48 protein-coding genes and 3 tRNA genes (2 of these 51 cut by a window edge) are annotated in these 57671 nt (G+C 46.0%); 16 read left to right on the plus strand and 35 right to left on the minus strand.

Features of this window, described 5'->3' with window-relative positions:
* From ICN20_RS09765 to rpsO, 10 genes are all read right to left on the minus strand, one after another.
* On the minus strand, positions 1-893 hold the 5' portion of the coding sequence (locus ICN20_RS09765) for an NADH-quinone oxidoreductase subunit D (protein WP_216239992.1). Its footprint begins 361 nt before the window's first position; 893 of the gene's 1254 nt are visible here — the first part of the coding sequence; its start codon is at positions 891-893; the stop codon falls past the left edge of the window.
* Between the two features lie 3 nt (positions 894-896).
* The gene (locus tag ICN20_RS09770; protein WP_216239994.1) at positions 897-1496 is read right to left on the minus strand and encodes an NADH-quinone oxidoreductase subunit C; all 600 of its coding nucleotides are present in this window, start codon (positions 1494-1496) and stop codon (positions 897-899) included.
* 3 nt (positions 1497-1499) lie between these two features.
* On the minus strand, positions 1500-1982 hold the full coding sequence (locus tag ICN20_RS09775; RefSeq protein ID WP_011902891.1) for an NADH-quinone oxidoreductase subunit B family protein: 483 nt from the start codon (positions 1980-1982) through the stop codon (positions 1500-1502).
* 5 nt (positions 1983-1987) lie between these two features.
* On the minus strand, positions 1988-2347 hold the full coding sequence (locus tag ICN20_RS09780) for an NADH-quinone oxidoreductase subunit A (protein ID WP_215358987.1): 360 nt from the start codon (positions 2345-2347) through the stop codon (positions 1988-1990).
* 108 nt (positions 2348-2455) lie between these two features.
* Positions 2456-2540 (minus strand) — tRNA-Leu (locus ICN20_RS09785).
* An 86-nt stretch (positions 2541-2626) separates the two neighbouring features.
* Positions 2627-2971 carry a preprotein translocase subunit SecG gene (gene secG / locus ICN20_RS09790; protein WP_216240002.1) on the minus strand — a complete coding sequence of 115 codons (345 nt, stop codon included), beginning with the start codon at positions 2969-2971 and terminating at the stop codon, positions 2627-2629.
* Positions 2972-2993: 22 nt separating this feature from the next.
* Entirely contained in the window at positions 2994-3752 is a 759-nt protein-coding gene (gene tpiA, locus ICN20_RS09795; protein ID WP_216240004.1) for a triose-phosphate isomerase, read from the minus strand.
* An 18-nt stretch (positions 3753-3770) separates the two neighbouring features.
* A complete protein-coding gene (locus ICN20_RS09800; RefSeq protein ID WP_216240006.1) occupies positions 3771-4769 on the minus strand; it encodes an NAD(P)H-quinone oxidoreductase in 999 nt (332 codons plus the stop codon).
* Between the two features lie 24 nt (positions 4770-4793).
* Positions 4794-6947, minus strand: a complete 2154-nt coding sequence (pnp, locus tag ICN20_RS09805) for a polyribonucleotide nucleotidyltransferase (protein WP_216240008.1) — start codon at positions 6945-6947, stop codon at positions 4794-4796.
* Between the two features lie 268 nt (positions 6948-7215).
* A complete protein-coding gene (gene rpsO / locus ICN20_RS09810) occupies positions 7216-7485 on the minus strand; it encodes a 30S ribosomal protein S15 (protein ID WP_068323724.1) in 270 nt (89 codons plus the stop codon).
* 217 nt (positions 7486-7702) lie between these two features.
* Between rpsO and ICN20_RS09815 the strand changes: the two genes are divergently transcribed.
* On the plus strand, positions 7703-8296 hold the full coding sequence (locus ICN20_RS09815; RefSeq protein WP_216240010.1) for a YSC84-related protein: 594 nt from the start codon (positions 7703-7705) through the stop codon (positions 8294-8296).
* Between the two features lie 23 nt (positions 8297-8319).
* On the opposite strand, the gene ICN20_RS09820 is transcribed toward ICN20_RS09815, so the two are convergent.
* From ICN20_RS09820 to ICN20_RS09845, 6 genes are all read right to left on the minus strand, one after another.
* Positions 8320-9867 (minus strand): 2-isopropylmalate synthase, encoded by a 1548-nt coding sequence (locus ICN20_RS09820; RefSeq protein ID WP_216240012.1) that lies wholly within the window; start codon positions 9865-9867, stop codon positions 8320-8322.
* A gap of 230 nt (positions 9868-10097) precedes the next feature.
* Positions 10098-10871 carry a CDP-diacylglycerol--serine O-phosphatidyltransferase gene (pssA, locus tag ICN20_RS09825; RefSeq protein ID WP_370624562.1) on the minus strand — a complete coding sequence of 258 codons (774 nt, stop codon included), beginning with the start codon at positions 10869-10871 and terminating at the stop codon, positions 10098-10100.
* Between the two features lie 115 nt (positions 10872-10986).
* Positions 10987-11634: a phosphatidylserine decarboxylase gene (locus ICN20_RS09830; protein ID WP_216240017.1), complete on the minus strand. Its 648-nt coding sequence runs from the start codon at positions 11632-11634 to the stop codon at positions 10987-10989.
* A gap of 60 nt (positions 11635-11694) precedes the next feature.
* Positions 11695-12711 (minus strand): ketol-acid reductoisomerase, encoded by a 1017-nt coding sequence (gene ilvC / locus ICN20_RS09835; RefSeq protein ID WP_046329933.1) that lies wholly within the window; start codon positions 12709-12711, stop codon positions 11695-11697.
* Positions 12712-12762: 51 nt separating this feature from the next.
* Positions 12763-13254, minus strand: coding sequence for an acetolactate synthase small subunit (gene ilvN, locus ICN20_RS09840; protein WP_011902903.1), 492 nt, complete (start codon positions 13252-13254; stop codon positions 12763-12765).
* A complete protein-coding gene (locus tag ICN20_RS09845; protein WP_216240019.1) occupies positions 13254-15041 on the minus strand; it encodes an acetolactate synthase 3 catalytic subunit in 1788 nt (595 codons plus the stop codon). The genes ilvN and ICN20_RS09845 overlap by 1 nt, the downstream gene beginning before the upstream one ends.
* A 193-nt stretch (positions 15042-15234) precedes the next feature.
* On the opposite strand from ICN20_RS09845, the gene ICN20_RS09850 reads away from it, so the two are divergent.
* The 4 genes from ICN20_RS09850 (at position 15235) to ICN20_RS09865 (ending at position 17448) form a co-directional block, all read left to right on the plus strand.
* Positions 15235-15804, plus strand: coding sequence for an RNA polymerase sigma factor (locus ICN20_RS09850; protein ID WP_216240021.1), 570 nt, complete (start codon positions 15235-15237; stop codon positions 15802-15804).
* Entirely contained in the window at positions 15801-16259 is a 459-nt protein-coding gene (locus ICN20_RS09855; RefSeq protein ID WP_216240023.1) for a DUF3619 family protein, read from the plus strand. The genes ICN20_RS09850 and ICN20_RS09855 overlap by 4 nt, the downstream gene beginning before the upstream one ends.
* A gap of 74 nt (positions 16260-16333) precedes the next feature.
* Complete coding sequence (locus ICN20_RS09860; protein WP_370624547.1) at positions 16334-16903, plus strand: DUF3106 domain-containing protein; 570 nt, start codon at positions 16334-16336, stop codon at positions 16901-16903.
* A gap of 8 nt (positions 16904-16911) precedes the next feature.
* Positions 16912-17448: an RDD family protein gene (locus tag ICN20_RS09865; protein WP_216240028.1), complete on the plus strand. Its 537-nt coding sequence runs from the start codon at positions 16912-16914 to the stop codon at positions 17446-17448.
* A 22-nt stretch (positions 17449-17470) separates the two neighbouring features.
* On the opposite strand, the gene ICN20_RS09870 is transcribed toward ICN20_RS09865, so the two are convergent.
* The 8 genes from ICN20_RS09870 to ICN20_RS09905 all read right to left on the minus strand — a co-directional run bounded on the left by ICN20_RS09870 (position 17471) and on the right by ICN20_RS09905 (position 25469).
* Positions 17471-19957: an ABC transporter permease gene (locus ICN20_RS09870; protein WP_216240029.1), complete on the minus strand. Its 2487-nt coding sequence runs from the start codon at positions 19955-19957 to the stop codon at positions 17471-17473.
* Positions 19954-20739, minus strand: coding sequence for an SDR family oxidoreductase (locus tag ICN20_RS09875; RefSeq protein WP_216240031.1), 786 nt, complete (start codon positions 20737-20739; stop codon positions 19954-19956). The genes ICN20_RS09870 and ICN20_RS09875 overlap by 4 nt, the downstream gene beginning before the upstream one ends.
* 63 nt (positions 20740-20802) lie before the next feature.
* Positions 20803-21729, minus strand: a complete 927-nt coding sequence (locus ICN20_RS09880) for a tripartite tricarboxylate transporter substrate binding protein BugE (protein ID WP_216240435.1) — start codon at positions 21727-21729, stop codon at positions 20803-20805.
* Positions 21730-21808: 79 nt separating this feature from the next.
* Complete coding sequence (locus ICN20_RS09885) at positions 21809-22435, minus strand: membrane integrity-associated transporter subunit PqiC (protein ID WP_216240033.1); 627 nt, start codon at positions 22433-22435, stop codon at positions 21809-21811.
* Positions 22432-23358: an MlaD family protein gene (locus ICN20_RS09890; protein ID WP_216240035.1), complete on the minus strand. Its 927-nt coding sequence runs from the start codon at positions 23356-23358 to the stop codon at positions 22432-22434. Before ICN20_RS09890 ends, ICN20_RS09885 begins: the two co-directional genes overlap by 4 nt.
* Entirely contained in the window at positions 23355-24131 is a 777-nt protein-coding gene (locus tag ICN20_RS09895) for an ABC transporter ATP-binding protein (RefSeq protein WP_216240038.1), read from the minus strand. The genes ICN20_RS09890 and ICN20_RS09895 overlap by 4 nt, the downstream gene beginning before the upstream one ends.
* The gene (locus ICN20_RS09900) at positions 24131-25303 is read right to left on the minus strand and encodes an ABC transporter permease (RefSeq protein ID WP_216240041.1); all 1173 of its coding nucleotides are present in this window, start codon (positions 25301-25303) and stop codon (positions 24131-24133) included. The genes ICN20_RS09895 and ICN20_RS09900 overlap by 1 nt, the downstream gene beginning before the upstream one ends.
* 89 nt (positions 25304-25392) lie before the next feature.
* A tRNA-Arg gene (locus tag ICN20_RS09905) sits at positions 25393-25469 on the minus strand.
* 18 nt (positions 25470-25487) lie between these two features.
* Between ICN20_RS09905 and greB the strand changes: the two genes are divergently transcribed.
* On the plus strand, positions 25488-25988 hold the full coding sequence (gene greB, locus ICN20_RS09910) for a transcription elongation factor GreB (protein WP_216240043.1): 501 nt from the start codon (positions 25488-25490) through the stop codon (positions 25986-25988).
* A gap of 12 nt (positions 25989-26000) precedes the next feature.
* Here greB and ICN20_RS09915 read toward each other — a convergent pair whose 3' ends face one another.
* Genes ICN20_RS09915 through ICN20_RS09930 form a run of 4 tightly spaced genes read right to left on the minus strand, consistent with a single transcriptional unit; the run spans position 26001 to position 30241 of the window.
* Complete coding sequence (locus ICN20_RS09915; RefSeq protein ID WP_216240045.1) at positions 26001-28394, minus strand: RelA/SpoT family protein; 2394 nt, start codon at positions 28392-28394, stop codon at positions 26001-26003.
* Positions 28395-28409: 15 nt separating this feature from the next.
* Positions 28410-28613: a DNA-directed RNA polymerase subunit omega gene (rpoZ, locus tag ICN20_RS09920; RefSeq protein ID WP_011902918.1), complete on the minus strand. Its 204-nt coding sequence runs from the start codon at positions 28611-28613 to the stop codon at positions 28410-28412.
* Between the two features lie 44 nt (positions 28614-28657).
* The gene (gene gmk / locus ICN20_RS09925) at positions 28658-29296 is read right to left on the minus strand and encodes a guanylate kinase (protein WP_216240046.1); all 639 of its coding nucleotides are present in this window, start codon (positions 29294-29296) and stop codon (positions 28658-28660) included.
* A 15-nt stretch (positions 29297-29311) separates the two neighbouring features.
* Complete coding sequence (locus tag ICN20_RS09930) at positions 29312-30241, minus strand: YicC/YloC family endoribonuclease (protein WP_216240048.1); 930 nt, start codon at positions 30239-30241, stop codon at positions 29312-29314.
* A 55-nt stretch (positions 30242-30296) separates the two neighbouring features.
* On the opposite strand from ICN20_RS09930, the gene rph reads away from it, so the two are divergent.
* The 3 genes from rph to hemW are packed head-to-tail and all read left to right on the plus strand — an operon-like array spanning position 30297 to position 32820.
* Positions 30297-31037: a ribonuclease PH gene (gene rph / locus ICN20_RS09935; protein WP_216240050.1), complete on the plus strand. Its 741-nt coding sequence runs from the start codon at positions 30297-30299 to the stop codon at positions 31035-31037.
* A gap of 18 nt (positions 31038-31055) precedes the next feature.
* Positions 31056-31646: an RdgB/HAM1 family non-canonical purine NTP pyrophosphatase gene (gene rdgB, locus ICN20_RS09940; protein WP_216240059.1), complete on the plus strand. Its 591-nt coding sequence runs from the start codon at positions 31056-31058 to the stop codon at positions 31644-31646.
* Positions 31639-32820: a radical SAM family heme chaperone HemW gene (hemW, locus tag ICN20_RS09945; protein ID WP_216240061.1), complete on the plus strand. Its 1182-nt coding sequence runs from the start codon at positions 31639-31641 to the stop codon at positions 32818-32820. Before rdgB ends, hemW begins: the two co-directional genes overlap by 8 nt.
* Here the strand turns inward: hemW and ICN20_RS09950 are convergent.
* On the minus strand, positions 32817-33614 hold the full coding sequence (locus ICN20_RS09950) for an enoyl-CoA hydratase/isomerase family protein (RefSeq protein ID WP_216240063.1): 798 nt from the start codon (positions 33612-33614) through the stop codon (positions 32817-32819). The two genes, hemW and ICN20_RS09950, sit on opposite strands and share 4 nt — an antisense overlap.
* Positions 33615-33621: 7 nt before the next feature.
* Positions 33622-34611 (minus strand): tripartite tricarboxylate transporter substrate binding protein, encoded by a 990-nt coding sequence (locus ICN20_RS09955; RefSeq protein WP_216240065.1) that lies wholly within the window; start codon positions 34609-34611, stop codon positions 33622-33624.
* 76 nt (positions 34612-34687) lie between these two features.
* On the opposite strand from ICN20_RS09955, the gene ICN20_RS09960 reads away from it, so the two are divergent.
* Positions 34688-35938: a CaiB/BaiF CoA-transferase family protein gene (locus ICN20_RS09960; RefSeq protein WP_216240074.1), complete on the plus strand. Its 1251-nt coding sequence runs from the start codon at positions 34688-34690 to the stop codon at positions 35936-35938.
* A 75-nt stretch (positions 35939-36013) separates the two neighbouring features.
* Here the strand turns inward: ICN20_RS09960 and ICN20_RS09965 are convergent, their stop codons facing one another.
* Both ICN20_RS09965 and ICN20_RS09970 read right to left on the minus strand, forming a co-directional pair.
* The gene (locus ICN20_RS09965) at positions 36014-38119 is read right to left on the minus strand and encodes an alkyl/aryl-sulfatase (protein WP_216240076.1); all 2106 of its coding nucleotides are present in this window, start codon (positions 38117-38119) and stop codon (positions 36014-36016) included.
* A gap of 99 nt (positions 38120-38218) precedes the next feature.
* Positions 38219-39667: a sensor histidine kinase gene (locus ICN20_RS09970; RefSeq protein WP_216240078.1), complete on the minus strand. Its 1449-nt coding sequence runs from the start codon at positions 39665-39667 to the stop codon at positions 38219-38221.
* A 42-nt stretch (positions 39668-39709) separates the two neighbouring features.
* On the opposite strand from ICN20_RS09970, the gene ICN20_RS09975 reads away from it, so the two are divergent.
* The gene (locus tag ICN20_RS09975; protein WP_216860206.1) at positions 39710-40666 is read left to right on the plus strand and encodes a hypothetical protein; all 957 of its coding nucleotides are present in this window, start codon (positions 39710-39712) and stop codon (positions 40664-40666) included.
* 99 nt (positions 40667-40765) lie between these two features.
* The gene (locus ICN20_RS09980; RefSeq protein ID WP_216240080.1) at positions 40766-41344 is read left to right on the plus strand and encodes a hypothetical protein; all 579 of its coding nucleotides are present in this window, start codon (positions 40766-40768) and stop codon (positions 41342-41344) included.
* A 103-nt stretch (positions 41345-41447) separates the two neighbouring features.
* On the opposite strand, the gene ICN20_RS09985 is transcribed toward ICN20_RS09980, so the two are convergent.
* Positions 41448-41537 (minus strand) — tRNA-Ser (locus ICN20_RS09985).
* Positions 41538-41705: 168 nt separating this feature from the next.
* Here ICN20_RS09985 and ICN20_RS09990 point away from each other — a divergent pair.
* Positions 41706-41963, plus strand: coding sequence for a type II toxin-antitoxin system Phd/YefM family antitoxin (locus ICN20_RS09990; RefSeq protein WP_216240081.1), 258 nt, complete (start codon positions 41706-41708; stop codon positions 41961-41963).
* 8 nt (positions 41964-41971) lie between these two features.
* Entirely contained in the window at positions 41972-42391 is a 420-nt protein-coding gene (locus ICN20_RS09995; protein ID WP_072582528.1) for a type II toxin-antitoxin system VapC family toxin, read from the plus strand.
* Here ICN20_RS09995 and ICN20_RS10000 read toward each other — a convergent pair.
* Positions 42388-43521 carry an NAD(P)/FAD-dependent oxidoreductase gene (locus ICN20_RS10000; protein ID WP_216240083.1) on the minus strand — a complete coding sequence of 378 codons (1134 nt, stop codon included), beginning with the start codon at positions 43519-43521 and terminating at the stop codon, positions 42388-42390. The two genes, ICN20_RS09995 and ICN20_RS10000, sit on opposite strands and share 4 nt — an antisense overlap.
* Before the next feature lie 100 nt (positions 43522-43621).
* Here ICN20_RS10000 and pgi point away from each other — a divergent pair, with 100 nt between their 5' ends.
* Positions 43622-45112 carry a glucose-6-phosphate isomerase gene (pgi, locus tag ICN20_RS10005; protein WP_216240086.1) on the plus strand — a complete coding sequence of 497 codons (1491 nt, stop codon included), beginning with the start codon at positions 43622-43624 and terminating at the stop codon, positions 45110-45112.
* Positions 45113-45165: 53 nt separating this feature from the next.
* A complete protein-coding gene (locus tag ICN20_RS10010) occupies positions 45166-46551 on the plus strand; it encodes a phosphomannomutase/phosphoglucomutase (RefSeq protein ID WP_216240088.1) in 1386 nt (461 codons plus the stop codon).
* A 5-nt stretch (positions 46552-46556) separates the two neighbouring features.
* On the opposite strand, the gene ICN20_RS10015 is transcribed toward ICN20_RS10010, so the two are convergent.
* Positions 46557-57671: the 3' portion of a YDG domain-containing protein gene (locus tag ICN20_RS10015; protein ID WP_216240090.1), read on the minus strand. Its footprint extends 11082 nt past the window's final position; only the last 11115 of its 22197 coding nucleotides appear in the window; the start codon falls outside the window, past its right edge; the stop codon is at positions 46557-46559.

Genomic DNA, 57671 nt, shown 5'->3' on the forward strand with positions numbered 1-57671 from the left:
TGCTTAATGATGCGATTGGATTGGCGCATCTCTTCCATACGCACCAAATAACGATCATAAGAATCGCCATTAACGCCTACTGGAATATCAAAATCTAAACGATCATAGACTTCATATGGCTGCTTCTTGCGCAAATCCCATTCAATGCCTGAACCACGCAACATTGGACCAGTAAATCCGAGTTGCAATGCACGCTCTGGAGTGACGATGCCAATATTGACCAAACGTTGCTTCCAGATACGGTTATCCGTTAAGAGATTGCAGTACTCGTCTACGTTGGCATCAAAGCCATTGGTAAATTGCTCAATGAAATCTAATAAAGTGCCGCTACGGTTTTCATTTAAACGCTTGATAGCGGAATCACTGCGAATTTTGTTCTTGCTGTACTGAGCCATGTGATCTGGCAAATCACGATATACGCCACCTGGACGGTAGTAAGCAGCGTGCATACGGGCACCCGAAACTGCTTCGTACATATCAAAGATGTCTTCACGATCGCGGAAGGCGTACAAGAAGACGGCCATTGCACCAACGTCTAGACCATGACAGCCTATCCAGAGTAAGTGGTTCAATAAGCGAGTTAACTCGTCATACATCACACGGATGTATTGAGCGCGCAGCGGAACATCTACTTGCAATAACTTTTCAATGGCCATGACATACGCATGCTCATTGGACATCATGGATACATAATCCAAACGGTCCATATAAGGAACGTTCTGAATCCAAGTGCGTGTCTCAGCCAATTTTTCGGTAGCGCGATGTAATAAGCCGATATGAGGATCGGCACGTTGAATTACTTCACCATCGAGCTCAAGCACTAAACGTAATACGCCATGCGCCGCCGGATGCTGGGGACCGAAATTGAGGGTGTAGTTCTTAATTTGTGCCATGACTTAAACCGGACCTCCATACTGCTCTTCACGAACAATGCGTGGAGTAATTTCTCGAGCCTCAATTGTGACCGGCTGGTAAACAACACGTTTTAACTCTGGGTCATAACGCATTTCAACATTGCCACTGATTGGGAAATCTTTTCTAAATGGATGACCGATAAAGCCGTAGTCAGTCAGAATGCGGCGCAAGTCTTCGTGACCATCAAACAAGATGCCGTAGAGGTCAAATGCTTCACGCTCAAACCAGTTGGCTGAGTTCCATACCGGAGTAATCGAAGCTACCAATGGATAACTATCGTCTGGTGCAAATACGCGAACACGCAAGCGCCAGTTGTGCTGCAAAGATAATAAGTGACTTACGACACCAAAGCGTTGACCGCTCCATACGCCATCACGAAAATCTTGGTAATCAACACCGCATAAATCTATTAACTGCTCAAATGCAAGTGATGGATCGTCACGTAGCAACAAAGCCGATTCGAAATAAGTGTCTGCATTCACAACAACAGTCACTTCACCCAATGCAATCTCAATAGATTGTGCGCGTTTACCTAATACTTTTTCTAAATTGGCGGCTAACTGGTTCAAACGATCTGACATAACTTAAGCCTTCCGCGCAATCGTGCTAGTGCGAGCGATCTTGGATTGCAACTGAATGATTCCATAGATCAACGCTTCCGCTGTTGGAGGGCAACCAGGTACATAAATATCAACTGGAACAATACGGTCGCAACCACGCACTACTGAATAAGAGTTATGGTAGTAGCCACCGCCATTGGCGCAGGAACCCATAGAAATCACCCAACGTGGCTCGGGCATTTGATCGTAAACCTTGCGTAAAGCTGGAGCCATCTTGTTGCACAAAGTGCCTGCAACAATCATCAAGTCTGATTGGCGCGGAGATGGGCGAAATACCACACCAAATCGGTCCAAGTCATAACGGGAAGCACCCGCATGCATCATCTCAACCGCACAACAAGCCAGACCAAAGGTCATTGGCCATAAGGAGCCATTGCGCGTCCAGTTAATCAACTGATCCGCAGTGGTGGTTACAAAACCTTCTTTAAGTACGCCTTCTAATGCCATATCTATCACTCCCAGTCGAGAGCGCCCTTTTTCCAGATATATACAAATCCCACAATGAATTCCAAGAGGAATATCACCATAGAGGCGTAGCCTAGCCATCCAATATCACGCAATGCCACACCCCATGGAAATAGGAATGCAGTTTCAAGATCGAACAGGATGAAGAGAATAGCGACTAAGTAGTAACGCACGTCGAACTTCATACGTGCATCTTCGAAAGCTTCAAAACCGCACTCATAAGGAGAGAGTTTTTCAGCGTCAGGCTTCGAAGGAGCCAAAATTTTTCCGAGGAACATGGGGACTAATCCCACCCCAATGCCTACGAGGATAAAAAGCAGAACAGGAAAGTAATTAGCGAGATTCAAAATAGCCCTGATTCGTTTGTCTGGTAAATCCTATAAGAAGCAAATTATTCAATGTTCAACTACATAAAGCATTGATTTAGAGCAAAAACTCGATCAATACTTCTTTATTGGTGCCGACGGCGAGACTCGAACTCGCACAGCCTAAGCCACTACCCCCTCAAGATAGCGTGTCTACCAATTTCACCACGTCGGCATCTTGTAAAACCCGTTAATTCTACTGCATTGCACAACTGCACTACCCCTCTTTTGAGGTAGTCAAATAAGTAAAAACCTACTTTTTTACTTAGGAACTGCTGGTTTGCTTGGGTCCTGAGCAGGTGCTACCGGAGCAGCCGGCACTGCAGCAGGGGCAACCGTGCCAGAGAGGACGCCAGGACTAACTTCCTTCTTATTGCCAATCCAGGTAATACCCAAAGTACAAACAAAGAAAACAGCAGCAAATACTGCAGTTGCGTGAGACAGAAAGTTCGCAGAACCACTGGCCCCAAATAGACTGCCAGACGAGCCAGATCCGAACGCCGCACCCATGTCAGCGCCCTTGCCTTGCTGCAATAGAACCAAAAGAATGACAGCCAAAGCTGAAATTACCTGTAACACGATCAATAAAGTCTTAAACCATTCCACAGCTCATCTCCAAATAAAAAATCTATGCCTGACAAATGGCAAGGAAATCCTGAGGATTCAATGAAGCACCCCCAACAAGTCCACCATCGATGTCAGGCATCGCAAACAATTCAACAGCATTGTCAGGTTTGACACTGCCACCATACAAAATTCCAACGTGAGAAGCTACATCCTCGTTAAATTCCGCCAATTGAAGGCGGATAGCGCGATGCATATCTTGCGCAACCTGGGCACTAGCAACCTTGCCAGTTCCAATCGCCCATACCGGCTCATATGCTATTAAGCAGTCCGCAAGGCGGTCTTGTAATACACCCACCTGCTTGGCAACCTGCGAGCAAACAATCTCTTCTGCTCTACCTGAATTTCTTTCATCAGCTGTCTCACCAACACAAATCACTGGAGTCATGCCATGGTCTAAGACCTGAAGGGCTTTAGCTGCTACTACCTCATCCGCCTCTTGATGCATTTGACGACGCTCAGAGTGGCCAACAATGACGTAAGTACAACCAAGCTCTTTGAGCATGAGTGCTGCAACTTCACCTGTGTAGGCGCCTGAACTATGAGCCGATGCATCTTGGGCGCCTAGATTCAAAAAGGCTAATGAATGCTCTTTAATTAACTGCGCACATTGAGACAAATACGGAAATGGAGGACATACCGCATATTTACGTCCTGATGGCATTCCACTCTCCATGCCACGAGCAACGGTTTTGATCCAGTCTCGATTACTTACAAGACTGCCATTCATTTTCCAGTTGCCGATAACGATGAGTGGTCGCATAGGGGGTGATGAATATTTCTATACAGTTAAAACAATTTTGCCAACGTGTTCAGATGACTCCATCAATGCATGAGCATCCGCTGCCTGATCTAGCGAAAACGTTTTATAGATAACTGGCTTTAATTTACCTGCGTTGAGTAAAGGCCAAACATTTTCAAAAAGCTGTTTTGTAATTTGCTTCTTGAATGACACTGGGCGTGGACGTAATGTTGAGCCAGTAATCGTTAAGCGACGACGCAAAATCTGATTAGTGCTTACCTCTGCTTTTGATCCGCCTTGGATTGCAATAATCACAATGCGCCCATCATCAGCCAAGCAATCAATTTCTTTTTGCACATAAGCGCCTGTAACCATATCGAGGATGACATTAACGCCCTTGCCATCAGTTGCCTTCTTCACTTCTTCGACAAAATCTTGCGTCTTGTAGTTAATGGCCAGATCAGCACCTAATGCCACACATGCGGCACACTTCTCGTCGGTACCAGCAGTCACAAATACTTTATGGCCTAGGGCTTTAGCAATCAAGATCGCAGTAACACCAATACCACTAGAGCCGCCTTGAACCAATAATGTTTCACCCTCAGATAACTGACCGCGCATGAAGACATTGCTCCATACGGTGTAGAAAGTTTCAGGTAATGCTGCCGCCTCTTGGTCAGTAAATCCCTTTGGATAAGGCAAGCACTGGGCAACAGGAGCGGTACACAAATCAGCATAACCACCACCTTGAACCAATGCACAGACTTTATCGCCTACCTTTAAACCAAACACGTTGTCGGCATGAGATAAATCTCCACCAACGATTTCTCCAGCAACCTCAAGACCAGGAATATCTGATGCACCTGCTGGAACTGGGTAATGTCCTTTACGTTGTAAAACGTCTGGACGATTAATTCCGGCAGCTAAAACTTTAATCAAAATTTCGCCAGTCCCAGTAGCGGGAACTACTGGATCAGGACGAGTAGCTGGCACCAGCATTTCTGGGGCACCAAATTCTTTGATCTCGATAACGCGCATAAGAGACTCCTGCGATCTTTAGGCTTAAGCCTGTTCGTCTGTAGCCGGAGTTTCTGCAGCACCTGCTAAAGGAGCAATCGTGCCGCCTTCATCAGCCATCGCAGCTTTCAATGAAAGACGCAAGCGACCACGCTCATCAGCAGCTAGCAATTTCACGCGAACCACTTGGCCTTCTGCCAAATAGTCTTTAACTTCTTTTACGCGCTCATTGGAAATCTCAGAGATATGCAAGAGGCCATCTTTACCAGGAAGAATGTTGACCAAAGCGCCGAATTCGAGCAACTTCACAACAGGGCCTTCGTAGATCTTGCCTACTTCAGCTTCAGCAGTAATGCCTTCGATACGCGCTTTTGCTTCAGCCATGCCTTCAGCACTTGTAGAAGCAATAGTTACAGTGCCGTCATCTTTAATGTCGATGCTGCAACCCGTTTCTTTGGTCAAGGCTTGAATAGTCGCGCCGCCTTTACCGATGACTTCACGAATCTTGTCTGGATGAATCTTGAAAGAAACCATACGTGGAGCATGAGCAGACAATTCTGTACGAACTGAACCCATTGCTTCTTGCATCTTGCTCAAAATGTGCAAACGGCCTTCTTTTGCTTGCGCTAAAGCAACTTGCATAATTTCTTTAGTAATACCTTGAACTTTAATATCCATCTGCAAGGCAGTAATACCGTTCGCTGTACCTGCTACTTTAAAGTCCATATCGCCTAAGTGATCTTCATCACCCAAGATATCGGTCAACACAGCAAAACGATTGCCGTCAAGAATCAAGCCCATTGCTACACCAGCAACGTGAGCCTTAACAGGAACGCCAGCATCCATCATTGCTAAACAGCCGCCGCAAACAGAAGCCATTGAAGATGAACCATTGGACTCAGTAATTTCTGAAACAACACGAATGCTGTATGCAAAATCTTCTGCACTTGGCAAGACTGGAATCAATGCGCGCTTAGCCAAACGACCATGACCAATTTCACGACGCTTTGGGCTACCTACACGGCCAGTTTCACCAGTAGCAAACGGAGGCATGTTGTAGTGGAACATGAAACGATCGCGGTATTCACCTTCGAGCGCATCAATGATTTGCTCGTCACGTGCAGTACCTAAGGTAGCCACAACAAGAGCTTGTGTTTCGCCACGGGTAAATAATGCAGAACCGTGTGTACGCGGCAATACGCCGTTACGAATTTCAATCGGGCGAACAGTACGTGTATCGCGACCATCAATACGTGGCTCACCGTTCAAAATCTGGCTACGAACAATCTTCGCTTCAATTTCAAACAAGATGTCATTAACAGCTACAGCGTCAACATCACCTTCTTCTTGTAACTTAGCAACTACTTCTTTAGTAATCTCTTTGAGCTTGTCTGAACGAGCGCCTTTTTGACGAATCTGATAAGCCTCACGCAATGGCGCTTCAGCCAAAGCAGTAACCTTAGCGATGAATGGCTCATCTTTAGGTGCAGCAGTCCAATCCCATTCTGGCTTGCCAGCTTCAGAAACCAATTCATTAATTGCATTGATTGCTGTTTGCATTTGGTCGTGACCATATACAACTGCACCCAACATGATTTCTTCGGATAACTGATTAGCCTCTGACTCAACCATCAATACGGCAGCTTGTGTACCAGCAACAATCAAATCCATTTCGCTAGTAGCTTGCTCTGTGCGAGTTGGGTTCAATAAATATTGACCATTAGCGTAACCAACACGTGCTGCGCCAACTGGGCCAGCAAAAGGGATGCCTGAAATAGCCAATGCTGCAGAAGCAGCGATCAAAGCAGGAATATCAGAAGGAACATCTGGGTTGATAGACAACACATGAACAACTACCTGCACTTCGTTCAAGAAGCCTTCTGGAAACAAAGGACGCAATGGACGGTCAATCAAACGGGAGATTAATGTCTCACCTTCTGAAGGACGACCTTCGCGGCGGAAGAAGCCACCAGGGATCTTGCCTGCTGCGTAAGTTTTTTCTAAGTAATCAACAGTCAATGGGAAAAAGGATTGGCCTGGCTTTGCAGACTTAGAAGCAACAACCGTACCCATTACTACTGTGTCATCAACGTTAACGATAACGGCACCACCAGATTGACGAGCGATCTCGCCTGTTTCCATAGTTACCTGATGATTACCCCATTGAAAACTTTTTACTGCTTTTTTAAACATAGTCATTCTGATCTTCTCCAAATTGTTCACGCAAAGCTCACATGAAAATTGCGCTTGTCGTGGGATAAAGCAGTGTCACGACAACACTGGAGCGTTTTAAGATCACAAGGGATGCCATTCCAGGGAGACTCTGAATCAACCTTCAGAAGCTCATTGGAATGACACAATCCCCTACACAAATAATCTTGAAGCGCCCAAAAAACATGCCATCTGCTTAAGACTGATTCCGTGAAGAAACAACCCTAAGAAAGATGGCATTGCATACCAATAAGAATTACTTACGGAGACCTAATTTCTCAATCAATGCGCGATAGCGATCCAAATCTTTGCCTTTGAGGTAATCCAATAAGCGACGGCGACGTGAAACCATCTTCAACAAACCGCGACGGCTGTGATGGTCTTTAGCGTTAGCCTTGAAATGGGGGGTTAATTCATTGATGCGGGCTGTAAGCAATGAAACTTGAACTTCAGGGCTACCCGTATCGTTTGCGCTGCGCGCGTTTTCTTTGACGATTTCCGCCGTTTTAATATCAGCAACTGCCATTTTTAATACTCCTTACTTGCGAACACTTGAGCTTTCACCCAATCCGTGTCGTGCGTGATTAACAAAATAAAACAAAAAAGCTTTACAAATCAAAGCCATCGAATTGTAGCAGAGCCAGCACCCATTTACATAACCGCATGCTTAAATAGACATCCTGTATCATCAAATTCTGACATATATTTACTATAATCCCTTTAAAAACAAAGACTTACATATTATGCGCCTAATTTATCGCCCCATCATCTCCATTCTTTGCATTGGATTTGGCCTATTTCAACCAGCTTATGCCCAGTTTGGCTCCTTTTTTGGCCCAGATAAAACCGTTGCCGAGCAACGTCAGGATGTTTTAGCCAAGAATCAAGCCACTTTGAAACGACTTTACGAAGTTCAACCCAAGGCCAAGGAGCTAATTGAAAAATCCGTTGGCTATGCGACCTTTAGTAATTTTGGTATGAAAATTCTGATCGCAGGCGGTGGCACTGGTAGCGGCGTAGTTATAGGAAAAGACAAAAAGCCGGTTTACATGAATATGGCTGAAGTACAGGCTGGATTGGGACTAGGGATTAAGTCCTTCCAAAACATCTTCGTTTTTCAAACTGAAGCAGCTATGAACGACTTCATTAATTCAGGCTGGACTTTTGGCGGACAAGTGACAGCTGCAGCCAAATATGACAAAGATGGCGGCGCATTACAAGATGCGACTGTGGTCTCCCCAGGCGTGTTGATGTATCAACTGACCGACTCCGGCCTTGCCGCTGAAATCACTGGCAAGGGCACGAAGTACTATAAGAATGCTGATTTAAATAAGTAAAAATCTTGCAGATGACCCAATAATCAAGGGGTCATCTGCGCATTGAGCTTAGCTTGGCTCGGATCATGCAATTTATTCAAAGCCGATAAATACGCTTTTGCAGATGCAGCAATAATGTCGGGATCGGTACCTACCCCATTCACAATTCGCCCACCTTTTGCCAGGCGCACAGTAACCTCTCCCTGTGATTGCGTTCCCGATGTGATCGCATTCACTGAATAGAGCAACTGCTCAGCGCCACTCTTTGCTATTTCCTCGATTGCATTCAAGCTCGCATCTACCGGGCCATTGCCCTCCGCCTCAGAGCTAATTTCTTTATCTCCCATGCGGAATGTCACACGGGATTTAGGGCGCTCACCAGTTTCTGAATGCTGACTTAATGAAATAAATTTGTAGTGCTCGCCCTCTTCTGCTGCTGCTGAGTCAGACATGATGGCAATAATATCTTCATCAAAAATTTCAGACTTTTGATCTGCTAATGTTTTAAATCGAGTGAACGCTTCATTCAAATCCGCCTCAGCTTCAACAGTAATACCCAACTCCTGCAAGCGCTGTTTAAAGGCATTGCGACCAGATAATTTACCCAAAACAATCTTATTGGCAGACCAGCCTACGTCTTCTGCACGCATGATTTCATAGGTATCGCGATTCTTCAAAATACCGTCTTGGTGAATACCAGAAGTATGGGCAAATGCATTGGCGCCAACAACAGCCTTGTTAGGCTGCACGACAAAGCCAGTGATCTGAGAAACCAATTTAGAAGCAGGAACTATTTGAGTTGCATCAATACCGCAAACCATATCGAAATAGTCTTTGCGTGTACGCAATGCCATCACAATCTCTTCTAATGCAGTATTGCCTGCGCGCTCACCTAAGCCATTAATCGTGCACTCAATTTGACGAGCTCCGCCAATCTTTACGCCAGCCAAAGAATTGGCAACAGCCATACCTAAGTCGTTATGACAATGCACTGACCAAACCGCTTTGTCAGAGTTAGGTACACGGGTACGCAAGGTTTTGATGAACTCACCATATAACTCGGGGGTTGCATAACCTACTGTATCTGGGATGTTAATCGTAGAGGCGCCTTCATTAATGACGGCCTCAACTACCCTGCACAAGAAATCCATTTCTGAGCGATAACCATCTTCTGCTGAAAACTCAATATCCGAGGCCAAGTTACGCGCGAAACGAATTGAGCGCTTAGCCTGCTCCAATACCTCTTCTGGTGACATACGTAACTTCACAGCCATGTGCAATGGGCTGGTAGCTAAGAATGCATGAATGCGTTTGGCATTAGCCGCTTGCAAGGCATCTGCAGCGCGTGTGATGTCTTTGTCATTCGCCCTGGCCAATGAACATACGATTGAATCCTTGACTGCGGCGGCAACTGCAGAGATAGCCTGAAAGTCTCCCTCAGAGCTAGCAGCAAAACCTGCTTCAATCACATCCACTTTAAGGCGCTCTAATTGACGAGCAATACGAACCTTCTCGTCTTTAGTCATCGATGCGCCAGGGGATTGCTCGCCATCACGTAAGGTGGTGTCAAAAATGATTACTTTGTCGCTCATCACTACTCTCCGGTTTTAAATACTTCTGAACTGATTAAGTTTATTCAATTTAATAAAACAAAAACCCCAGCAATTAGCTGGGGCTGGTATGTGTTGGCTAATGAATTTTCTTTATCTCATTAACTCAGGCCTTACCCGCCCCAAGCTTTAGGCTTAGTGCTAGCAGAAGGAGGCTGGCTAAAGGTGAAAAGTTCATCAACATGGATTAAATATACCCCAAAAATTGGGGATTAGCTAAAACGCTTGCCACTGAGTCTTTCCCAGGCCCAAATGACATAGCCAGAGATTGAATACACGACGAATAAACCGAATAAGGTTAAAGGCGGGTTGGACGAGATCAAAACAAAAGTCAGAATCATTAAGACCATCACGCCAAATGGAACGCGGTAGCGGACATCCAAGGCTTTACCACTATAAAAACGGGCATTTGAGACCATCGTTAGGCCCGCATAAACTGCAATAAAGAAGGTGATCCAAGGGATGGCGGTATCGCGCACTGGAATCTTGTTGTCGTCAGCCAGCCAGATAAATCCGGCCATCAAAGCGCCTGCAGCCGGGCTAGGTAGACCTTGAAAAAACTTCTTATCAACAACGCTAGTATTCACGTTAAAACGGGCCAAACGTAAAGCTGCGCCAGCACAATAAGTAAATGCCGCTAACCAGCCCCATTTACCCAAATCCTTCAGGGCCCATTCATATGCAACTAAAGCAGGCGCAACGCCAAAGGAAACCATGTCAGCCAATGAGTCATATTGCTCTCCAAAAGCACTCTGAGTATTGGTCATGCGCGCTACTCGACCATCCATTCCATCAAGTACTAGTGAAGCAAAAATAGCAATCGCGGCAATTTCAAACTGGTGATTCATCGCATTAACGATGGCAAAGAAACCACAGAATAAAGCTGCGGTTGTAAATGCATTAGGCAAAAGGTAAATACCTTTGCTACGTAAGCGGGGCTTTTGCGGATGCAAATCCTCTACTTCGTAATCAATACCATCGCCCAACTCCTCTGCCCATTGCCGCTCAGTCGATGAGGTATGACGAGAAGAGAGGCGGCTACGATCAATACGACCACGACGGCGAAATGTACTCAAAGCGTATCCCGGTTAAAGATTCGAATCAATCCAAGCCAGGCAAACGTGCCAAAGCCGTATTTGTTGCAAATACTTTATCACCAACAGAAACCAAAGGCTCTGCGGCTAAAGGTAAATACACATCTACGCGCGATCCAAAGCGAATAAAGCCATAGCGCTCACCAGCTTTAAGTCGATCACCAACATGGATATAGCAAAGAATTCGGCGCGCAATCAGGCCAGCGACCTGAACCAATGTAATTGTCTGGCCATTAGCATCAATGACTACGGCATTACGTTCGTTTTCAGTTGATGCCTTATCCAAATCTGCGTTTACAAATTTTCCAGGGAAGTATTGAATTTCCTTCACCAAACCATTTACCGCACTACGATTAGAGTGGACATTAAATACATTCATGAATACGCTAATCTTCAGCGCCTCACGACCCGCATAGGGATCATTGGTTTTTTCAACAACAACAATACGACCATCAGCCGGGGATAAAACCAGATCGCGGCCCATAGCAGGAATACGCTGCGGGTCACGGAAGAACTGCAGAACAAAGATAAAAATGATCCAAAGTGGCCATGACCACGCTATGCCACCCAAATAGTGAACCAGCAAAGTCAAGGCCCCCACTAACGCCAAATACGGCCAGCCTTCTTTCGCAATAATGGGGTGTGGATACATCATCTTTGTTCTGAGCCTTTAAATGAACTTCTATTAATTTGATGCTTGCTTCTACGTAATTACTTAGTTCTTAGTTTGATCAACTAACTTGTTCTTAGCAATCCAAGGCATCATGGCACGCAATTTCGCGCCAACAACTTCGATGTCATGTTCAGCATTCAAACGACGACGAGAAATCAAGGTAGGCGCGCCTGCTTTGTTTTCCAAGATGAAGCTCTTAGCATACTCACCAGTTTGAATATCTTTCAAGCACTGACGCATTGCATTCTTAGTATCTTCTGTTACAACGCGTGGACCAGTGACATACTCACCGTACTCAGCGTTATTTGAGATGGAGTAGTTCATGTTAGCAATACCGCCTTCATAGATCAAGTCAACGATCAACTTGAGTTCATGCAAGCACTCAAAGTAGGCCATTTCAGGAGCGTAACCAGCCTCAACCAATGTCTCAAAACCAGCTTTGATCAACTCAACAGCGCCGCCGCAGAGAACAGCCTGTTCACCGAACAAGTCAGTTTCAGTTTCTTCACGGAAGTTTGTTTCGATGATGCCGGCACGACCGCCACCGTTTGCTGTTGCGTATGACAAAGCAACATCACGCGCAGAACCTGATTTGTCTTGGTAAACAGCGATCAAATGCGGAACACCGCCACCTTGAGCGTATGTGCCGCGAACTGTATGGCCAGGAGCCTTAGGAGCAATCATGATCACGTCTAAGTCAGCGCGTGGCTGAACTTGACCATAGTGAACGTTAAAGCCGTGAGCAAAAGCCAAGGCAGCGCCCTGCTTGATATTGCCGTGAACTTCTTTGCTGTAAACATCAGCAATTTGTTCGTCAGGCAACAACATCATGACTACGTCGGCATCTTTCACTGCTTCGCCAACTTCTTTGACTGTCAAGCCAGCATTTGCTGCCTTACTCCAGGAAGCGCCATCTTTACGCAAACCAACAGTAACGTTACAGCCTGAATCTTTCAGATTCAATGCGTGAGCGTGACCTTGTGAACCATAACCAATGATGGTGACTTTCTTGCCCTTAATGAGGGACAAATCAGCGTCTTTATCGTAAAAAACTTTCATGCTCTTTCCTTGTATTGAAAATGTAATTAATGCAGTAATTAGTTAATAAAATTAAACCTTGAGGATGCGCTCGCCACGACCAATTCCAGAACCACCCGAACGGACAGTTTCCAGAATCGATGCGCGATCGATCGAATCAATAAAGGCATCCAACTTGGCACCATCACCTGTTAACTCGATGGTGTAACTCTTATCAGTCACATCAATGATGCGACCGCGGAAGATATCGGTGGTACGTTTGAGCTCTTCGCGCTCTTTACCTACAGCACGGACCTTAATCATCATGAGCTCACGCTCAATGTGAGGTCCCTCACTTAAATCAAATACCTTCACTACCTCAACCAAACGGTTTAAGTGCTTAGTAATTTGCTCAATGACGTCATCGGAACCAAACGTCACGATAGTCATACGAGATAAAGATGGATCTTCAGTCGGCGCAACACTCAAAGTATCAATGTTGTAACCGCGTGCAGAAAATAAACCTACAACACGCGATAAGGCGCCCGGCTCGTTCTCAATGAGTACAGAAATAATATGTCGCATTAGAGATCCTCGCTACCCAAAAGCATTTCAGTAATACCCTTACCCGCTTGAACCATAGGCCAAACGTTTTCTTCTGGGTCAGTCTGGAAATCCATAAACACTGTGCGATCTTTTAGGCGAATTGCTTCTTTAAGCGCGCCCTCAACATCCGACTTCTTCTCGATGCGCATGCCGACGTGCCCAAAGGCCTCTGCCAATTTCACAAAGTCAGGCAAAGAATCCATATAAGAGCTGGAGTAACGCTTGTTATAGGTAAGTTCTTGCCATTGGCGGACCATACCTAAATAGCGGTTGTTTAAGGAAACAATTTTTACTGGGGTGTTGTATTGCTTACAGGTAGAAAGTTCCTGAATACACATCTGAATGGAGCCTTCGCCAGTAATAGCAAATACATCCTTGTCTGGGAAGGCCTTCTTGATGCCCATGGCATAAGGCAAGCCTACGCCCATAGTGCCAAGACCACCAGAGTTAATCCAACGACGGGGCTTATCAAACTTGTAGAACTGAGCGGCCCACATTTGATGTTGACCTACGTCAGACGTGATGAATGCATCACCGCCAGTGAGTTCCCACAATTTTTGCACTACATACTGTGGCTTCACAATTTGAGAAGCTTCGTCGTACTTCAAGCAATCTTTTTTACGCCACTCGTTAATTTGATCCCACCAAGCGGCAACTTTATCGCCATTCTTACGTGGACCAGCAGCCTTCAATTGCGCAGTCATCTCAACCAATACCTCTTTGAGATTACCAACAATAGGAACATCTACCTTTACACGCTTAGAAATTACAGAAGGATCAATATCAATGTGGATGATCTTGCGCGGATGACTTGCGAAGTGGGATGTGTTACCAATCACGCGGTCGTCAAAACGAGCGCCAATCGCAATCAATACATCACTGTGCTGCATCGCCATATTGGCTTCGTATGTTCCGTGCATACCGAGCATGCCTAAGAACTGTGGACTAGTTCCAGGGAACCCGCCTAAGCCCATGAGGGTGTTAGTTACTGGATAACCCAATAAGTCAGCGAACTCTTTTAATTCAGGAGCCGCATCAGAGAGGATCACACCACCGCCGGTATAGATGTATGGACGCTCGGCCTCTTGCAGCAAAGCTACCGCTTTACGAATCTGGCCGCTGTGACCCTTTACAACAGGGTTATAAGAACGCATTTCCAAGGTTTCCGGATATACAAATGGGCCCTTAGCTGCTGATACATCCTTAGGGATATCGATCAACACAGGACCTGGTCGGCCCGTCTGCGCAATATGGAAAGCTTTCTTCAAAACCAAAGGAAGATCTTTCACATCTTTGACGAGGAAATTGTGCTTTACCACTGGACGAGTGATACCAACCGTATCAGCCTCTTGGAAAGCATCTTCACCAATGGCATATGTTGGTACGTTACCGCTGATGATCACCAATGGAATGGAATCGGTATATGCAGTTGCAATACCAGTAACCGCATTGGTAACACCGGGGCCAGAGGTGACTAATGCAACGCCAACCTTACCGGTTGCGCGAGCATAGCCATCGGCAGCGTGAACAGCTGCTTGCTCATGGCGAACCAAGATATGTTCAAACTTATCTTGCTTAAAAATTTCATCATAGATAAAGAGAACGGATCCACCTGGGTAACCCCAGACAAATTCAACGCCCTCTTTGTGCAATGCATGCACGAGCATTTCAGCGCCAATCATTTCTGGAGGTGCTGCATCATTGTTTGTATTTATTGAGTCTTTGTTAGCTTTAGAAGCTAAGAATTCGGCGCTGCTTGTATTCATTTTCTTTCGTCCTTTGCAATTTTCGGCAAAAAATTGATTGGTCTGTTCTATCTCCTGCTTATGGCCTGAGTTCGAACGGCGCTGCTACCGGAAAAAACCACTTCTTGAATGAGATTCTAGGTAGTAAGCCCTATATTCTATAGCAATCCCCTAAAATGGATCAATTCTTACAGATTCAGGTCTAATCCATTGCATGGCATCAGCCCAAGAACTATCTGACTTTCTGAGTAGTGTCGAGCAGCGCGCTTTTAAGCAGGCGGTCTATGCCGTGCGTGATGATGATGCCGCATTAGATATTGTTCAAGATGCCATGATTAAGTTGGCCGAAAAATACGGGGATAGACCTGCCGCAGAACTTCCACTAGTCTTCACCAGAATTCTGCAAAACCGCATTCATGACTGGTTTAGAAGGCAAAAGGTCCGAAATACCTGGGTCACCCTCTTTTCCAATATGGGGAAAAAGAGTGATGAAAGTGATGATTTTGACCCCCTGGAGTCCCTTTCAGCCCCGGATGACAGTGAAATTCACCAAGATGGGGCTTTTAAGCTTGAAAAGAGTCAACTTTTACAGGCTTTGGAGTCAGAAATATCTAAATTGCCTGTACGTCAACGAGAAGCCTTCCTGATGCGTTATTGGGATGAGCTAAGCATTACTGAGACGGCCAAAGCAATGGGTTGCAGTGAAGGTAGCGTCAAAACCCACTGTTCTAGGGCCACTCAGACTTTAGCTAAAGCATTGAAATTAAAAGGAATTACGCTGTGAAACACTTTGATGACCAAACTACCCAGACTCAAGCCGACCAATTTGGTCAGGCTAGCGCTGCCCTGCTTCGTCAAGGTACCCAGACCATCCCCCAGAACATTAAAGATCGTCTATATGCCGCACGCATGAAGGCTCTATCTGTCAGAAAGCCTGAAAAAGTTCGCATTCAGAAGCAAGTTTTGGCTGCATCTGGTCGTAACTGGACTTCTGGCTCTAATGGGGTTTGGGATACAGTAGGCTGGATTGCCCCCTTAGTAGTTCTTGTTTTTGGACTGATTGGCATTGCCCAATGGCAAGATGACTCGCGCATTAATGACATTGCAGAAGTCGATGCAGCTTTGCTGTCTGATGATGTGCCGCCTGATGCATACGCTGATAGTGGATTTATGGCCTTCCTTAAAAATGGCCCTCTTTCCGAATCCGATAGCGCATCAGATTCCGTCCAAAGTAAATAATCCCCACTTGCTTGATGTCACTGACAACTAGAACGCAAAGAGTTTGCAGCCTAGCGCTGTTTGGACTCCTTTGCGTGACACAAGTTCCCGCAGTGCAAGCGCAATCTAGTGCAAGCGCTCCTCATGGAAAAGCCACCGCCATTCCAGAGAGAAAGCCAGATGGAACTTGGGAAGGATTAAAGCCTACCCAACAACAAATTCTTGCCCCGCTTGAAAGCGATTGGGATTACATGTTGCCCGATAGCCGCAAGAAATGGATACAGGTTGCGAATATTTACCCCAAGATGAGCTCACAAGATCAAGAGCGTCTTCAGTCACGCATGGCCAGCTGGTCAAATCTATCGCAGAAAGATCGTCGCATTGCTCGTGAAAATTACCTCACAAGCCTTAAATTCCCCGCCGAGAAAAAGGCAGAGGCATGGTATGCGTACCAAAAACTGAGCGATGAGCAAAAAAAGAAGTTAGCAGAATCTGAGGTAAAGAAAAAACCAACTGCAGCGAATGCGCCAACGCTGCAGCAGCATGCCATTTCCCCCAAAGTCGCACTCCCAAATGCTGTCTTAGCTCCAAGTATTCCTGCGCCAGCAGAAAGCTCTGGATCCAGCACGGAAGCAAGCCCTACAAGCAATTCATCTGCTAATTAAGTAGCTCCATGACGCCTGCTGAACTAGACGTATTGCCTTCGCCCCAATTTTGGCGAAGAGTGTCATGCTGCATGTACGAGCAATTGGTATTGCTTGGCGTAATTGCCCTCACCTTTTTAGCCCCCAATCTTGGCCTTGGCATTCTGTTTGGAATCTCATTACCCAGTTGGCTTACTTTTTTATATCTCTATGTAGTCTTGGGAATTTATTTTGTCTGGTACTGGACCAAATCCGGGCAAACGCTTGCCATGCAAACTTGGCGTGTCCGGATGATTGGGCGCAAGGGTTATAACCTAAGCAGGCGGCAAGCATTCTGGCGTTACGTTTATGGCTCCCTCTGGCTTATTCCTTGCGTTCTACTTCAATGGGCTTTTCATCTAGAGAAGTGGCAGATCATTGAAATGCTATTCACTGTAGCCCTTCTCATTTGGCCATTAAGTATTTATTTGGATCGCCAGAATATTGTGTTCCGGCAAAGCCTTCCAGACCGTATGGCTGGAACGCGCCTGGTTGAGCTGCCTAAAAATCGCGTAAAACTAAGCTAAAAAGTCTGTACTAATGATTTAGTCAGGCTTCACGTAGGCATTCGACTGCTGTAGCCTTCTGAATTCTTCGCTGGAAGCGATATCCAGAGATTAGGCAGGCGCTTACCCCAAATGCAATCCCCATGAAGAGCGCTTCACCAAAAGCATTAAAGTCAATTTCCATCACATAATGTCCTAAGGCCCAGGCAGCAATACCTGAAGCAAGGCCGGATAACACTCCTGCTATTACGCCGATCATGACCAACTCGATATTGGCAATACTGGCTAACGTAGAGCGCGAGGCGCCCAACGCTTTCAATAAGGCAGCATTTTTATAGCGCTCATCCTGAGTAGCCGCTATTGCAGACATTAAAACCAACATAGCAGCCACAATCGTAAAGGCTAGTAACAAACCCAATACCGAAGATAGCTTATTCAGAACCTCCTGAATTTGTTGCAACGAAGCCGATACATCGACGATAGTTAAATTCGGGTACGTTTGGCTTAATTGAAAATCTAACGATTCCTGCTGGGGAGACTGATAGTAGGAGGTAATCCAAGACTGAGGCAATGATTGCAACTGAGCTGGTGGCATGATGACAAAAAAGTTCACCCGCATAGAACCCCAATCTAATTTACGCAATGAGGTAATTGGCGCAGTGATCTTTTCACCAGCTACCTCAAAACTCAGCTGATCGCCTAGTTTCAGTTTCAGGGTTTTGGCTATCCCGGTTTCCATGGAAATTTGAGGGGCGCCTCCCTCGATCCATTTACCTGAAATGATCTGATTGCCTGGTGGCAATTGATCCGTATATGACAAATTAAACTCGCGATCAATTAAACGCTTGGCATTCTCTTCAGCAAAATCACTAGGGGCCACATCTTTACCATTGATATCTATCAAACGGCCACGTACCATCGGATAAAACTCCGGACTTGATACGCCGGCATTCTTGAGTGACTGTGTCAATCCCTGCTTTTGATCCTCTTGAACATTAATCATGAAGCGATTGGGCGCATCAGTAGGTATATTGCCCTGCCAAGCACTTAAAAAATCTGCTCGTAATAGCAGCACCAGTATGAGAGCCATTAGCGCTATACCAAGTGCTGTAATTTGCACCGCTGCCAACCCAGTTCTACGTCCTTGTGACAGAATGACAAATCCAAATGCAAAACGATGGGTGCGTATTTTGCTAAGAATACGTAAAGTGCCCCAAGATATCAATGCAAAGATGACGATGGCAGCGCTAAAACTGAGGCAAGTCCACAAGGCCAACTTCCAATCGCGAGCTGCAAACATAATTAAAGATACACCTGCACCCAAACCAAACAAGGCAGTCCAAACATTAGAAATGTTGACGCCTTCAAATTCTTTTCTAATGAGTCTGATTGGCGAAACTTTGACTAAGCTCAAGATTGCCGGGCCAGCAAAACCTATAAGCAAGACCCAGGCTACTAAAACACTCCACAGCACAGGCCAAAAAGATACGGACGGCAATTCAGTTAATACCAAATTACCCAACAGGAGCGTCAATAAGTATTGCCCAAAGTACCCTAAAAGAGATCCCAAGAATGCCGCAATGAGACCTAGCCCAATTAAGCTCTGGCCCTGTCGTATCAGGATCGTTCTAGAGCTTGCTCCTAGACATTTAAGAACTGCGCATGCGTCTGCCTGCTTGCGTGTGTAGCGGTGTGCTGATAACGCTATTGCCACTGCTGCAACCATTGCAGTCAATAAGGCAATCAATGATAAGAATCGATCTGCACGCTCTAATGTTTTACGCATCATGGGCTGTGCATTCTCTAGGGTTTCTATCCGAACACCCTTAAGACCTTCTTTTTCAATATATTGATTTGCCCAAGAGCCATAAGTATTGATTTGTTCGTCAGAGCCGGCCAATAGAAGACGGTAAGTCACTCTACTACCAAGACCAATCAGGCCCGTATCACCTAAGTCTGCTAGCGAGATCATGACCCGAGGGGCAAAGTTCATAAATCCTGCGCCGCGATCTAGCTCGCGCTCTAAGACGCCACCTATCTCAAAGGTCTTTTGACCCAGCGCAATAGAATCCCCCACTGTCGCATGTAGGCTCGCTAACATAGCGGGATCTACCCAAACAACGCCTTGCTCAGGTCCGGAAGTAAGCAGCTTTCCTTGTTTATTTGATTGAATCCGCAATGCTCCGCGAAGGGGGTATTGCGGACTTACTGCTTTAAGAGAAGCTAACTTGCTGTGCGAGCCAACTGTCGCCATGCTCGGAAACACTACTGTTTGAGCTATCTGCAAATTACTACTCTTTGCCTCACTTACAAAGAGATTAGGCAAAGGCTGATCAGAAACAATCAGCAAATCTGAGGCTAAAAGTTGGCGGGCATCAAAAGCAAATGCCCTTTGCATGCGATCAGCTAAAAAACTGACGCTAGAAAGGGCTGTAACCGAAAGCGTTAGAGCAACCAGTAACCAGGCCAACTCGCTTGATCGCACATCACGCCGCCAAGCTCCTAAGAAACGAAGAATGAATTGAATCAAATTGCCTGAATTTGGCCACCGTCAACACGCATGACAGTACCAGTAATAAAAGATGCGTTTTGACTAGCTAAGAATGCTGCTGCATCCCCGTATTCCTTAGGGTCACCATATCTTCCCATCGGAATCTGGCTAATACTTGCCTTCACTACTGCTTCATAGGCAATACCTTCCCGTTTTGCACGAGCCTCATCCAACTGACGCAGGCGGTCTGTGGCCACCCTGCCAGGCATGATGACGTTAACGGTAATTCCTTCTGCAGCAACTTCTGCGGCCAAGGTTTTAGACCACCCAAGCAGAGCCGCACGCAAGGTATTAGAAATAGCCAAATTTTTAATAGGTGCAATAGCGCCTGAGGTGGTGCTAGTAATAATGCGGCCCCATTTACGCTGACGCATACCTGGTAAAACGCGATCCGTAATAGCAATCAGTGACAACACCATATCGTTAAAGCTTTTTTGCCAGAGCGCAGGATCTTGACCAGCCGCTGGGGTGGGCGGCGGACCACCAGTGTTATTGATCAATATATCAATGGGGCCCAACTCTTTTTCAACCCTAGATACCAATCCATCAATAACGGATGCATCTGACAAATCCCAGTTAAGGGCGAGAGCCTGACCACCAGCTGCCTCAATTAACTGCACAGATTGCTGCAAACCCTCAGCGTTACGACCAGTAACGGCGACTTTGACGCCTTCTTTGGCTAATGAAACTGCCATTGCTTGTCCTAAGCCACGACTAGAAGCAATCACTAAGGCCACTTTGCCTTTTAATCCTAAATCCATTTCGTCTCCAACTGACTTTAATTAATTATTCGATTTATTAATTCGATTTATTTATTCAATTTATTAATCTAATTGCAATTTTTGTTTAGCAACTACTTCTTTGTAAACGGTGTACTCCGCTTTAATTTCTTTTGCAAATGCTTCAGATCCATTCACATTAATGAGTGAGCCCGTATCTTCAATACGCTTTTTAACGGCAGGATCAGCAACTACCTTTTGCAAGGCCGCAGTGTACTTATCCACAATATCCTTAGGCATCCCAGCTGGCCCCAAAAGACCGTAGTAAGCCATCCGATTGACAGGCGCCAAGCCAACCTCAGCGAAAGTAGGCACATTCGGCAATTGCGCCAAACGCTTAGGCGCGGCAATCACGATAGGTACTAGCTTGCCATCTTTAATAAACGGTAATGACGAAGGCAAATTATCAAAGATCATAGAAACTTGCCCACCAACCGTATCAGCCAACGCAGGACCTGCCCCTCGGTAAGGAATATGAACAATGAAGACACCTGTCAAACTTTTAAATAACTCGGTTTGAAGATGTCCAATGCCACCGGTTCCTGAGCTTGAATAGGAATACTTACCAGGGTTTGCCTTTAACACCTCCATAAAGGTCTTAAAGTCTTTTGCAGGGAAAGAGGGATTGACCGCAATGATGTTTGGTGTTGCTGCAATATTGCTAATGGCTGTGAAATCCGTTACCGGGTCGTAACCAATCTTGGGATTAATGGCTGGATTAGCAGCTGTGGTTGAAACCGTCGCCATACCGATGGTGTAACCATCTTTGGGAGCTCTCATAACCTCTAATGCACCGATAGAACCACCGCCGCCTGCCTTGTTCTCGACAATGACTGGTTGCCCCAGTTGACGCCCCAGGGCATCGCCTACCGCACGAGCAATGATGTCAGTGCTACCGCCTGGTGCGAATGGAACAACCAAACGAATAGGTTTAGTGGGAAAGCTTTGCGCGTTGACACTTGCAATATTCATAAAGCCAGCTATCAAGGCAATTAAGGATGCAGTAGCAATCTTTCTCAATGCAAATTGGGGTAAAAACAATTTCATGAAATCACTGTCCTAAAGGTTTTGGCAAATTACCAGCATATTTATAGAGTTGAGCTTCGTATTCATTAAAGATCTGAGCCAAAGCTTCTTGCTGACCCAATACGAGGGCATCCGGCGTATTGTCTTTAAGGGCAACACGCTTGGTATATCGATTTGCACCTATCAAGGGATTCGTTTTCCCGGAGCTAGTGGCACTTAGGAAAAACTCAACGCTAACCACAGCCTCAGGCTTATTACGATAGTCGCCATAAAACTCTTCAACAGTTGCTTGCAAATAATAGTAAGGAAATAGACTATTACTCTGTCCCACTGTAGCAGAGAAAATATTTGCCTTATTCATCCATTGACGCTCAGCATTGCCAATCATTTCAGCAGGAATGGTCGTGTAAACGTTGTAAAAATCTTTTTCGTAACGCTGATCACCCGTACGGTAAACCAAAGATCTGCCATCAAACGGTGGCGTAACAGATACAGAGCCCATTTTTAGCCAAATATCCGTACGAGCAACACGTGGTGCAGCAGTTCTTTCTGGAGATACCATCCAAGTGGTAGGGCCTACTGGCGGCCTGGTGGGAAATGAGCAGGAGACTAAGCCGAGGATAGCAATAGAAAATAGAATGCGCTTCATCATTTCTTAGCTCCAGACTGAGCGGAGCCGCTGCTAGGTGTAATTTTTGCGGGCGGATCAGCCCAAATCAGACTTGAAGGCGACTGGCTAGCAATGCGGCTAAATTCATTTAAATTTTCGCTGGCTTGCTTAATATTTTCCATCGTCAACACGGTATCACCCTGAACACTAGTAATGGTTTGACGCAAGGAGGTAGTTGCTGCCGCCAATTCACGCATGAGAATGCCAAGCTCTTCCTTATCGGTTGCCTTAGCAATGCGAGCCATGATGACGTTCAGCTGCTTTACAGACTCAATCACACCCTCATTACCTTTGCCATCACCCGCCATCAGTACATTGAGATTGCCTAACAACGCATCTAATTTTTTCTGAGTGCCATCAATATTCATATCATTAAGGGCGCCAATCAGCTTTTGAATACCCGAAATAATTTCATCGGCTTGGTTTGGCAAAGATGGAATAACTGGGTGCGCAGGCTTCCAAGTATAAGGAAGTGGTGGAGTAGCAGATGCGTTTGCCACAAAATCAAACTCGATATAGTTAACGCCAGTAATACCCATCGACTTTACGCGAGCGCGTAAATTATTTTTTACAAACTCGCTAATTTGAGCTTCATTTACCTTGTCACCAAAAATTTGCATTCTGACCACAACATACTGACGACGATCATGAAATGGCAAATCTCTTTCATACATATCGCCAGATAGTCCGATTGACGTAACCTGACCTATCTTGACCCCGCGGAATCGCACGGCTGCACCGGCATCTAGACCAGTTACAGACTGTTTGATATAGGTTTCAACCATGAATGATTTTTGGAAGATTTTGCCTCCACCAAAAATAAGAATCACAGCAATCAGTACGCCAATTGCTGCAAGCACAAAAACGCCTAAGCGAAAATAATTGGGATTTGAGTTATTACTCATGCTGCGTCCTTGCTCATAATACGATTGAAGAATTGATGCACCCGTGGATCTTTACTGGTATCGCGCAAAACTTTAGGATCACCCTCGGCAATGATTCCCTTAGTACCTTTGTCAAGCATGATGACCTTGTCAGCGATGGCATAGATACTGGCAAGTTCATGAGATACGATGACAAAGGTAATGCCAAGATTTTTTGATAAGTCCTGGATCGTGCTATCGAGATCAGCAGAGGTAATGGGGTCCAAGCCAGCTGACGGCTCATCTAGGAATAATATTTTAGGGTCAAGTGCCATCGCCCGAGCGATCGCCGCCCTCTTTTGCATACCGCCACTAATTTCACTTGGCATGTAGGACTCGTAAGGCAAGAGACCGACAAGATCAAGCTTGCAGCGCGCCAACAAATCCATTTGAACTTGGGTCAGCTGGGTGTATTCCTGCATAAACAAGGTCACGTTATCAAGCAGGTTCATTGAGCCAAATAAAGCGCCTTGCTGATACATTACGCCAAAGCTAGTCATGATCTTTTGGCGCTCCGCTCCAACTGCGCTGGTAATGTTTTCGCCTTCGATGAGAACATCGCCAGACAAGGGCTGATAGAGGCCAAACAAGTTTTTTAACAAACTGGATTTACCGCATCCTGAGCCACCCAGAATCACAAAAATTTCTCCGTAATTGACTGAGAAATTAAGATTCTGCATAAGTACATTAGAGCCATAACCTACGGTGAGGTTTTGAACATCAATTGCGTACTGGGATTTGGCTGGCGTATCCATCAGAAACCTGTCTTATAGGAAATGAAGGCAAAAATACCATCGACCACTACGATCAAAACAATGCTGCTTACTACCGCTCGGGTTGCTGAAATACCAACCGCAGCGGCACCATTGCCGGTTTGCATACCACGTAGGCAACCCACCGCAGAAACGACAATACCAAAAAGCGTGGCTTTAATTAATCCGGATCCGACATCTTCGATATCTACGGCAGAGAGCATGCCGTTATAGAAATTAATAAATGGAATACCGTAAATCAACATCGTCAGCATGGAAGAAAAAATGCTGACGATATCGGCAAACAAAGTCAAAATTGGCGCAACCAAAATTCCGGCTAAAACGCGTGGCACAACTAGGAAACGAATTGGGCTTAAGCCGCCAGATACAAGTGCATCTACTTCGCTATTCACCGTCATCGTGCCAATCTCTGCGGCAAACGCTGCTGATGAGCGTCCAGCCAGCAAGATAGCGGTAATTAATGGGCCCATTTCTCGCACAATGCCTAAGGCCGCCAAGGGGCCCACAAAGGATACAGCGCCAAATTGCTCCATACCAATGGCAGCCTGGAACGAAAGAATGACGCCAATCAAAAACGCCACTAGACCAACGATAGGTAATGCGGCAATACCGGCTTGCACAGCGGCATTCACAAAATCACCCCAGCGCACTTGATTGGGGTTACGAATAGACCAAACTAAATCAGATGCAAGATGACCGGTAAAAGTAATTAAACCAACAGTGTCATCAATTAAGTTCTGGACAGCCATTCCCGTGCTGACCACAAAACTTCTTTTAGGCTTTACAACAGGAACGGGAAATAAATTAGTGATTGGGTTGAACTCAGTTAACAAAGGCTCATAACGTGAATCCAAGCCAACAACCTCAAACTTTGCGCCAGCTGAAGTTTGGGCCTCTTCGATCCCAATCAGAAATGCAATACCAGCGCCATCTAAAAAAGTAACTTTGGATGCATCAAAAGTGAGGGACTTACTTTTGCCGTCACCCTGCTTTAGCCAAGCATCCTGAGAGCTGCGAATTTGGGTCCAAACACCGCCCAAGGAATAGACGTTGACATTGCCGCTAACCAGCACTTTGGCGTTATTAGCATCTACCTGTGACCAAACTGCCACTGGGGCGTCAGAAACGGCAGAAATGGTGTCAGATGTGCTCATAAGCAGACTATAAGGTATCTCTGTGAAAGCGCTGAGAAAAGCCTAAAAAAGAGAAAGGGCCCAGTTTTTCAACTAGGCCCTATATGGGTTGGTGCGGCTGGCAGGAATTGAACCCACGACCCCTTGGTTCGTAGCCAAGTACTCTATCCAGCTGAGCTACAGCCGCAACAGCCATAATTATGCCATGGAAGAGAAGAACTACATCACCCCCGCTGGTCACGAACGCATCAAGACCGAGCTCCTACAGCTCCTAAACCTTGATAGACCGGAGGTTGTGAAGGTAGTCCACTGGGCCGCCAGCAATGGTGACCGGTCTGAAAATGGGGACTACATCTACGGAAAAAAGCGTCTGAGGGAGATTGATAGACGGATCCGCTTCCTCAACAAACGCCTTGAATTTGCGGTGGTTGTCGATAATGCCGCCCGAAAATCTGGCGAAAATGATGCTGAACAGGTTTTCTTTGGGGCTACTGTGACTTACTCAACTTTGGAGGGTGCACAGGCTGGCAAGGAGACTACCATCACTATTGTTGGCGTGGACGAGGTGGACTTAGATCAGGGTCACGTCAGCTGGGTGTCGCCTATAGCAAAAGCCTTAATCAAATCCCGGATTGGAGATTGTGTCTTTATACAAACACCAACAGGCCCTGCTGAAATTGAAATCCTAGACGTTCAGTATTTATAAAGCTGAAGGAATTTATGTTGCGCGTGTACGAGTGACTCGCATGACATCGGGATTGGCACGCAAGCTGCGCATCACCTTAGAGAGATGTAAGCGATCGTAAACCTGGATCGTAAAACGAATGGTGACTGAGTCTTCCTTAAAGCGATCTTCCATCGACACATTCATGATGTTGGAATCGGCAGAAGTAACACTGCTCGCCACTCTAGCCAACACACCTTTACCTTGCCGCGTATCAATGGCTAGATCTAACTCAAACTCACGATTGAGTTCTCTGCCCCACTCAACCTCAACCCATTTATCGCTGTCCTTAGACAGCATGCGCAACGCTATTGGGCAATCATTGGTATGCACTTGCAGACCCTCACCTTTGCCAAGATAGCCAATGATGTTATCGCCAGGAATAGGATGGCAGCAGGTTTGAAAATGGATAGAGTTACCCTCACGTCCATCTACCAATATGGCTTGACGTTGGTGATGATGACCCACTTCTTGATTGGGTGCGACCCAATCAGCAACGCCTAGGCGCATCTGTTCAGCACCGCCCTCATCATCAATAATAATTTTGAGACGAATAGCTAGCTCCTGCGGGGAACGTCTACCCAAGGCAATATTGACGCAAGCTTCTTCGCGGGTTTTATCGCCAGTCCAGTGCATCAGCTTTTCCCAAATCTCAGGGCTCAGCAAAGCTGCATCCACACCTTGCTGACGTAATGCATTGGCTAATAGACGCTCGCCCAACTGTAAGGACTCTGAATAATGCTTTGTTTTTAATGAATGGCGAATTGAGGCGCGTGCCTTACCAGTGCGCACAAATGCCAACCAACCTGGGTTGGGTTGCGAGTTCGCTGAAGTAATTACCTCAACAATGTCGCTATTTTTTAACTCGCTACGCAAAGGTAATTGCAGGCCATTAATCTTCACAGCCACGCAAGTATTACCCAGATCACTATGGATGGAATACGCAAAGTCTAGGGCAGTAGCGCCTCTTGGAAGAGCTCTAATCTGGCCTGTAGGTGTAAATACATAAACAGCGTCAGGAAACAAATCAATTTTGACGTGCTCTAAGAATTCTTGGGAGTCACCACTACTATCCTGAATATCAATTAAGGACTGCAGCCATTGATGAGCTCGGTTTTGAACCTCACTCATATCAGGAGAGCCATCTTTGTAGGCCCAGTGTGCAGCAACACCCGCTTCAGCGACTGCGTGCATTTCAGATGTACGAATCTGAAACTCTACCGGTACGCCTGATGGACCCAATAAGGTCGTATGTAAGGACTGATAGCCATTCAATTTAGGAATGGCAATGTAATCCTTAAATTTACCCGGCATGGGCTTGTACAAAGCGTGCAAGATACCTAGAGCGCGATAGCATTCGTCAATTGAATGCACCGTTACCCGGAAAGCATATACATCTAATACTTGTGAAAAACTTAAATGCTTCGAGCGCATCTTGTGATAAATACTAAAGAGTGTTTTTTCACGACCGCGAAGATCCACATCTAGGTTAGCCTTAGCAAAAGCCATACGAGAAGACTGCAAAATCTTCTCAACCATTTCCTTACGATTGCCACGCGCCCGCTTGACAGCGCCCTCAATGACCCGAAAGCGCATAGGCATGGAGTAACGGAAACTTAAATCTTGAAGGTCGCGATAAATGACGTTCAATCCGAGACGATGTGCAATGGGCGCATAGATTTCAATTGTTTCAGCGGCTACACGACGACGCTTCTCCATCGGCACCGCATCGAGGGTGCGCATATTGTGAGTGCGGTCAGCAAGCTTTACCAAGATGACTCGGACGTCCCGCGCCATTGCCATAAACATTTTGCGAAAACTCTCTGCTTGAGCCTCTGCATGACTTTGAAACTCTAATTTATCGAGCTTCGTTAAACCTTCAACCAACTCGGCAACTTTATTGCCAAATTTTTCAACTAAGTCTGCCTTTGTGCAGCCCGTATCTTCAATCACATCATGCATTAAAGCGGCCATGATGGATGGCGCATCTAAACGCCAGGTTGCACAAAGCTCTGCTACAGCAACTGGGTGGGTAATGTAGGGTTCGCCGCTATGACGGTATTGACCTAAATGAGCGGCATCCGAAAACTGAAATGCCTTTTTGATTTGCACAATCTCTTCAGGCTTGAGATAAGAGAGTTTTGCAAGCAATCCCTCTATTGAAACTACCTGATGTTTTAGTGGAAGACTAGGTGCAGATGTGGGGCCGAATAAATGACGGCTCGATTGTGCCAACAAGCTGGCAATGATCGATTTTTTACCGCTTTGATTTGGGGTGTCGGAGTCTTCATCCAACAACTGTGCTTGAGCTGAGTCAAGCGAAGCATCATTAGGCGAGATGCTTCCTACTTTTTCCGATGTTTTGACTATTCCTAAAGGAAGCTCCACACCGGAACTCCTTAATTACAGAGGTACTTTGGTCAACATGTCACGGTCAGTAACACCAGCAGCTACTTCACGCAAAGCAACTACAGTAGCTTTATCTCTGGACTCAACACGTGGGGAGTGACCTTGTACCAATTGGCGAGCACGATAAGTCGCGGCCAAAACCAATTCAAAACGATTAGGGATAGTTTTAAGGCAATCTTCTACAGTAATACGTGCCATGCTGGACTCACTTAATTTAGCTTCAATACCTATAGGATAACTGATTAGACCCCGAGGCGCTTTAAAAGAGCTGGATTTCTGGCCATACTGGGCCCAGAACGAAGCCGACTTGAAGCCAGAATGTGCTTTAAATCGACTAATGCCTGATCAAAAGAATCGTTTACTACGATGTAATCTGCCTCAGAGGCGTGCTGAAGCTCAACATGAGCAGCTGCCAAACGTCGCTGAATTGTGGCCTCGTCATCTTGACCCCGCTTGCGCAGACGCTCTTCCAAAGCCTCTATTGAGGGTGGGAAGATGAAGATCCACTGCACCGAGGGAATTAACTTCCGAATTTGTTGAGCGCCCTGCCAATCAATCTCCAACATGACATCGCTGCCCGCTTGCATTTGAGATTCAATCCAAGGTTTTGATGTGCCATAAAAATGACCATGGACTTCAGCCCACTCTAAAAAATGTCCCTGATCACGCTCTTGCAAAAAATCGTCTTTTGTCAGAAATCGATAATCTTTACCATCGACTTCACCAGGTCTTGGCACACGCGTAGTTGTTGATAAAGATAATTTGAGCCCTACATCGTCTTTTAATAAAGCATTTACCAATGATGATTTACCAGCGCCTGAGGGCGCAACAATCATCAACATACTGCCTTGGTAGGATGGAGTCTGATTAGTGTTAGTCATAAATCAATCTATGGATTACTCAAGGTTTTGAACTTGCTCACGCATTTGCTCGATGAACAACTTGAGCTCCAGCGCGGCTTGTGTGCACTCTTCAGATACAGATTTGGAACTTAAGGTATTCGCTTCGCGATTGAGCTCTTGCATTAGAAAATCCAAACGCTTTCCAACCGGACCCTTACCTGCAAGTGCATTATCAACCGCCTGAAGATGGGTCTTTAAACGCGCGAATTCTTCAGCCACATCAATGCGGACTGCGTAGAGTACTACCTCTTGACGAATACGCTCCATCAACTCAGTGCCAGCCTTTGCTTGTTCTTGCGTTGCCAGCGCTTCCGCTAAACGCTCAGTGAGCTTTTCCTGATACTGCGCTACATATTCAGGGATCCTAGGCTCTATGACCTTTACGATGTCACGCATCTTGCCGGTAATGCTGGTTAATACGCCAACCAAGGCTTTACCTTCAGCATGACGACTTTCCATTAGAACGGCTAAGGCTGCGCGCCCGGCTTCGACTGCAGCAGTTATCCAACTATCTTCTTCACCCCGCGGTTCAGAAACAACACCAGGCCAACGCAGAACTTCAGCAATACTGAGCTCTTGTGCTTTTGGGAAAGATTCTTGGGCCTTTTCCTGGAGGGTATACAAAGCATCGAGACGATCCCGATTAATGGCCCCCAAGGCATGTGGATTACTCTTGGCAGCACCTGCAGCCGCACTATTGACTCGCCAGGCCGCCCTAAACTCCACCTTGCCTCGGGAAAGGCTTTGCGTAGCCATTTCCCGCAAGGCAGGCTCAGCCCCGCGACATTCGTCCGGAAGACGAAATCCAAGATCCAGAAAGCGGCTGTTAACAGCCCGACATTCCACCTGCAGATCAGCAACTACACCCGCTCCTAAGGAGACTTGGCGAGAAGCGCTGCCATAACCAGTCATGCTCGATATCATATGGACATTGTAGATTCATTATTGATCTAGACACTAACCTCACAGGACCCCCTTTATGAGCACTGCCAACCCAGCCAATATTGCCCGCCCTAGCGGTCGTAAGCCAACCGATTTACGTCCAGTCACCATCTCCAGGGCCTTTACTAAGCATGCTGAAGGCTCAGTATTGATTGCCTTTGGGGATACCAAGGTCCTGTGTACTGCCAGCATCCTAGAAAAGGTGCCGCCCCATAAGAAAGGCTCCGGCGAAGGCTGGGTAACCGCTGAGTACGGCATGCTGCCCCGCTCCACCCATACCCGCAGCGATCGTGAAGCAGCTCGCGGCAAGCAATCCGGTCGTACTCAAGAAATTCAGCGCCTCATTGGCCGCGCTATGCGTAGCGTCTTTGATTTAAAAGTATTGGGTGAGAGAACGATTCACCTCGATTGCGATGTACTGCAAGCAGATGGCGGCACACGTACAGCTTCCATTACAGGTGCTTATGTTGCTGCGCGTGATGCAGTAAACCAACTTTTGAAAAGTGGTGCACTTACTAAAGATCCAATTATTGATAGCGTTGCTGCAATTTCAGTGGGCATCTATCAAAGAGTTCCAGTACTCGATTTAGATTACCCAGAAGATTCTTCTTGCGATACCGATATGAATGTTGTGATGACCGGTAAAGGTGGAATGATTGAGGTGCAAGGGACTGCTGAAGGCGCCGCTTTCTCGAGGGCTGAGCTCAATGCGTTATTAGACTTGGCTGACCAAGGCATCAAAGAGCTCACACAATTGCAAATTGACTCACTTAAATAACTGGTACTTACTTAAGCAATGCAAAAGCTCGTTCTCGCATCTAACAATACCGGCAAGGTAAAAGAATTTCAGGCGCTTTTAGCACCCCTGAACTTTCAAGTCATCCCGCAAGGAGAATTGGGCATTCCTTCGGCTGAAGAGCCGCACCATACCTTTGTAGAGAATGCCTTAGCCAAAGCGCGTCATGCTAGCGCTGCATCTGGCTTACCTGCACTGGCTGATGACTCCGGTATTTGCGCCCATGCTTTGGATGGCATGCCAGGCGTATTGTCGGCTCGCTATGCGGGAGATCAAGGCAATGATGCAGCCAACAATCAAAAACTCATCCAAGAATTAAAGGATCAGGCAGATCGAGGCGCTCATTATGTTTGCGCTCTAGTGTTTATCAACAACCCCAATGATCCCGAGCCCATCATTGTGCAAACCCGTTGGTATGGTCAAATTATTGATCAAGCCACTGGAAACAACGGCTTTGGTTACGACCCTCATTTTTTCTTGGCTGACCAAAACTGTACTGCAGCACAACTGGATGCTGCGCAAAAGAATTTAATCAGTCACCGTGGCCAAGCCTTACGTGAACTGATTACAGAACTCAAATCTCGTGCTTAATTCCACCCCCAATAAAGTCAGCCTTACTGCATTGCCACCCCTGGCTTTGTATATTCACTTTCCTTGGTGCGAAAAGAAGTGTCCTTACTGTGATTTCAATTCCCATCAAATCAAAGAGGGCAAAAGTGGTTTTGATGAAGAGCGTTATATCAATGCGCTGATTGCTGACCTCGAAACTGAACTAGCAAATACCTGGGGACGTCAGGTTCATAGCATTTTTATTGGTGGCGGCACACCTAGCCTTTTGTCTGCAGAAGGCATGGATCGACTACTCTGCGCTGTACGTGCTCGCGTGAACCTAGAGCCCGATGCTGAAATCACCATGGAGGCCAACCCAGGATCTATCGAAGCCGATAAATTTGCAGGCTTTGCAAAGGCGGGTATTAATCGAGTTTCGATCGGGGTTCAGAGCTTTCAAGATGAGCAGCTCAAAGCCTTGGGGCGTATTCACAATGGTGAGGAAGCTAGGCGTGCAATTGCAATTGCGCTAAAACACTTCAAATCAGTAAATCTAGATCTCATGTATGGCCTCCCAAAGCAGACATTAGAGTTGGCTAAGGCGGATATTGAGACAGCACTTTCCTTTAAGACGCCACACCTGTCTTTTTATAACCTCACACTAGAGCCCAACACCTACTTTGCAAACTTTCCTCCGCAATTACCAAGTGACGATGAAGTGGATGCTATCTTTGAACAGAATTTGGATTTACTGACAAAGGCAGGTTACAAACGCTATGAGGTTTCGGCTTATGCCCAGAAGAATCAAGAGTGCAAACATAATCTGAACTACTGGCGCTTTGGTGATTACATTGGTATTGGTGCCGGCGCGCACGGCAAGATTTCCTATCCCGACAAGATTACACGCCAAGTACGTGAGCGGCATCCAGATGGTTATATGTCTGCAATGGAAACTAAGGGCAACGCTCTAATTGAATCCAAGGTAATTGAAGCCAAGGATCTCCCTTTTGAATTTATGCTCAATACCCTAAGACTGACTGATGGCGTTCCGACCAATACCTTTAGTGAACGTACAGGCCTGCCTTTAAACGTGATTAGCAAGGGTCTTTCTGAGGCCAGCAATAAGCAATTGCTCGATGAGAATCCTAGTCAGCTAAAAGCCACCCCTCTTGGCATGCGCTATCTCAACAATCTTCAAGAGATGTTTTTGGATTAGCTCCCGGTCCAACTAGGCGGCTGCCCTTTTAAGAAGCATACCACTCCATTCTTAAAATCATTGCTTCCATAAGTTTCGCTGATGAGATCATTACAGTCGGGCAGTTGATTCTTAATTAATCTTGCCAATACAAGCTTGCTTGATTTTTGCGTAATAGGCGCTAGATTGCTCAAGCGCTCTGCCAGCTTGTCAGCTTCATGACTCAATTGACCCTGTTCATGGATAGCCAGAACATATCCCTGCTTTACCAACTCTTCAGCGGAAATCATTTCTGCCAATAGGAGCATTCGCTTCACAATATTAATGCTCAAATGGGCAGCTAGCCAAGCTACATTGCCCACCGATAAACAGTTGCCGAGTGTTTTGGCTATGGGTACCCCAAACTTAGCGCCGGGTGATGCAATTCGGAAATCACAGCAAGATGCAATTGCTAGACCTCCACCCACTGCCATGCCATCAATCACAGCTATTGTTGGAATAGGTAATGTCGCTAATGGTGCTAGGTAGCTATCAATACCCTCTTCGTATTGCACCCCATCATTACCATTCTGAAAACTCGCAAACTGCGCGATATCACTGCCAGAGACAAAGGACTTCCCGCCAGCACCACGAAAGATGGCTACACGCACCTTTGGGTTCTTGGCAATATCTTCACAGATTGTCTTTAAGCTCTGATACATGCTGACGGTCATCGCATTGCGCGCCGCCACATGATCAAAAACAATGTGGGCAATGTTGCCGCGTATCTCTAGTGAGACTTGCGCAATATTGCCCGCATTATCTTGGTGTGTCATGAAATGCTTATTCAGCCTTGATGTTCAGGCTCTTTACTAAACGCTGATACTTAGCAAGCTCTCCGGCCAAGAACAAGCTGAACGCAGCTGGTGTTGCAGGACCTTCTGGCTGTAAGCCTTGAGAATCAAGCGTCTTCTTAATCTGTGGATCAGCCATGGCAGCCTTCACTGCCTGATCAATCTTGTTGACTACAGCAGGATCCATTCCCTTTGGACCCATCACAGAGTACCAATTGGTGACATCAAAGCCTGTAATACCCACTTCGTTAAACGTTGGCACGTTTGGAAGAATGGATAAACGCTTTGGAGTTGAAATCGCTAGCGCTTTCAAGCTACCCTCTTTAATTTGCTGCAAGTTAGGCGGCAAGGTATCGAAGTTCATCGTGATCTGCCCACCAAGCAAATCAATAATGGCTTGACCACTACCCTTGTAAGGAACGTGATTGAGTTGAATACCAGCAATCTTGGCAAATAAAGCGCCTGCTAAATGCTGGGTGCTGCCAATACCGGAGGAACCGTAAGTCATCTGCCCTGGATTTGCTTTAGCAAGCGAAATGAGTTGCGCCACCGAGTTCACTGGTAATGAAGCCTTCACCACTAGTACGTTGGGTACGTATCCCAAATAAGTAATGGGTGTGAAATCCGTTGCAGGGTTGTAAGGAACGTTTGTTAGTACAAATGGTGCAATCGCATTGGAATTGGAATGCCCTACAAGTAAGGTATACCCATCCGGATTTGCTTTAGCAATTTGATCGGCTGCAATGGTACCGGCGGCTCCGGATTTATTTTCAACGATCACACTTTGACCGAGAATCTCACCCATCTTAGGAGCAATAGCACGAGCAACAATATCTGTGCCGCCACCAGGTGCAAATCCAACAATCAGTCGAATCGGTTTTGTTGGGAAGGCTTGCTGTCCGAAAGCAATAAATGAGGTCGCGGCTAGCGTAATTGCCAGCAAACTACGAACAGCCCATTGAGGCGTTTTAAGCAACATAAAGTCTCCAAAATTGTTTTTATTGTGTTTGATACTATTAGTGGTTAATTCTAAACATATAAGAACATCCGAGACAATGACGAAAACACCTATAAATGATGCTTTAGATGACGCCCATCAGCGCTCATCAAAGCCATTACCCCTCTCTGGAGTGCGTGTTCTTGACGTAAGTCAAGTAATGGCCGGCCCCTACTGCTGCATGCTCTTGGCGGACTTAGGTGCAGACGTCATCAAGATTGAGCCACCAGGCACTGGCGATCAAACGCGTGGTGCGATGGGTTTTAAGATGAAAGGTTCAGATAGCATGGGCTTTCTGAATATGAATCGCAATAAACGCAGTCTGACTCTCAATCTCAAAACTGAGGCAGGTAAAAAAGTATTTTTTGAATTGGTAAAGACTGCTGATATTTTGGTTGAGAACTATCGACCAGGTGTCATGAAGAAACTCGGAATTGATTACCCCTCTTTAAAAGCCATCAACCCAGGCTTGGTTTATGCGAGCATCTCTGGCTTTGGCCAAACCGGTCCGTGGGCTGATCGCCCTGGATTTGATCTGATGGCGCAAGCAATGTCTGGCGTCATGAGCGTTACAGGTTATCCAGATGGACCACCCGTCAAGGCTGGCGTGCCGGTGGCCGATATTGGTTGTGCACTCTTTGCGGTTTATGGAATTTTGTCAGCCTATATCGGCAAGACTAAAAGTGGCGAAGGTCAATTTATCGATGCCTCACTCTTCGATTCTGCCTTGGCATTTTCCATCTGGGATACAGCCCAATACTGGGGTACTGGAGTGGAGCCTTATAAGCTTGGCACAGCCAATCACATGAGTGCGCCCTACCAAGCCATGAAGGCATCTGATGGTTATTTTGTCATGGGCGCTACCAATCAAAAACTCTGGAAATTACTTTGCGACAAAATTGAACATCCAGAGTTATTTGAAGATGCACGCTTTAAAACGAATCCATTACGCTTGGCAAATCGTTTAGAGCTCGCTGCAGAACTAGAAAAGTCATTTGCAAACAAAACTGCTGATGAATGGGTTGATGTACTTCTGGCTGCAGGTATTCCAGCGGGCCCGATTAACACCTACCCAGAAGCATTTGATAGTGAACATGGTCGTCATCGCAAGATGCGTATGGAGATTGACCACCCTATTGAAGGTACAGTTCCCAACATTGGCTTTGCCGTCAAAATGAATGGCACGCCTCAGCAGGTATATCGTCACCCCCCTTTACTGGGCGAACATACCAGTGAGCTTCTTGCAGAACTGGGCATCGCGGGTGATGAACTCCAGTCTTTAGAAGCTGGCGGTGCTTTTGCACCGTAGCTTGCAGCTATACCAACAAAGAGAATAAGTAAAAAGGGCTCCAATGGAGCCTTTTTTACTTAGTAAGAGGATTCATTACTCGCCAGCTGTAATTGCCATCTCTTGTGCAGCAAATGGATCTTTAGCTGGGGCTGCTGGTTTAGGGGCAGCCTTTCCTTTTGTCCCTGGCATAAGTTCAAAATCAGGTACAAAGACAGTCAAGGTGCTTCTGAGCTGATCAAATGGCTTACGATCCCCATCAAACCTCACCTTGCCTTCAGCTAAGAGTTTGTCAAAAGTTGTTTGACCGCCCATTACTTGCTCAAGATCACTTCGATTCAGCGTAATAGTCAGATTGGGGTTCTTGGCCTGCTGACCCTTAATGTTGGTCAATGCAGAGTTACTCATTTCAATCACAAACTTTTCGCCATTATCTGGAGTAGCCAGGTTGATCACAAAATTCATGCCCGCTGCTTTTTTACTATCCATGCTGATAGCTAAGGCGTTGAGCCAGAGTTCGGTTGTCATGCCTTTGATCATGTCTGGGCCATTAGACTTTGGAGAGGCACCTGACGGCATGCCATGACGAAGTTCATAAGCAGCTCCCAAGAAGCTATTACGCATACTTGGGCTTTCTTTTTGGTAGCCAATTTGCTCAAAGATGTCAGCAAGCAAGTCTTTGGCGGCAGTATTGTTTGGCTGTGCGTAGACTAATTTATTTACGATCTCCATCGCTTCGCGATACTTGCCCTGCTTATAGAGCTCTTTACCCTTTGCCATGATCTTGGCTGAACCACCCATCATCTCGACATACAGTGGCGCCGAGTCTTTTGGTGACAACGGTGCCAAGGTTGCAGGGTTAGCGTCCCAATAACCCAGATAACGATTAATCACAGCGCGGCTGTTGTGTTCTTCAGATCCATGATAGCTATGAGCGGCCCACTGCTTCTTTAAGCTTTCAGGCTGCTTGTAGACATTCTGAATTTCATTAATGGTCACGCCATTATTTGCTAGGTGAAGGACTTCGTTATGCAAGTGGGCATAACTATCGCGCTGCGTACGCATCACTTCCTGAATACGTTCATTACCCCAACGTGGCCATGTATGAGATGCAAACATGACTTCACTTTCATTGCCATAGCGATATAAGGCGTTATTGATATTCTTAGACCATGCCAAGGAGTCACGAACTAAGGCGCCCCGTAAGGTGTAAATATTGTGAATTGTGCCGGTGATATTTTCTGCCGCCCAGAATGCTTTAAATTGCGGGAAGTAGGTATTCATCTCGGCAGGAGCTTCAGTGCCTGGGGTATTTTGGAACTCCATCTCCACACCATCAACTGTCATTTTTTCATACGGCTGATTGATGTAGACATTAGGCTCAATAAGGCCTAAATTGCCTGCCGCAGTATTTTTACCGATCGATTGATCCACGTGCCCAAAGGGACTTCTTGGCAATAACACTCCGTATTGGAAATACATCCTGCGGGTCATGGCATTACCGGCGTAGACGTTCTCGGCAATCGCATGATCCATAAAGCCTGCAGGCGCGATGATTTTCACCTTGCCACTCTTGACATCTGCCTCATCCACTACGCCTCTCACACCACCGAAGTGATCTCCGTGTGAATGGGAATACACCACCGCTACCACTGGACGCTTGCCGAGCTTCTCATTTACCAACTCAAGAGCAGCACGCGCTGTTTCTTTGGCGGTCAATGGATCAAACACAATCCAGCCGCTGTTGGTCTTCACAAAACTAATATTAGCTAAGTCAAAGCCACGAACTTGATAGATTTTTCCTGGCACTACTTCATATAAGCCATAACCCATATTGAGGATGGCTTGGCGCTGCAAAGAAGGATGGACGCTGTCAAAGTCTTTGCCCTGCAATAAGAAGTCGTAGCTTCCCATATCCCAGGCAACATTACCCGCATCAGCCATGATGGTCTTATAAGGAGGTGCAGCAATAAAGCCCCTCTTTGATTCTTCAAAATCTCGCTTATCTTGAAATGGCAGCGTCTTGCGAAGCCCGTTTTGTAATTCAACCGTGTAGCTGGATGGCGCCTTACCCTTCTCATCAAAATGCTTGCCTTGCATGGCGCCAGGATCGGCTATAACGCCACCTCCGCCAGCAGCAAATGCCACTCCAGAAGATATGAAGGCAAGCGCAAAAGATGTATGAGAAAGTTTGATTTTCATAAAAGCCCAAAGTAAAAATAGTTTGATTACTTCAATGATATGTTTGTGCAATTCAATGGCAATTAGCCCTGCAGCCAATAATTAAGTCTAACAAATAAATTAGATGGCATATACCGCAACCAGGGGCAAGCTCACAAAAAAAGTGGTCCCTTTGCCTGGCAAAGAATCAAACCAGATTGAGCCACCGTGCCTCATCACAATATGCTTGCACAACCAAAGACCAATTCCCATGCCCGTGCCTTTGGTAGTCGAAAGAAGTTCAAACATGTGAGCCTGAACATTGGAATCAATACCAGTGCCGGTATCAGCAATCGATATCTGAACACCAGCATTAGTATGCTCAGCTCGAATAATGATTTTTTTATCAGGCTTTTCTGTGATCTTTAGTGCATCAATAGCGTTATTAACTAAATTTAAGAGTACTTGCTGGAGCTCGCCCTTATTTGCAGTTAAAAGAAGATGATCCTCTAACTTCAGAATCATTTGAATGTTTTGCTTAATAATTTCTGGGCGGGCAATTGTGAGCACTAAGTCGATTAGTTCACCAAGATCCACTTTAGTGGATGCTATTTTTTCATCCGCAAACACGGATCTAAGGGAGCGAATAATATTTGCCGCTCGTTGGTTGTCTGTCAATAAAGAATCTAAAACTTCTTTCTGCAAGGAGGGATCTAATTCACCTTCAGATAACTTCTTTTGCAAGAATTGAATATTCAGACTAGAGGCGCCCAGGGGCTGATTGAGCTCATGTGCAATGGAGGCTGATAGAGCCCCTGTACTAGCGGTCTTATTGGCTTTTAATAGAGAGGCAATCAAGAGATCTCGCTCTTGCAATAGTTTTTTAGTTGTTTCATTTTCAGTTGTTGCCTTGATATTGGCTACCACGACTTGCTCAGCCCAATAACTACCAATAGCAATGTATGAAAGCGTATTCATTACCAGCTGAGAGATGGTGAATAAAATCAGTAGCTGAGGTATTTGCTCTACCTGCTGAATAGTGAAGGCAGAAGCTATTAATATAAAGAAACGGCCTATAGCAAAAAATATTTCTGCAAAACTTGCAAATTGCATATAGAACAATTGTTTAGATGGCGATACTTTTCTTTTCTTACTCAGTTCATATATTTGCCAGCAATAAAAAATACTGGCGATCACAGCCATCACTGCAGTGCGACTCTCGAAGGATCCATACATACGCATAGATTCAAACATGATAAAGAAAATACACACTGAAATTACTGCAGCAATCTTTACCCGTCTCGATATCTCTTGATTGAGAGACATACAAAATAATGCTTGCAACATCGCTGCTACATAAAAGAAAGTATTCGCTACGGTGAAATTAAATTCTGGGTTGGCAATATTCTGAAGGGTGATAATCCCGAATCCGAAAATAAGTAAGCCCACTACATTCACAAGTAGCGAGGACATCCAATACAAACTGGGTCTTAGTAGGTTTTGCGATCGGTAATAGTGATAAATACCAAAAAAAAGGCCCATCTGAATGATGGCCAGAATAAAGAAGTAAATAGAAATGAGCAGCTTCATAATCAATATGGTACATCCATCGAATTGATTCGCTAAAATCGAATGATGCGGCTTTTTAGTAGAACCCAGCTCTTTTTCTTTGTCACCCTATTTGCCGTTGGGATTGGCTTTGCACATGCCCAATCTGCCCTCTATAACGCGGCCAATAATTACCTTAAAAAGCGCGCCGATGCCTTTATGACGATTACTGGCTACTCTCTCACGCCAGATGTCACTACCGGCTCCTTATCAATTCGTAATAATGGTGGAGAGAACTCTGATCTGCAGATGATCTCTTTAGGTGGTGGTGACCGTATTAGTGCAAATTTTCCACTCTACTTAGAGGGCACTATTGCGGTGAATCGCTACAACCCCACTTTTACTGACGGAATTGGGAATAGCTCTGTTACCGTACCGGTCCACTGGAATAGCGTGACTGGCACTGGAGGTATTGGCTGGGATTTTCCGATTACGAATGAACTGCGCTTTCGCCCCATTGCCAATGTCATGCTAGGTCACCTAGAGAGCGATCTCTCGATTGCCTCTCGAGTCATTCAAAATCAAAAAGGTGTTGACTTGCAATTCCTCAATGGTGGACGCATGAATTCTTATGGTTTGGGTGGCTCAGTCATGCTTGATTATGAGAATTACAAACCCGATCAAGAGATTGATGTGGAATTGCGTTACACCAATATTCCAGTCCAAACATTTGCGACCTCTACCGCGGTCCAGGGATCAGCAGACTCGCAAAGTCTGGCACTTTGGGCCCGCAGTCGCATTCCAACACCGATCATGCTATTGGATAGGCCATTAAGGGCTGTATTTGAGATAGCACATACCGAATTCTTAGGCGACTTACGTGGGGCGCTGGGATTTAACTCACTTTCCTCCGTTGGTACCGGTATTGAATTGGATCGAAGTGCCTCTGATCCCATCTTTAGCAGGGTTAGAGTCGTATTTCGCTATCAGTTTGGCCAGAACGTGCATGGCACCTCTATTGGTCTAGCCGCCAGCTTCTAGCAATACAATAGATACAAGTACTAAATTACTAGTATTTAGCCATTACCTCATCGCCATCTAATGGTGATGCCCTTTAAATATCCTAAGGATCAAACCATTATGAAAAAAATTATCATTGCTATCGTCATTGCTGCAATCGCAGTTGGCGGTTACTTTTTCCTCACTAAACCAAAAGCGCCTATTGCTGGTGTAGCCGCTCAAGAAGCTGCACTCATTTATGACGGTGAAGTAACAAAGATTGATGCTGCAACACGCACAGTTACCCTCAAAAACAACGACGGTGAAACCTCTATCGTTGCTGGCCCTGAAGTGAAGAACTTCGCAGAAATTAAAGTAGGCGACCGTTTTGATGTTGTATATGAAATGGCTGTAGCAATTGAATTGGTTAAGGTAAAAAATCCAGGTGTAACTAGCGAGCAAGTTACAACTAGCACTGCAACTGCCCCACAAGGCGACAAACCAGGCATGATCACTACCAATACTGTGACTGCAACTGCCAATGTTGAAGCGATTGATACAACTAAAAATGTTGTTTCTTTAAAAGGCCCACAAGGAAACATCTTCAAGGTTAAGGTTCAGAACCCTGACTTGATGAAAGATATCGCTGTAAATGATCAAGTAAAAGTGGTTTACACAGAAGCAATCGCCGCAGTAGTAAGCGCACCAGCTAAGAAGTAATTAAGAAATGCAGTAGTTCTATGAAAGTTCCTTTGTAGGTCTTTTCTAGAATCTAGAAAAATAAAAGCCCAGCAAGCAGTTGCTGGGCTTTTTACATTTAACTTGGCGGAAGAGGTGAGATTCGAACTCACGGAGGACTTTCATCCTCGCCAGTTTTCAAGACTGGTGCATTCAACCGCTCTGCCACTCTTCCTTTGCGAATTGAGTCCTAGATTATAAGGAATTCGGTGAGTCCCTACTTAAAAATGCAATAAACCCCCTTCTAAAGATTGCTTCCATTGGCTTAAATACTCTGTGTGCACCAACCGATATACCCTTTTTTCTGATAAACTAGTCAGATAACTAGTCAGGAGCATGGGTGATGAATAAGCACTGGGCAGTTCAAGATGCCAAAGCAAAATTTAGCGAGTTACTAAACGCCTGCCTTGAAGAAGGTCCTCAAGTAGTTACTAAGCGGGGGCATGAAGCAGCCGTATTAATCACTATTCAGGAGTGGAATACATTGAAAAAGTTAGCCAAACCTTCTCTTAAAGCGCTTTTGCTTTCAGAGCAAGCCAAGGGTGACCTAGTGCTGCCAAAGCGTGGCCAAGGTGCATTTCGAAAATCCATCAAACTGTAAGACGGCTCATGTACTTACTAGACACTAATATTATTTCAGAACTACGTAAACCAAAACCGCATGGAGCAGTATTAGAGTGGTATGACAACATTTCAGATAATGATCTTTATATTTCCGCAGTCTCGATCGGTGAAATTCAAGCAGGCATTGAGTTGACTCGTGAGCAAGATAAAAATAAAGCAGAGTCTTTGGAAAGTTGGTTGCAACAAGTTTCAAATGCACATCATGTCTTACCGATGACGGGATCAACCTTTAGACTGTGGGCAAAGCTCATGCATAAAGAAAGTAATACCGTTTGGGAAGATGCCATGATCGCAGCGACAGCTATTGATCAGAAACTCATTGTGGTCAGTAGAAATATAAAAGACTTCAAACGATTTAAAATTAATTTACTGAACCCATTCGAATATCGAGCCCAAGCAGATTAAGACCTCTTAATTAAACCTTCTAAATGCTTGGCAATAGCTAGGCTGGAGGTTAATCCTGGGGACTCGAAGCCATATAGATTAAAAAGTCCTTCCAGGCCATGGTCTTGGGGACCATTGAAGCAAAAGTCCCCTGCAGGCGCATTAGGCGGGACTATCTTTGCCCTCACCCCTGAGTAATCGGGCTGCAAAGCGTTGTCTTTAAGCCCTGGCCAGTAGCGCCTCACAGCCTCATAAAAGCCTTCGCCCCGCTTTGGGTTTACGGTGTAATCAATTTGGCTTTCTTCATCGATTTCAAGCCATTCGACGTCGGGCCCAAACTTGGCCTGCCCACCCATATCTAAAGTAAGGTGCACACCTAGCCCACCAGGTTCTGGAATGGGATAAATCAAATGCTTGAACGGTGATTTTCCAGAAAGAGAAAAGTAATTACCTTTAGCAAAATACGCTTTGGGGATATGTTCCTGTGAGAGTCCTTCTATCTTTCTCGCAATGGCTGGTGCACTCATACCAGCACAATTGATCAGCAGCTTGGTTTGAATCTTCATGCCATCTGCGCCACCGATTTCTAATTCAAATCCGTCCTTCGCATTATCACCAATAGGCTTTGCGCTGATAAGTGGCGATTGATAGGCAATCATGCCGCCTGCATCCTCAAATCCGCCAAGCAAGGACAGCATGAAGCCATGGCTATCAACGATACCAGTAGAGGCCGAGAGAACCGCTGCCGCACAATGTAGCTCGGGTTCCATTGCCTTGGCTTGCTCGCCAGTAATCATTTTGATTTCTGGAACTTGGTTTTGCTGCGCTTTGTAAAGAATGGCCTGGAGATCATCTAACTGAGATTCGTCGCTGGCAACGATCAATTTTCCATAAGGCTGAGTAGCAACATGGTGAGTGCGGCAATACTCATAGAGCATGCGATTACCCTCTACACAGAGCTTGGCCTTGAGTGAATCCTTGGGGTAATAAATGCCAGCATGAATCACTTCACTATTACGGGCACTGCTTATCGTGCCAAAAGCACTTTCCCGCTCGAGCAAAATTGTTTCACGGCCCTGCAATGCCATTTCTCTTGCAACAGCTAGGCCGACGACCCCGGCACCGATGACGACACAGTCGACTTGATCCATTTATCTGCCCAAGCCTTGAATAATTGTTCTCTGCATCCTGAAATCGTAACATTTTCAGTGTTTTAGTGGGTTTTGGGACACTTCTTGATAAAATCTATCAATGTCCTCTAAACCAGCTGAAGAACATCTGAAAACCCTATTTAGCACCCAAGATATCGTTTTAGATAGCGCTTATCAAGGAATTGATGCTGCCAGCTGGAAATTCCTCTTTGCCCAAGCCAAAGAAGCCAAATTAGAGCAATTTATTGCCGACCTGTTCGCTGGTAAGCCAGTGAATAATTCTGAAAATCGCCCTGCCTTGCACTCTGCCCTGCGCAACCTAGATAAGTCACCGGTTTTAGTAAATGGCAAAGATGTTATGCCAGACGTCGCACAAGTTTGGCATCGCATTGAGGCTCTCTGCAATAAGTGGGTAGGCGTCACCGATGTTATTCACATTGGTATTGGCGGTTCAGATTTTGGCCCACGTCTTGCCATTGAAGCGTTAGCCCATGTTCCCGATATTGAAAGTCGCGGCATGCGCATGCATTTCTTGGCCAATATCGATACTGCAGATTTAAATCGCATTTTGCAACGTGCTTTGCCGCATAGCACCAAGGTCATCATTGTCTCTAAGTCGTTCACAACGCTTGAGACCAACATGAATGCAAACGCCGTAGTGAAGTGGCTTAAAAATAATGGTCTCACCGATAGTCAAGTGAGCAAATCACTCTTTGCTGTAACAGCAAACGTTCCTGCCGCTGAAGCATTTGGTATTGATCAAGACCATATCTATCCTTTTTGGGACTGGGTTGGCGGTCGTTACTCTGTATGGTCTGCCGTAGGATTACCAATTGCCCTGCAATACGGCTTTGAGACTTTTAAGCAGTTCTTAGCTGGCGCTCAAGCAATGGATCAGCACTTTAAGTCCGCCCCTCTCGAAGACAATATTCCGGTAATCATGGCGCTGAGCCTGCTTTACCAGCAAGAGAAACACAACATCAAGTCATATGCCGTTATTCCGTATGCGGACGCATTGGACTGGTTTCCAAAGTGGTTGCAACAGCTGGATATGGAAAGCAATGGCAAGAGCGTCGATCGTGATGGTAAGCCAGTTAAATTTTCTTGCCCAGTAGTCTTTGGTAGCTCAGGCAGCAATGCCCAACATTCTTATTTTCAGTTACTGCATCAAGGCACTGAAGTCATTCCTATTGATTTCATCGCAGTGCGCGAGCCGATGAGCAATTTGCCTGAGGCAAAAGCGCATCACCGTATTCTGCTTTCAAACTGTCTAGCGCAAGCCCAAGCCTTGGCCAATGGCAAGAAGACTGACAACCCGAACAATACCTACCCAGGCAAACGCCCTAGTAACTTACTCATTCTGCCTAAGCTCAATGCCTTCTACTTAGGCGCACTCTTGGCGCTTTATGAGAATCGTACTGCTGCATTGGGTGCCTTATGGAATATCAATAGCTTTGATCAACCAGGTGTAGAGCTTGGCAAGGTACTAGCTAAGCCAATTGAGGCTGCCCTAAAGAATGGTGTCACCATTCAAGCTGAAGCTGGTATTGATGAAGTGACAGCTGCTCGCATTAACTTATTCAATCAATAGCTTATTAATAGCTATATTGATCTAGCATTAGCCCAGACACCGAAAGAAAACTCATGCAACTCTCTCCATCCATTTTCAAAGCTTATGACATTCGCGGCATTATTGATGAGACTGTAGATCCATCGATTGCCAAACTGATTGGCCAAGCATTTGGCACGGAGATGCGTGAGCTAGGTGAAACTGAAATTGTTATTGGTCGCGATGGTCGCTTATCAGGCCCAAGCCTGATTGAGGCCTTAACCGAAGGTTTACTATCAACCGGTATTAATGTGATTGATCTGGGAATGGTAGCTACGCCAATGGTGTATTTTGGTGCCAACCAGGTGCTTAATGGCAAGAAACCCAAGTCCGGCATCATGATCACCGGTAGCCACAACCCACCAAACTACAACGGTTTCAAGATGGTTCTGGGTGGTGCGGCAATCTACGGCGATCAAATTCAGGCTCTGCGTAAGCGTATTGAAGCTAAGCAATTTGCTACTGGCCAAGGCACTAGAAGCACCTTTGATATTTTCCCAATGTACTTAGAGCGCATTGTGGGCGATGTTAAGTTAGCTCGTCCTATGAAGATTGTTGTCGACTGCGGCAATGGTGTTGGTGGCGCATTTGCTGGAAAACTCTTTAGAGCTTTAGGCTGCGAAGTTCAAGAACTCTTTTGCGAAGTAGATGGTCATTTTCCGAACCATCATCCAGATCCAGCGCATATTGAGAACTTGCAAGATCTAATCAAGAACTTACAAACTACCGATAACGAATTAGGCCTTGCCTTTGACGGTGATGCTGACCGTTTGGGTGTAGTGACTAAAGATGGTCAGGTGATATTCCCAGACCGTCAAATGATGCTGTTTGCCAAGGATGTGCTCTCACGCAATCCTGGTGGCCAGATTATTTATGACGTTAAATGCACCCGCAACTTAGCAACTTATGTGAAAAAACATGGTGGCGAGCCACTGATGTGGAAAACCGGTCACTCTTTAGTGAAAGCCAAGCTTAAAGAGACTGGCGCACCATTAGCAGGCGAGATGTCTGGCCATATATTCTTTAAAGACCGTTGGTTTGGTTTTGATGATGGTCTTTACACCGGCGCACGTTTATTGGAGATTCTTTCCAAAGAGAAAGATCCAAATCAAACCCTTAATGACTTACCAAATGCTATTTGCACACCTGAATTGCAACTGGCTTGTGCTGAAGGTGAGCCATTCGCTTTACTTGAAACCATTAAAGCAAATGCCAAGTTCCCTACTTCTGAGTCCATCAATACGATTGATGGAGTACGTGTGGAATATGCCGATGGTTTTGGTTTGGCGCGACCGTCAAACACAACACCTGTAGTAGTGATGCGCTTTGAGGCTGATAGTGAAGAAGCTATTAAGCGTATTCAGGCGGAGTTTAAGGCGGTATTACTAACTGCTAAACCGGAAGCCAAGCTGCCGTTCTAAAAGATTTACTCTTCACCGCAGTACATATCACCTTTTTCATCTACGCTACAGATGGCGCTACTGTCGCCATTCTTTGGCGCCTTGATTGTTGTGCCGGCCTTTTTAGGCGCTGCCTGAATCTCTTCAGGAGTGCTGACAGTCACACCCGCCATCAGAACCTTCATATCCACAAACATCTGAGCTTGATCGGCATGGTAATCAAGCGCCTCTCTTAATGCGCCGCCACTAAGACTATCAATAGATGGAATTTGCTGAGTCGCTGGTAAGGTTGCAGGGGGTATCACTGGGGGTGGAGCAACATAACCCAAGGCATTACTTACAGTCAGTTGATTGCCCCAATTATTTTGACCCGTCAGGTTGGCTGCCTGAGTAAAGTTTGTACTGCCGTAGATAGTGAGTGAATCTAGACTATTTGGATTTTGCAGGTTGACCTGACCGCAATTAGTAGAGCAACCACTATTGGCTGTTGTCTGAATCGGTAGGTTGAAATTAACACTTGCAGCAGGATCCCATACCGAGAAGACCACGCCACCAGGCTGTGAAGCTGTACGTGCGGTCATCAAATTAGCGCGGTAGGTTTGATTGGAGTATGTTGCAGCACCGCCAAACAGATTGATCGTACCGATATAGCTTGTGGCATTACTTGGGCTCACGTTAGCAACCACCAATTGGGTATTTAAGCTGTAGAGTGGTGCCGAGCCCCCTACTGCAGCATTAAAGTTAATTGATGCTCCTGCGTTGACCGTAGCATATCCGCTAGATGTTGGAATTACTGTTGGGGCAACTGCCGCTACCAATAAGGTATGGGTATTAGCAACTGTGTCATTGACTGTTCCGTTATAAGTAATGCTCGGATCTTCCGAAACCATCGTACGAACATAGACAGGATTGGTATTGAGGTAGTCGATCGTACTAGCACTCACGCCCGTACCGGCGATATATTGGAAGTAGCCTTTGTAGTGATCTGTGAATAAGAATCCAGTTACTGGGGTGCGGCCAACATAACTAGCGTCACCAATATATACAGCGCCATTGTAAGTTTGGGTCATACCAGTCAAGATGTCAGCCAAAACATAAATGCTTGATCCGGTAACGGTCAAGTTATTCAGTCTTGCAATTGAGCCAATGCTATCGGCAAAGGTAACTGTGCCAGTTCCAGCATTAATCACCAATGACTCAGACTTATTACTCGAGCCATCTAATGTGCCATTCATAGTGATATTGGCATTATTGCTGCTGATGGTCGTAATGTGAGTATTGGATGAACCAATCAGTAAGCTACCGCTGTAGGTTTGTGTACCAGCAGTAGCGATATCACTCCAAATCTCGGTTGTGCCACCTGCAATATTTAATCTTGGTAAAACCACACCACCACCTGTTGAAAAGATCGCAGGATTTAAGGCGGTGCCATTTGAAGTAATTGAACCAGCGCCGATCGCATTATTGGCACCCGCAATTAACTTGGTGCCTGCATTCAGAATGGTGGCGCCTGTATATGAGCTATTACCAGTTAAGGTAACAATACCTGCTCCAGAGATGGTCACGATTCCGGTGCCACTAATTGACATGGGCACAGTAGTATCAGCCGTTAGATTGAAATTTAAGTTGCCACTATTGGCTACTGCTGAAGTGACTGGGCCTTGAACAGAATCGTCGTAAACCACACTAGATCCAGCCGGAAGAATCACATGTGCGACGTTAGACAGATCTGGAATCGCGCCAACAGTTGAGGTGCCAGTTGTCGTCCAATTTGAAGGGTTAACCCATAAACCACCAGCACTACCGGTATATGTTACTGAGTTGAGCTGGGTAATCGTGCCATTAGTGCCGGTATAAATTGGGCTTCCAGAAATCACATAGTTTGCGGCATCTGCACCGGCTAGAGCCACTGCAACGGTATACCCAATGCTATTAGATGCCACATTCTTGGAGTCAAATGAGCCTGCACCCGTAACATTTAGTACATCACCCGCCACTAACGCACTCGGATTGGCGCTCAAGGCAAGATTGGTCATATTGGTATTGCCGTCATACACCTTAGTGACGCCACTAATGCCAAGAGAGCTCAGTGCTACAGTTTTTGGAGTTATGGTGAGACCACCAATGACTGTCATGGAGTTGAAATTCAGGCTTTGGTTATAGAAGTTGGAAACTCCGAGACTGTAGTTACCTACCGAGAGATTGCCAGAACTACTGATAACTGCGTTATTAGGCGTGATATTTCCTGTAATAACGGCGCCTGCACCATCGGTGATGCTAATAGCGTTACCAGCAATGGTGATAGGCAATGAAGTTGGAGCGCCATTAAATAGGTACTGAGCTGTAGCGCCAGAGTAATTTGGAGAATTTCCATAAGTAACGCTTTGTGTACCGGCCTGAACTATTAAGCCATCCGCTGGAACCACAGTCAGATTTGCTTTGACGTAGGTAAAGGTGTAGTTATTAGAGCTTGCGCCTGCGGCTACCAAAGCATTGGCATAGGTTGCTGCGGGCTCAGTACCTGCCGAAGGTAATAGACCTGAAGTAGTGACACCAGCTGGCGAGACAACACTCAACATAGATGAGCGGTCGGCGCTGACTGTTGCAGGGCTCAATAAGCTTGAGGCAGTATCCCCATTGACAAACCCTGAATACAGAACGCCATTAAAACCAATGTTATCTGCGGTTGTCACAAACTTTGCATCAGCTACAGCGCTAACAATCAACACTTTTTTACCAACAACCAAATCTCCGGATGCATAGGTAATGTTGTAGTTCGATAAACCGTTACCGGTAGCCGCACTGACATCCAAGGTGCCGGCATAGGTTCCAGCATCAACATTACCTGCGACGATCGTGCTAGATGACTTCTTGATGCTTGCACCAGCAACAGAGTCGCCATTAGTTAGGCCGGAACTGGTGTATGCAGTCTGAGATAAAACCAAAGGTGAGCCATAAGTGGTTGATTGGGTGCTTGCTGTAATTGTTAATGAAGCTGGATCAACAGTTAAGGTGCCACCTGTGTAGTTAATAGTGTAGTTAGAGCCTGCGCTTACAGTGCCCTGGCTAATTGGATAGCCACCCACCCTAACATTAGATGCAGAACCTGCAGTACCGTTATAAGGCGTAGCTGTAGTTGCAAGCAATCCAGCCATGGAGTCACCGTTTACCAAGCCAGAAACCGTTTGATAAGTCAGTGTTGGCAAGGTTGTTGCGCCATAGGTCATTGAAGCGTTATCAGCTACAACGGATATGGCTTTTCTGTCGATTGTGAGTGTATTCGTTACATAAGTAATCGCATAGTTAGCAATACCGGTTCCAGTTGCAGCGCTTGGGGTAATACTGTAAATCCCTGCATAAGCAGTTCCTGGAACGGTTGCACTAGCAGCTGCATTACCGATCACGCTTGTCAAAGTCACAGCATCAACCGTGTCACCACTTACCAGGATGCCATAAGTAAAGGCACTAGTTCCCAAGCTAAGGGCTGAACCATAAGTAGTGGACTGAGCATTAGCGGTAATGGTTAACGATGCCTTATTAATAGTGAGCGTGCCGCTATTGCTACCTGAAGATACGATTTGATAATTAGATGATCCTGTACCAGATATACCGGTAACCACCATTTGATAAATGCCTGCTGGGGTGTTATTAGCCAAGGTAATCACACTACCGCCACTAGAGACTGCAATGGTCGGCGTAATGTTCGATTGATCGGCTGAGCTCAAGAATCCGCTTAATATCGCTGATGCTCCCGCGAGACTTGCTGCGGTTCCATAGCTTCCAGAGCTGCTAGAAACTACAAAGGTTAAAGGTGCAGGTGTAATAGTGCTAGTAGTGTTGTCTTGGTAGGTGATGTTGTAGTTCGAACTGATATTCGTACTGCCATTCATGATGGCAACATTACCCACATTCAGAGTCTTATTACTACTTCCCGCATTGGCATTGCTATAAGCAAAAGTTCCACCAGATAACGTATCTACCAAACCAGTAGAAGCATTAGTGAATAAAGTGCCTGTAGAAACACTTGCGAGTGGTGCTGTGCTGGCTCCAACTACGCCAGTAGTGGCGTCATATACCTTCACGGCATCAGTTGAACTAATGGTGATATTTGCAGGGGTAATTGTGACGGTGCTCATCACCGGATTTAGGACGGTATAGTTAGAAGCAAGTCCAATGGTTCCGCTTATGCCATCTGCCAATACTGCGTTATTCAAACTGGCCAATGTAGCAGTGCCCACATTAGGATTACTTAGGGTGGCGCTACCTGCGCTTAAGGTTAATGTCTCACCCCCTACTCCAGCAGCGATCAGACCACTCAAGGCTACTGTGTTGCTACCGTCATAGATCTTACTAGCAGTCAAAGTAATTGGCGCAGGAGTGATATTTGCAGAAAGTGGGCTGGTTACGCCAGTAATTGTGTAGTTTGGATTACTGAGGGTTACGCTAGTAAGCGTTGGTGAAACAGCAATTCCATTTCCGACGTTCGCAGAAGCAAAACTACCTGTCACAGAGCCGCCTACCGTTACACCAGCGGTAGCATCGGCACCAATTAAACCAGCAACAGTAGCGCCAGCCAGAGAAATTTGTGCATCCGTTAAGGTGTCATAGACTTTGTTGCTAATAGTTAAACCAGCAATGGTTACAGGTGCCTTAGTGATAGCGCTAGTCGTATTTGCTACATAGGAAATATTGTAGTTTGCGCTGGCATCTGTACTACCGTTCAGAATGCCTACCCCAGAAACATTTAATTGCTTGTTACTACCAGCGGCCGCTGTGGCATAAGCAAAAGTTCCGCCAGAAATCGCATCAGTCAAACCTGTAGAAGCGTTGGTGTACAGGGTTCCACTAGCTATTGTTGCGCCAGGTATTGTTGTAGCACCAACGATACCGGTTGTCGTATCGTAGACTTTCTCGGCATTAGTTGCTGTAAACACGATATTGGCCGGTGTAATCGTCACTGATCCAAAGGTAGGATTGCTTACAGTGTAATTAGATGCACTACCTGCAATACCCCCTGCGCCATTTGCCAATGACGCACCATTGAGGCCAATAAGTGCTGCCGTACCTACATTAGGATTGCTTAATGTTGCAGTACCAGCGGATAGCGTTAGTGTTTGACCAGCAACACCAGCTACAGTGATATCGCTAGTAGTAACTGTGTTGCTACCATCATAGGTTTTAACTGCGGTTACGGTAATTGGGGCAGGAGTAATAGCAGCAGTAAGCGTTGAATTAACACCTACTACATAGTAATTATTAGCGCTTGCGCCCCCTAGCGTAATACCATTCATCGTGGTGTAGCCGCCAGAGGTGGTGGTATTAGGCGTTACAACTAAACCTGTGCCAACATCAGACTGGCTAAATAGTCCGCTTGGTGCGGTACCAGCAATAGCAACTGTAATCGTATCTTGGATATTGGAAGCATTGGTTAGCACTCCAACAGCTGTTGGTGTTCCACCAATTGCAGCAACACGTCCGGCATCGTATTGCTTATTACTTGCACTCAATCCACTAATCGTCAGCGGTGCTTTAGTGATGGAGCTAGTGGAAGTAGCAGCATAGGTGATGCTGTAATTGCCAACTACACTCGTAGTTCCACTAAGCATGCTAATACCGCTGACGCTTAATGTTTTTCCAGTTCCAGCGTTTGCATTGTCATATAAAAATGTTCCACCCGATAGCGAGTCCTGAACAACATTCGAGCTAGCATTTGAGGAATTTGCGGAGTTGTAATACAAAGCACCACTGACCAATGACAATCCCGGAACAACGCTTGCGCCAACTACGCTCATATTGGTGTCATAAACTTTAACTGCAGCAGTTGGTGCAACAGTAATGGCAGCCGGTGTGATGGTGACTGTGCTGAAGCTTGGGTTTACTAAGGTGTAGTTTGATGCCAAGCCAGTGCCGTTACCTAAAGTTGCATTGTTTAAGGCTACTAAAGCAGCGGAACCAACGTTTGGATTGCTCAAGGTTCCCGTACCCGCACTTAATACTAAAGTCTGACCACCAATACCGGCTACTGAGATACCGGAATTGGTAACTGTTTTACTACCGTCATACACTTTTGCTGCGGTTACAGTTATTGGTGCAGCTGTAATATCGGCTGTCAATGAACTAGTAACGCCAGAAATATAATAGTTGGCGTTATCGAGTACCAATCCTGAGCTACCCACTACAGGAGTTACCGTCAATCCTGTGCCAACATTGGCTTGACTGAATGTACCGGCAACCGTGCCGCTAACCGAGGCAGTATCGCTGCCCAACAAACCAATAACGGTTGCTCCTGCTCCACTCAACACCGCAGTGCGATTTGTGTCATATACCTTATTGGCCGCAGATAAACCGCTTACTGTCACTGGTGCTTGGCTGATACTAGTTGCGCCAGATACAGTTACACCAGCTACAGAATAATTTTCAGCATCAGCGCCAGAGAGGACAATATTGTTGATGGTGTATGTGGTTGATCCAGCATTAGCAGTGCCATAAGAGCCGTAGCCAACAAGACTGATCGCATCAATACCTACCTTATTGGTAGGCGTTAATGTTGCGCCAGATAAAGTGGCGGATGTGTCATATTGTTTTGTTGGAGCTATACCGCCAGTTGGACTGACAGTCAGCGTTAATGGTGTTACAGAAATAGTTCCTGAATTAACCAATACAGGATAGCTGGTTGAGTAGTTTGTAACTGCTCCAATAGTAGTAACTGTGCTTGATGGGGTTACTGTATAGGCGCCAACCTTCAAGTACCCTGCTCCACTTACTGAACCGGATGGAACGTTTGCATTGACATCAAAGGTATAGCGACCTTGCGGTGCTTGAGCATCCACTGCCAACCAGCTTACGCTAGCGCCTGTTGGTGCAGTCATGGATAAATTGACAATATCACCTGCTCCACAACTAGAACCAATGGCACAATATGAAGCCGTTACATTTGCAACCGCGGAAAGATTGGCCGTGCCGCTAAGCGTTCCATACACTGAGGTGCTATTACCCACGCGAATCAGTAACTGGCCTTGAGCAACAATTGTGAATACGCCATTGACAGGGTTAATGGTGTAGTTAGCAGCAGTTGCACTAGGTACCAAGCTATCTACATATCCAGCAGTATTTGTAGATGCGTTAGATCTAGCAACGGCTGCACCACTCAATACTGCGGTAGTGTCACCACCTACTAATCCAGTAATAGTGTAAGTAAATGAAGGATCTACTTGACCAACGAACTTAGCAGCATCTGCCGCTGTCATCGTCAATGTTGCTTTAGCAATCGTTCCATTACCGCTAGCAGAGCTCGGTAAGGTGTAGTTGCTGAGCAAGGTACCCACTTTGGCCGTGAAATCACCCGCCACTAAAGCAATGGAAACAGTGCTTGCAATAGTATATAGTCCGCTGAGACTTGCATTAGCTGAGTTATAGGTTGCAGCAGTCTTAGCAATGTACGCACCCTCAGAGCCTACGAAACCTGTGTATGCATAATCTCCGGCGCTACCGCTACTGCCCGCCGTTAATATCGTACTTGTGCTTGCATCGTAGGTTTTAGATTTATCAGCAAGCCTTACAGAAATAGTTTTAGGCGTAATAGAGACGCTTGAGGTCGATACTGGTAGTTGATAGTTTGAAGCAGCACCAACACAGCCACCACCAGAACAGTTGCCCAAGGTTAAACCCGTTGTTGGCAAACTTGTCACGCCAGTCACATTGGCACTATTCGCATCAGCAGAGCCGCTCAAGGTTAACGTTTGCCCGACAATGCCAGTGGCAACGGTTAATGTTGTGCCTGGCGTACCTACAACAAAGGTTGCCGATCCATCATAGGTTTTAGAAGCGGCAATAGAAACTGTTGCCTTGTTAATCACATAGGCATTGCTATTGGTATTGGCAAAGCTAACCTGATAGTTGCTATTGGTGCTAGTGCCTGCCAAAGTTCCGACAGTTAAGGCATAAGTAGCGGCGTTTTGAACTGTTGTCGTTGTGCTGCCGTTAAAGCCGATAATACCAGTCAATGTTACTGGGGCACTCGTCGCGTTATCTGAATTCTGATAACCAGTAACCGTGTAATTAGCAATCGCTACCGAATAGGTTCCATTATTTAGAGTCGCGCCATCATAGTTAACTGATTTAGCATTTGGTGTAACCGTCAATGTCGCTTTATTAATCACTAAATTGCCATTGACATAGGTAATAGCGTAGTTTGATAAACCACTACCCGTCGCAGCACTTGGAACTATTCCGCCGGAATAAGTACCCGCATTAACAGTTGGCGCTACGGTGGCGTTATTGGCATAGAGCAGCGTTACCCCTGAAATGCTATTGCCGTTAATGAGGCCGCTAGAGGTATATTGGCTGGTTCCCAAATTAAGAGAAACACCATAGTCACCCGTTTGCTGAGAGGCAGTAATTGTTAAAGCCTTAGTTCCGACAGTCAATATGCCATTGGCATACGCAATGGTGTAGTTGCTAGCGGTAAAGGTGCCACCTGTAGCCGCACCTGGAATTAAGGCATAGGTACCTACCGTAGCCGATGTGGATGAGCCGGTGCTAGCCGTAGTAATGCTGCCAATAGTTTCACTGTTCTGTAAACCGCTTGAACTAAATGCTGTCTTTCCAGTGCCTACACTAAATGCTGTGCCATAAGACGAAGTTTGGTTTGTTGCGGTAATAGCTAGCGCACGCGGATTGACTGACATTGCCCCATTGGCATAGGTAATGGTGTAGTTACTCAATCCCGTACCGGACGCAGCGCTTGGAACAATTGAGTAGCTCGCTGCAGAAGCGCCTGACATTACGGCTGCGGTTGCAACACCACCGGCACTCGTTAAGGTAACGCCTGTTAAGGTATCACTTACGCCTAATAGACTGCCGGAGGTAATTGAATAACCCAAACCGCTGCCTGCTGGTGCAGTCGCAGTTCCGCCAGATGTGGTGTAAACCAAGCCTGCATTTGTCGTTGTTGCACCGTAAGTCTTAATATCGCTAGCAGCAGTAATGGTGAGAGCCGCTTTCGCTACAGTCGATCCAACACCTACATAGCTAATGTTGTAGTTTGCTAAACCGCTGCCTACCGCCAAACTTGGCGTAGTGTTGAATGAGCCATATTGAGCGATATCGGTACCAGTAATGCCTGTACCCGAACCGACTGTAGAGCCGGATTTAATGGTTTGTGTAACCGATGTAACCGTATCGCCAGTATTAACGCCGCCAATAGAGCTTACTAAGCCGCTTAATGAGAATCCAGCTGTATTGACCAAGCCAGCATAGGTACTTGTGCCGTTATAAGTCGTACTACTTGCTAAATCTGTAATGGTTAGAGTGGCTTTGGTGATGGTGTATGTTGGCGTTCCAGATACAGTGACAGTTACACCATCGGCAGAAAGAATACTTCCTGTTTTAATAACTGTAGCTGCTTGGACAATATTGGCATTCACTGCTGGATTGCCGATACTACTGTTGAAAGTTAGACCAGCTTTAACGCCAGTAGAGCTAACACCAAATGGCGTAGCGCTTAAGGTAACAGTGGCATTGTTTTGCAACCAAGTGGTTGCAGTGGATGAGTTGTAGGCGGTACCGTAGGCCTGGGAATAGTTAGCCCCTAGAGAAACGGTAATAGTGTAAGAGGCAACCCCAGCGCGGTAATCAATGAAATTACCTGTTGAATAGGCGGTTGGATTGGTGAAAGTGCCACCAACATTGCTATAACGAATATTTGCCATCGATACGTTAGAGCTGGTGATGCCAACCTTGCCTTCGATGGTGTATGGACTTGCGCCAGGCTGCGCCATGGATAAGGCTACTACTCCGCCGGTATTGGTTATGGTGCCAAGCGCCAGGATGTTACCGCCAGTCGTTGTGCCGGCTGCTATGCCATAACCACCAGTGATGCGCACACCATTAGCACCGGAGTTGGTAATAGCTGCTGTTGAGGTATCAGCAGTACTAGAAATGGTGATGCCGGTACCTGTCGTGCCGGTATTAGTGACAGCACCATTTAGATTAACAACTGCATTAGCACCACCAGTGGTACCAGTGCTAGCAATTGCTATGCCACCAGCAGATGTCAAGGTGGCACTAGAAGTCATATAAACGCCATTATTTGCAACGGTAGTGCTTGTACCAGTTGCCGTACCTGTCAATGTCAACAATCCTGCAGAGCTTATCGTCCCTGAATTTAAGTAGACGCCGTTAGCACTAGCAGCTGTAACCGTTCCCCAAATAGTAACTGCTCCAGCCGTTGAAGTGATATTGGAATTGTTATAAAAAGCTTGCACACCACTAGTAGTTAAGCTGCCAATCCAAATATTGCCAGTTGCAACAATGCCGGAATAGGTCACTGTTGGAGAACCGTAGGTTACCGATACATTGCTATTGAATAACATACCGTAGTTAGCGCCATTATTAATGCGAGTATTGGCAGCCGAAGTTGCCACATTGGCGATAGTGGTGCCACTAGCTCCGCCATTTTGCGCACTTAGGGTGCTTAATACAGATCCCTGGAAATTTAAGTTACCGCCTGAATTGATAACAGTGTTAATGAATCGCACGTTCCAAGTTGCAAGAGACGCTTTATATGGTGAATTCAGCGCGAATATCATATCGCCGCCGGACTTAAATAAAGTATAGGTATCAATGTTCATCAGGTAATAACTTTCATTACTTGTGCCTGATACAAAAACCGATATGGTTAGAGCGCCCCCAGCTATAAATGCCTGTGGGGCTGATTGAGTTGAGCCGACAATATATAAACCATGGCCGTTAGTTGAGCTTAGATTGCTTGCTGAAATAGTGATATCACCGGCCGCAACAACGTTTGCTGTAGCTGCAGAGAAATAAATACCAATACCGCCATAGCCAGAGGTGATACCAGTAAGAACAATTGACCCACCAGTTGAAGTGATCGGTGTGCCACGAATATCGAGACCGTGATAGCCGCCTGTTGCAGCCGTTGAGCCAACTATCCAAATATTTCCATCTGCAACTATACCCGTGTAGGACACTGCGTTATAGGTGACCGTGGCTGATGGGCCAAAGTAAATAGCATGTTGTGAGCCGCCATTCACTGCGGATCCTACTACTCCAGTGGCTACGTTAGCAATAGTTTGGCCACCACTAGATCCGTTCGCGTTGGTGATGGTTGAAGTCGTTGC

The organism is Polynucleobacter sp. JS-Polo-80-F4 (assembly GCF_018881965.1).
In the GTDB taxonomy this organism is placed as follows: domain Bacteria; phylum Pseudomonadota; class Gammaproteobacteria; order Burkholderiales; family Burkholderiaceae; genus Polynucleobacter.

Bases quoted from the DNA above. Each gene is read 5' to 3' on its own strand.
- ICN20_RS09770 (WP_216239994.1), bottom strand. From the start codon at position 1,496: ATGTCAGATCGTTTGAACCAGTTAGCCGCCAATTTAGAAAAAGTATTA.
- ICN20_RS09775 (WP_011902891.1), bottom strand. From the start codon at position 1,982: ATGGCATTAGAAGGCGTACTTAAAGAAGGTTTTGTAACCACCACTGCG.
- tpiA (WP_216240004.1), bottom strand. From the start codon at position 3,752: ATGCGACCACTCATCGTTATCGGCAACTGGAAAATGAATGGCAGTCTT.
- ICN20_RS09800 (WP_216240006.1), bottom strand. From the start codon at position 4,769: ATGCGCGTTATCGAGATCAAAGAATTTGGTGCCCCAGAAATGCTGGTG.
- pnp (WP_216240008.1), bottom strand. From the start codon at position 6,947: ATGACTATGTTTAAAAAAGCAGTAAAAAGTTTTCAATGGGGTAATCAT.
- rpsO (WP_068323724.1), bottom strand. From the start codon at position 7,485: ATGGCAGTTGCTGATATTAAAACGGCGGAAATCGTCAAAGAAAACGCG.
- ICN20_RS09815 (WP_216240010.1), top strand. From the start codon at position 7,703: ATGCGCCTAATTTATCGCCCCATCATCTCCATTCTTTGCATTGGATTT.
- ICN20_RS09820 (WP_216240012.1), bottom strand. From the start codon at position 9,867: ATGAGCGACAAAGTAATCATTTTTGACACCACCTTACGTGATGGCGAG.
- ICN20_RS09830 (WP_216240017.1), bottom strand. From the start codon at position 11,634: ATGATGTATCCACACCCCATTATTGCGAAAGAAGGCTGGCCGTATTTG.
- ilvC (WP_046329933.1), bottom strand. From the start codon at position 12,711: ATGAAAGTTTTTTACGATAAAGACGCTGATTTGTCCCTCATTAAGGGC.
- ilvN (WP_011902903.1), bottom strand. From the start codon at position 13,254: ATGCGACATATTATTTCTGTACTCATTGAGAACGAGCCGGGCGCCTTA.
- ICN20_RS09845 (WP_216240019.1), bottom strand. From the start codon at position 15,041: ATGAATACAAGCAGCGCCGAATTCTTAGCTTCTAAAGCTAACAAAGAC.
- ICN20_RS09850 (WP_216240021.1), top strand. From the start codon at position 15,235: ATGGCATCAGCCCAAGAACTATCTGACTTTCTGAGTAGTGTCGAGCAG.
- ICN20_RS09865 (WP_216240028.1), top strand. From the start codon at position 16,912: ATGACGCCTGCTGAACTAGACGTATTGCCTTCGCCCCAATTTTGGCGA.
- ICN20_RS09875 (WP_216240031.1), bottom strand. From the start codon at position 20,739: ATGGATTTAGGATTAAAAGGCAAAGTGGCCTTAGTGATTGCTTCTAGT.
- ICN20_RS09880 (WP_216240435.1), bottom strand. From the start codon at position 21,729: ATGAATATTGCAAGTGTCAACGCGCAAAGCTTTCCCACTAAACCTATT.
- ICN20_RS09885 (WP_216240033.1), bottom strand. From the start codon at position 22,435: ATGATGAAGCGCATTCTATTTTCTATTGCTATCCTCGGCTTAGTCTCC.
- ICN20_RS09890 (WP_216240035.1), bottom strand. From the start codon at position 23,358: ATGAGTAATAACTCAAATCCCAATTATTTTCGCTTAGGCGTTTTTGTG.
- ICN20_RS09895 (WP_216240038.1), bottom strand. From the start codon at position 24,131: ATGGATACGCCAGCCAAATCCCAGTACGCAATTGATGTTCAAAACCTC.
- ICN20_RS09900 (WP_216240041.1), bottom strand. From the start codon at position 25,303: ATGAGCACATCTGACACCATTTCTGCCGTTTCTGACGCCCCAGTGGCA.
- greB (WP_216240043.1), top strand. From the start codon at position 25,488: ATGGAAGAGAAGAACTACATCACCCCCGCTGGTCACGAACGCATCAAG.
- rpoZ (WP_011902918.1), bottom strand. From the start codon at position 28,613: ATGGCACGTATTACTGTAGAAGATTGCCTTAAAACTATCCCTAATCGT.
- gmk (WP_216240046.1), bottom strand. From the start codon at position 29,296: ATGACTAACACTAATCAGACTCCATCCTACCAAGGCAGTATGTTGATG.
- ICN20_RS09930 (WP_216240048.1), bottom strand. From the start codon at position 30,241: ATGATATCGAGCATGACTGGTTATGGCAGCGCTTCTCGCCAAGTCTCC.
- rph (WP_216240050.1), top strand. From the start codon at position 30,297: ATGAGCACTGCCAACCCAGCCAATATTGCCCGCCCTAGCGGTCGTAAG.
- rdgB (WP_216240059.1), top strand. From the start codon at position 31,056: ATGCAAAAGCTCGTTCTCGCATCTAACAATACCGGCAAGGTAAAAGAA.
- ICN20_RS09950 (WP_216240063.1), bottom strand. From the start codon at position 33,614: ATGACACACCAAGATAATGCGGGCAATATTGCGCAAGTCTCACTAGAG.
- ICN20_RS09955 (WP_216240065.1), bottom strand. From the start codon at position 34,611: ATGTTGCTTAAAACGCCTCAATGGGCTGTTCGTAGTTTGCTGGCAATT.
- ICN20_RS09960 (WP_216240074.1), top strand. From the start codon at position 34,688: ATGACGAAAACACCTATAAATGATGCTTTAGATGACGCCCATCAGCGC.
- ICN20_RS09965 (WP_216240076.1), bottom strand. From the start codon at position 38,119: ATGAAAATCAAACTTTCTCATACATCTTTTGCGCTTGCCTTCATATCT.
- ICN20_RS09970 (WP_216240078.1), bottom strand. From the start codon at position 39,667: ATGAAGCTGCTCATTTCTATTTACTTCTTTATTCTGGCCATCATTCAG.
- ICN20_RS09975 (WP_216860206.1), top strand. From the start codon at position 39,710: ATGATGCGGCTTTTTAGTAGAACCCAGCTCTTTTTCTTTGTCACCCTA.
- ICN20_RS09980 (WP_216240080.1), top strand. From the start codon at position 40,766: ATGAAAAAAATTATCATTGCTATCGTCATTGCTGCAATCGCAGTTGGC.
- ICN20_RS09990 (WP_216240081.1), top strand. From the start codon at position 41,706: ATGAATAAGCACTGGGCAGTTCAAGATGCCAAAGCAAAATTTAGCGAG.
- ICN20_RS09995 (WP_072582528.1), top strand. From the start codon at position 41,972: ATGTACTTACTAGACACTAATATTATTTCAGAACTACGTAAACCAAAA.
- ICN20_RS10000 (WP_216240083.1), bottom strand. From the start codon at position 43,521: ATGGATCAAGTCGACTGTGTCGTCATCGGTGCCGGGGTCGTCGGCCTA.
- pgi (WP_216240086.1), top strand. From the start codon at position 43,622: ATGTCCTCTAAACCAGCTGAAGAACATCTGAAAACCCTATTTAGCACC.
- ICN20_RS10010 (WP_216240088.1), top strand. From the start codon at position 45,166: ATGCAACTCTCTCCATCCATTTTCAAAGCTTATGACATTCGCGGCATT.